The 57671-nt window shown below is 73.9% G+C and carries 45 protein-coding genes, 1 tRNA gene and 1 pseudogene (1 of these 47 running past the window's edge); 14 read left to right on the forward strand and 33 right to left on the reverse strand.

The window, feature by feature from the left end; translation table 11 throughout:
• Nucleotides 1-226 precede the first annotated feature (226 nt).
• Complete coding sequence (locus tag ABT154_RS00005; protein ID WP_351850818.1) at nt 227-1366, reverse strand: DUF2786 domain-containing protein; 1140 nt, start codon at nt 1364-1366, stop codon at nt 227-229.
• A gap of 248 nt (nt 1367-1614) precedes the next feature.
• On the opposite strand from ABT154_RS00005, the gene ABT154_RS00010 reads away from it, so the two are divergent.
• Nucleotides 1615-2496 carry an ABC transporter ATP-binding protein gene (locus tag ABT154_RS00010; RefSeq protein WP_351850820.1) on the forward strand — a complete coding sequence of 294 codons (882 nt, stop codon included), beginning with the start codon at nt 1615-1617 and terminating at the stop codon, nt 2494-2496.
• Nucleotides 2490-4664, forward strand: a complete 2175-nt coding sequence (locus ABT154_RS00015) for an ABC transporter permease (protein ID WP_351850823.1) — start codon at nt 2490-2492, stop codon at nt 4662-4664. Before ABT154_RS00010 ends, ABT154_RS00015 begins: the two co-directional genes overlap by 7 nt.
• Before the next feature lie 291 nt (nt 4665-4955).
• Here ABT154_RS00015 and ABT154_RS00020 read toward each other — a convergent pair whose 3' ends face one another.
• Together ABT154_RS00020 and ABT154_RS00025 are read right to left on the reverse strand one after the other, a co-directional pair.
• Nucleotides 4956-5516: a GNAT family N-acetyltransferase gene (locus ABT154_RS00020; RefSeq protein WP_351851975.1), complete on the reverse strand. Its 561-nt coding sequence runs from the start codon at nt 5514-5516 to the stop codon at nt 4956-4958.
• Between the two features lie 121 nt (nt 5517-5637).
• The gene (locus ABT154_RS00025; protein ID WP_351850825.1) at nt 5638-6564 is read right to left on the reverse strand and encodes an NADP-dependent oxidoreductase; all 927 of its coding nucleotides are present in this window, start codon (nt 6562-6564) and stop codon (nt 5638-5640) included.
• Between the two features lie 265 nt (nt 6565-6829).
• Between ABT154_RS00025 and ABT154_RS00030 the strand changes: the two genes are divergently transcribed.
• Together ABT154_RS00030 and ABT154_RS00035 are read left to right on the forward strand one after the other, a co-directional pair.
• Complete coding sequence (locus tag ABT154_RS00030) at nt 6830-8074, forward strand: helix-turn-helix transcriptional regulator (protein ID WP_351850827.1); 1245 nt, start codon at nt 6830-6832, stop codon at nt 8072-8074.
• A 134-nt stretch (nt 8075-8208) separates the two neighbouring features.
• Complete coding sequence (locus ABT154_RS00035) at nt 8209-9900, forward strand: bifunctional 3'-5' exonuclease/DNA polymerase (protein WP_351850828.1); 1692 nt, start codon at nt 8209-8211, stop codon at nt 9898-9900.
• Between the two features lie 63 nt (nt 9901-9963).
• Here the strand turns inward: ABT154_RS00035 and ABT154_RS00040 are convergent, their stop codons facing one another.
• Nucleotides 9964-11274 carry a hypothetical protein gene (locus ABT154_RS00040; protein ID WP_351850831.1) on the reverse strand — a complete coding sequence of 437 codons (1311 nt, stop codon included), beginning with the start codon at nt 11272-11274 and terminating at the stop codon, nt 9964-9966.
• Between the two features lie 151 nt (nt 11275-11425).
• Nucleotides 11426-11935, reverse strand: a complete 510-nt coding sequence (locus tag ABT154_RS00045; RefSeq protein ID WP_351850832.1) for a SigE family RNA polymerase sigma factor — start codon at nt 11933-11935, stop codon at nt 11426-11428.
• 138 nt (nt 11936-12073) lie between these two features.
• On the opposite strand from ABT154_RS00045, the gene ABT154_RS00050 reads away from it, so the two are divergent.
• Nucleotides 12074-12457 (forward strand): DUF6479 family protein, encoded by a 384-nt coding sequence (locus tag ABT154_RS00050; protein ID WP_351850835.1) that lies wholly within the window; start codon nt 12074-12076, stop codon nt 12455-12457.
• 15 nt (nt 12458-12472) lie between these two features.
• The gene (locus tag ABT154_RS00055; RefSeq protein ID WP_351850837.1) at nt 12473-13342 is read left to right on the forward strand and encodes a sigma factor-like helix-turn-helix DNA-binding protein; all 870 of its coding nucleotides are present in this window, start codon (nt 12473-12475) and stop codon (nt 13340-13342) included.
• Here ABT154_RS00055 and ABT154_RS00060 read toward each other — a convergent pair.
• The 5 genes from ABT154_RS00060 to ABT154_RS00080 all read right to left on the reverse strand — a co-directional run bounded on the left by ABT154_RS00060 (nt 13308) and on the right by ABT154_RS00080 (nt 17360).
• Nucleotides 13308-13979 (reverse strand): pyridoxamine 5'-phosphate oxidase family protein, encoded by a 672-nt coding sequence (locus tag ABT154_RS00060; RefSeq protein WP_351850838.1) that lies wholly within the window; start codon nt 13977-13979, stop codon nt 13308-13310. The genes ABT154_RS00055 and ABT154_RS00060 overlap by 35 nt on opposite strands.
• 77 nt (nt 13980-14056) lie before the next feature.
• A tRNA-Thr gene (locus ABT154_RS00065) sits at nt 14057-14130 on the reverse strand.
• A gap of 85 nt (nt 14131-14215) precedes the next feature.
• Nucleotides 14216-15766 (reverse strand): alpha/beta hydrolase, encoded by a 1551-nt coding sequence (locus ABT154_RS00070; protein WP_351850840.1) that lies wholly within the window; start codon nt 15764-15766, stop codon nt 14216-14218.
• A gap of 125 nt (nt 15767-15891) precedes the next feature.
• Nucleotides 15892-17094: a DNA polymerase III subunit delta' gene (locus tag ABT154_RS00075; RefSeq protein WP_351850841.1), complete on the reverse strand. Its 1203-nt coding sequence runs from the start codon at nt 17092-17094 to the stop codon at nt 15892-15894.
• Between the two features lie 92 nt (nt 17095-17186).
• On the reverse strand, nt 17187-17360 hold the full coding sequence (locus ABT154_RS00080; protein ID WP_351850844.1) for a hypothetical protein: 174 nt from the start codon (nt 17358-17360) through the stop codon (nt 17187-17189).
• Between the two features lie 152 nt (nt 17361-17512).
• Between ABT154_RS00080 and ABT154_RS00085 the strand changes: the two genes are divergently transcribed.
• Nucleotides 17513-18811: a sensor histidine kinase gene (locus ABT154_RS00085; RefSeq protein WP_351850846.1), complete on the forward strand. Its 1299-nt coding sequence runs from the start codon at nt 17513-17515 to the stop codon at nt 18809-18811.
• Entirely contained in the window at nt 18799-19443 is a 645-nt protein-coding gene (locus ABT154_RS00090; RefSeq protein WP_056569375.1) for a response regulator, read from the forward strand. Before ABT154_RS00085 ends, ABT154_RS00090 begins: the two co-directional genes overlap by 13 nt.
• 25 nt (nt 19444-19468) lie before the next feature.
• On the opposite strand, the gene ABT154_RS00095 is transcribed toward ABT154_RS00090, so the two are convergent.
• The 14 genes from ABT154_RS00095 to ABT154_RS00160 all read right to left on the reverse strand — a co-directional run bounded on the left by ABT154_RS00095 (nt 19469) and on the right by ABT154_RS00160 (nt 39652).
• Nucleotides 19469-21952, reverse strand: coding sequence for an FtsX-like permease family protein (locus ABT154_RS00095; RefSeq protein ID WP_351850848.1), 2484 nt, complete (start codon nt 21950-21952; stop codon nt 19469-19471).
• On the reverse strand, nt 21949-22821 hold the full coding sequence (locus tag ABT154_RS00100; RefSeq protein WP_351850850.1) for an ABC transporter ATP-binding protein: 873 nt from the start codon (nt 22819-22821) through the stop codon (nt 21949-21951). Before ABT154_RS00100 ends, ABT154_RS00095 begins: the two co-directional genes overlap by 4 nt.
• A gap of 97 nt (nt 22822-22918) precedes the next feature.
• Nucleotides 22919-26311: a dTMP kinase gene (gene tmk / locus ABT154_RS00105; RefSeq protein ID WP_351850852.1), complete on the reverse strand. Its 3393-nt coding sequence runs from the start codon at nt 26309-26311 to the stop codon at nt 22919-22921.
• A gap of 175 nt (nt 26312-26486) precedes the next feature.
• The gene (gene topA / locus ABT154_RS00110; protein ID WP_351850854.1) at nt 26487-29318 is read right to left on the reverse strand and encodes a type I DNA topoisomerase; all 2832 of its coding nucleotides are present in this window, start codon (nt 29316-29318) and stop codon (nt 26487-26489) included.
• A gap of 282 nt (nt 29319-29600) precedes the next feature.
• On the reverse strand, nt 29601-29798 hold the full coding sequence (locus tag ABT154_RS00115; RefSeq protein ID WP_351850856.1) for a hypothetical protein: 198 nt from the start codon (nt 29796-29798) through the stop codon (nt 29601-29603).
• Between the two features lie 216 nt (nt 29799-30014).
• Nucleotides 30015-30821 (reverse strand): ABC transporter permease, encoded by an 807-nt coding sequence (locus ABT154_RS00120; protein WP_351850859.1) that lies wholly within the window; start codon nt 30819-30821, stop codon nt 30015-30017.
• A 13-nt stretch (nt 30822-30834) separates the two neighbouring features.
• On the reverse strand, nt 30835-31554 hold the full coding sequence (locus ABT154_RS00125) for an ABC transporter permease (protein WP_351850861.1): 720 nt from the start codon (nt 31552-31554) through the stop codon (nt 30835-30837).
• A 134-nt stretch (nt 31555-31688) separates the two neighbouring features.
• Entirely contained in the window at nt 31689-32693 is a 1005-nt protein-coding gene (locus ABT154_RS00130) for an ABC transporter ATP-binding protein (RefSeq protein ID WP_351850863.1), read from the reverse strand.
• An 87-nt stretch (nt 32694-32780) separates the two neighbouring features.
• A complete protein-coding gene (locus ABT154_RS00135; protein WP_351850866.1) occupies nt 32781-33785 on the reverse strand; it encodes an ArsR/SmtB family transcription factor in 1005 nt (334 codons plus the stop codon).
• Entirely contained in the window at nt 33782-35362 is a 1581-nt protein-coding gene (locus ABT154_RS00140; protein ID WP_351850868.1) for a DUF7059 domain-containing protein, read from the reverse strand. Before ABT154_RS00140 ends, ABT154_RS00135 begins: the two co-directional genes overlap by 4 nt.
• 171 nt (nt 35363-35533) lie before the next feature.
• Nucleotides 35534-36178, reverse strand: a complete 645-nt coding sequence (locus tag ABT154_RS00145) for a small secreted protein (RefSeq protein ID WP_351850869.1) — start codon at nt 36176-36178, stop codon at nt 35534-35536.
• Nucleotides 36179-36339: 161 nt separating this feature from the next.
• Entirely contained in the window at nt 36340-38658 is a 2319-nt protein-coding gene (locus ABT154_RS00150; RefSeq protein ID WP_351850871.1) for a sodium-translocating pyrophosphatase, read from the reverse strand.
• A gap of 166 nt (nt 38659-38824) precedes the next feature.
• The gene (locus tag ABT154_RS00155) at nt 38825-39283 is read right to left on the reverse strand and encodes an ATP-binding protein (RefSeq protein WP_317876466.1); all 459 of its coding nucleotides are present in this window, start codon (nt 39281-39283) and stop codon (nt 38825-38827) included.
• Nucleotides 39284-39298: 15 nt separating this feature from the next.
• Nucleotides 39299-39652, reverse strand: a complete 354-nt coding sequence (locus tag ABT154_RS00160; RefSeq protein ID WP_056569340.1) for an STAS domain-containing protein — start codon at nt 39650-39652, stop codon at nt 39299-39301.
• Nucleotides 39653-39733: 81 nt separating this feature from the next.
• Between ABT154_RS00160 and ABT154_RS00165 the strand changes: the two genes are divergently transcribed.
• On the forward strand, nt 39734-42319 hold the full coding sequence (locus ABT154_RS00165; RefSeq protein ID WP_351850874.1) for a DEAD/DEAH box helicase: 2586 nt from the start codon (nt 39734-39736) through the stop codon (nt 42317-42319).
• Nucleotides 42320-42359: 40 nt separating this feature from the next.
• Here the strand turns inward: ABT154_RS00165 and ABT154_RS00170 are convergent.
• The 7 genes and pseudogenes from ABT154_RS00170 to ssd form a co-directional block, all read right to left on the reverse strand.
• A pseudogene (locus tag ABT154_RS00170) lies at nt 42360-42749 on the reverse strand (Rv3654c family TadE-like protein); the annotation flags it as partial.
• Nucleotides 42647-42994 (reverse strand): TadE family type IV pilus minor pilin, encoded by a 348-nt coding sequence (locus tag ABT154_RS00175; RefSeq protein WP_351850877.1) that lies wholly within the window; start codon nt 42992-42994, stop codon nt 42647-42649. The gene ABT154_RS00175 and the pseudogene ABT154_RS00170, both read right to left, overlap by 103 nt.
• A complete protein-coding gene (locus tag ABT154_RS00180) occupies nt 42981-43217 on the reverse strand; it encodes a DUF4244 domain-containing protein (protein ID WP_351850879.1) in 237 nt (78 codons plus the stop codon). Before ABT154_RS00180 ends, ABT154_RS00175 begins: the two co-directional genes overlap by 14 nt.
• 93 nt (nt 43218-43310) lie before the next feature.
• Nucleotides 43311-44072 carry a type II secretion system F family protein gene (locus ABT154_RS00185; protein WP_502969405.1) on the reverse strand — a complete coding sequence of 254 codons (762 nt, stop codon included), beginning with the start codon at nt 44070-44072 and terminating at the stop codon, nt 43311-43313.
• Nucleotides 44069-44953 carry a type II secretion system F family protein gene (locus tag ABT154_RS00190; protein ID WP_351850882.1) on the reverse strand — a complete coding sequence of 295 codons (885 nt, stop codon included), beginning with the start codon at nt 44951-44953 and terminating at the stop codon, nt 44069-44071. The genes ABT154_RS00185 and ABT154_RS00190 overlap by 4 nt, the downstream gene beginning before the upstream one ends.
• Nucleotides 44953-46143, reverse strand: a complete 1191-nt coding sequence (locus tag ABT154_RS00195; protein ID WP_351850885.1) for a TadA family conjugal transfer-associated ATPase — start codon at nt 46141-46143, stop codon at nt 44953-44955. The genes ABT154_RS00190 and ABT154_RS00195 overlap by 1 nt, the downstream gene beginning before the upstream one ends.
• Nucleotides 46140-47270 (reverse strand): septum site-determining protein Ssd, encoded by a 1131-nt coding sequence (ssd, locus tag ABT154_RS00200; protein ID WP_351850887.1) that lies wholly within the window; start codon nt 47268-47270, stop codon nt 46140-46142. Before ssd ends, ABT154_RS00195 begins: the two co-directional genes overlap by 4 nt.
• Nucleotides 47271-47721: 451 nt before the next feature.
• On the opposite strand from ssd, the gene ABT154_RS00205 reads away from it, so the two are divergent.
• Complete coding sequence (locus ABT154_RS00205; protein WP_351850890.1) at nt 47722-48588, forward strand: HAD family hydrolase; 867 nt, start codon at nt 47722-47724, stop codon at nt 48586-48588.
• 368 nt (nt 48589-48956) lie between these two features.
• Here the strand turns inward: ABT154_RS00205 and ABT154_RS00210 are convergent, their stop codons facing one another.
• Nucleotides 48957-49775, reverse strand: coding sequence for a Fic family protein (locus ABT154_RS00210; protein WP_351850892.1), 819 nt, complete (start codon nt 49773-49775; stop codon nt 48957-48959).
• A gap of 102 nt (nt 49776-49877) precedes the next feature.
• Here ABT154_RS00210 and ABT154_RS00215 point away from each other — a divergent pair, with 102 nt between their 5' ends.
• Nucleotides 49878-50864 (forward strand): ATP-binding protein, encoded by a 987-nt coding sequence (locus ABT154_RS00215; RefSeq protein ID WP_351850895.1) that lies wholly within the window; start codon nt 49878-49880, stop codon nt 50862-50864.
• On the opposite strand, the gene ABT154_RS00220 is transcribed toward ABT154_RS00215, so the two are convergent.
• Nucleotides 50842-52167, reverse strand: a complete 1326-nt coding sequence (locus ABT154_RS00220; protein ID WP_351850898.1) for a polysaccharide deacetylase family protein — start codon at nt 52165-52167, stop codon at nt 50842-50844. The two genes, ABT154_RS00215 and ABT154_RS00220, sit on opposite strands and share 23 nt — an antisense overlap.
• Before the next feature lie 279 nt (nt 52168-52446).
• Between ABT154_RS00220 and ABT154_RS00225 the strand changes: the two genes are divergently transcribed.
• The 3 genes from ABT154_RS00225 to nhaA form a co-directional block, all read left to right on the forward strand.
• Complete coding sequence (locus ABT154_RS00225) at nt 52447-54801, forward strand: SulP family inorganic anion transporter (protein WP_351850901.1); 2355 nt, start codon at nt 52447-52449, stop codon at nt 54799-54801.
• A gap of 193 nt (nt 54802-54994) precedes the next feature.
• A complete protein-coding gene (gene acs / locus ABT154_RS00230; protein WP_351850903.1) occupies nt 54995-56950 on the forward strand; it encodes an acetate--CoA ligase in 1956 nt (651 codons plus the stop codon).
• Between the two features lie 296 nt (nt 56951-57246).
• Nucleotides 57247-57671 carry the 5' portion of a Na+/H+ antiporter NhaA gene (nhaA, locus tag ABT154_RS00235; RefSeq protein WP_351850904.1) on the forward strand. The gene runs 967 nt beyond the window's last position, so only the first 425 of its 1392 coding nucleotides appear in the window; its start codon is at nt 57247-57249; its stop codon lies off the right edge, out of view.

A 57671-nucleotide genomic window follows, 5' to 3' on the forward strand; every position in this document is an offset into this window, starting at 1 on the left:
GGGCCGGGGTCGGCGGTCGGGTGGGGCCGGGGTCGGCGGTCGGGTGGGGCCGGGGTCGGCGGTCGGGTGGGGCCGGGGTCGGCGGTCGGGTGGGGTCGGGGTCGGCGGGCGGGTGGGGGCCGGCGGCCGGGTCGGCCCCAGCCCAGGGGCGATGGATCCCAGCGGACGGCCGGTGGGCCCCAGCCCACGGGCGACGGGTCCCGCCGGGCGCCGGGGCCCCGCCCCGCTACTCCGCCCCCCGCACCCCCTTCCGCCCCGGATGCAGGCCGGCCCTGTCCGCCGCCGACGCCCCGTGCGTCCAGCCCTCCTCGTCCCAGGCCGCACGCACCCGGGCCGTCCGCGTCTCCGGGAACAGTTCGTCCGTGCGGGTGGTGACCGCCACGTCCCGGGAGGCGAGGGCCGGGAGGAGCGTCGGGGCCTCCGCCTCGACCCGGCGGGACGTCGTGGCAAGACGGGTGCCGAGCCGGTTCGCGTACGCCAGCAGGAAGGACTGCCGGAAGGACTTCGTACGCTTGCGTCCGCCGGCCCGCTGCTCCGCCTCCGCCCGCGTCATCGCCGACGTGCCCTGTACGAGCAGCGAGGTGTAGAGCAGCTCCACCGGGTCGAGGTCCGCCTCGAAGCCGACGACCGTCGAGAAGCCGTACGCCTCGTTCCACACGGCCCGGCAGTGGTTCGCCGTCGCCACCGCGTCGAGCAGGATCGCCTTCGCCTGCTCGTAGGGCGGCTCCACCCCGATCCGGACCGCGCCCGGCGTCTCCGGCGACGGCGCGCCCGCCGCGAGCGTCGCCTCGTCGAGGCTGTGCCGTGCCATGAGTTCCTGGGCCTTGGCCGTGAGCGCCTCCGCCTCCTCCGGGTAGCCGGTCGCCTCCGCCTTCGCGAGCAGCGCCCTGATCCGGGTGAGCATCCGGGGCTCCCCCGCGGCGGCCGGCGGCAGCGTCTCCCCCGGTACCGGGCCGACCGCGTCGAGGCGCGGCAACCGGACCAGGAGCCGGTACAGCTCAAGGACGGTCGTGGCGTACGAGAAGCGGTCCGTCGGCCGCCCGGGAGCGCCGGCCCGCTCGGTCAGCTCGTCGAGCTGCGGCTGCCAGCGGTGCGGCAGCCGCTCGTAGCGGGCGGTCTCGGCCCGGACCAGGGCGGCGAGGACCCGGAGGTGTTCGTCGGCCAGGTCGCGGCGCACGACGCGTACGGCGTCCGCGGGCTGCCAGCCCCGCTCCCACAGCGTCCGTACGAACGCCTCCCCGCGCCGCACCAGTTCCGCGTCGGCTGCCGGGTCGGCGGCCAGCAAGGACGCGGCCGTGTCGAGCGAGCCGTCGTCGCCGGCGTACAGCGCCTCGAAGGCCTTGTCGATGGTGGTGCTGGTGCTCACGCGCTCACGCCGTCCTCGTGTCCCGTTCCTCGCGCGGTCGCCCCGCGGCGTTCCCGTTCTCGCTGTGTTCTCGGTCTTCGCTGTGTTAGCCGTCTTCGCGGTCACCACGATGGTCTCAGCCGCCGTGTCCCGGGCCGCCACCACGGGAGGGTTCGCGCGGGCCGTACGGAAGGGGTAGGGCCAGGCATACCCCTCGGACGCCCGCCAGTGGTCGTGATCGGCGGCGGCGGAAACGGTTCGCTTGAGGCATGACCTCGACGACGGCTCCGACCGCCCCGACCTCTCGTGCGGCGGGCACCACCCCCGGCGCCTCCCCCGCCGTACGGCTCCGCCGGCTGACCCGCCACCACGGGGACGTCCGTGCCCTCGACGGCGTCGACCTCGACTTCGCCGCCGGGACCTTCACCGCCGTCATGGGCCCTTCGGGCTCCGGCAAGTCCACGCTGCTCCAGTGCGCGGCCGGACTCGACCGCCCCACCACCGGGCGGGTGGAGGTCGGCGGGGTCGCCCTGGAGGGGCTGAGCGAACGACGGCTGACCCTGCTGCGGCGGGACCGGATCGGCTTCGTCTTCCAGTCCTTCAACCTGCTGCCCGCCCTGACCGCCGCGCAGAACGTGGCACTGCCCCTGCGGCTCGCGGGCCGCCGCCCTTCGCGTACGGAGGTCAGGGAGGCGCTGGCGCGCGTCGGGCTCGCGGGGCGGGAGCGGCACCGGCCCGGCGAACTCTCCGGCGGGCAGCAGCAGCGGGTCGCCATCGCCCGCGCGTTGATCACCTGCCCGGCCGTCCTCTTCGGCGACGAGCCGACCGGCGCGCTCGACTCGACGACGAGCCGCGAGGTGCTCGACATGCTGCGGGAGCTGGTCGACCGGGACGGCCAGACGATCGTCATGGTCACCCACGACCCGGTGGCGGCGGCCCGCGCGGACCGGGTGGTCTTCCTGGTCGACGGGCGCGTGGCGGGTGAACTGCCGTGCCCGACGGTGGAGTCGGTCACGGCCAGGATGACGACGCTGGAGACGACACCGGAGGCGCCGCCGACCGAACCGGTCGGGCCGGCCACGCCGGAGCACCTCACCACCTCGACCACCACGGCCCTCTCGACCACCCCCGCCGGAGGCCTCCCGTGCTGACCGTCGTCCTCTCCGGGCTCCGGGCCCGCTGGGCCTCCTTCCTCGGCGGTTTCCTCGCCCTCGCGCTCGGCGTCGGGCTGCTCGTCACCATGGGGCTCGGCCTCTCCGCCACCTTCCACGCGCCGGAGCGTCCGCCCGAGCGGTTCGCCTCCTCGCCCGTCGTCGTACAGGGTCAGGACCGGCTGACGCTCGACGTGCGGCGCGGGCCCGGCACCGCCGCCGTGTCGCAGCGGCTCGACCGTCCACAGCCTGTGGACAGCGAACTGCTCCGCCGACTCCGCGCCCGCTGGACGGTCACGCTCTCCGGCACCCCCGTCCCCGGTGGCCCCGTCTCCGGTGGCCCCGTCCCCGGTGGCCCCGTCCCCGGTGGCCCCGACGCCGTCGGGGTCGACGCCCCCGCCGCCGACGTCCGCGCCCTCGTCGGCGACCGCGCCCAGGTCCTCACCGGCGACGACCGCCGACGCGCCGACCCCGACCCCGAGCGGGACGCCGACGCGCTCGTCGCCCTCAACGCCCTCCTCGGCACCTCCGGCGGCGTCACCGCCTTCGTCTCCGTCTTCGTCGTCGCCTCCACCTTCGCGTTCGCCGTGGCGCTGCGCCGCCGCGAGTTCGGACTGCTGCGGACCGCCGGGGCCACCCCCGGGCAGATCCGCCGGCTGCTGCTCGCCGAGGCCGCCGTGCTCGGCGTGCTCGCCTCCGCCGCCGGGTGCGCGCTCGGCGCGCTGGGCGCACCCCTGCTCGCCGGGACTCTCGTCGCCCGCGGTCTCGCCCCCGAGTGGTTCGCCGTCGGCGGGGCGGCCTGGCCCTTCCACACCGCCTTCTGGACGGGGGTGACCGTCTCCCTCGCCGGGGCCCTCGCCGCTTCCCGGCGCGCCGGGAAGGTCGGCCCGACGGCGGCGCTCGGCGAAGCGGACGTCGACGCCGACGCCCTTCCCCCCGGCCGGGCCCTGCTGGGTACGGCCCTGCTCCTGGCCGGGCTCGGGCTCCTGGCCTGGACGTACGCCACGGACCCGGGCGCGCTGCTCAAACGGAAGACGTACACGACCCTCCCGATGCTCCTGATCACCGGCGTCGCCCTGCTCTCCCCGCTGCTCGTCGGGCCGGTGGCGCGGCTGCTGCGGGCTCGGGGGGCGGTGGGGACGCTGGTACGGGAGAACAGCGCCGCGTCCGTACGCCGTACCGCCGCCGTCGCCGCACCGGTCCTCGTGACCGTGGCGCTGGCGGGGACGCTGTTCGGCTCGGCGACGAGCGTCACGCGCGCGAAGGGGGTGGAAGCGCGGGAGGCGACGGCCGCCGAGCACGTCGTGGCCGGCACGGCGCTGAGGCCGGTGACGGCGCCGCCCGGGGCCGTCGTGTCCGCCACCGGCGCGACCTCCGTGTTCGTACGGGACGGGGCGGAGGCGGTCGTGAAGTACGGGGCGCGGGCCGTCACCGACCCGGCGGCCTTCGCCTCGCTCGCCCGGCTGCCCGTGGTCGCCGGGGACCTGGGGGACCTCGACGACCGGTCGATCGTCGTCAACGAGGAGTTCGAACGGCACCGGGTCGGCGAGTCCGTCGAGGTCTGGCGCGCGGACGGGTCCGGTCCGGTGCGGCTCCGGGTCGCGGCCGTCCTCGCCGTCGGGACCGGCGGCAACGGGCCGTACGTCACCCGGGCGAACGCCCCCGGCTCCGCCCCCGACCGGATCGAGGCGCGGGGCGGCGGTACGGCCACGGTCCGGGCCCTCGAAAGGAGCGGCGGCACCGTCAGGACCGCCGACGCGTGGGCCGCCGCCGAACGCGCGGCGAGCGGCAGCCCGCAGACCTGGCTCGGCCTGGTCCTGGTCCTGGGCATCGCCCTCGTCTACACGGTCATCGGGCTGGCCAACACCCTGCTCATGGCGACCTCGGTACGCGGCGGAGAACTGGCCTCGCTACGGCTGGCCGGCGCCACCCGGGCGCAGATCCTGCGGGTGGTGACGGGTGAGGCGGCACTCGCCGTCGCGATCGGCACGCTGCTGGGCCTGCTGGTCACGGCACTCGCCCTGGGCACCCTGGGAGCGGGCCTCGCCGCCCTCTCGGCCCCGGTGTCCCTGGCCCTGCCATGGACGACGGTCGGCGCGGCGGCGGGCGCCTGCGCGACGGTCGCGGTCGCCGCGTCGGCCGTCCCCGCGTGGCGCATGACGCGCTGAGCGGCGATGGTGGGACGGACGGGACGGTGACCGGGGTCGGAGCCGGGTCACCGCCCCGTCCAGACGTACGGCCACGGGCCGACGGCCCGGGGCGCCGCTACGCGCGCGTGGACCTGGATACGGCATCACGCGCGGGTGGACCCGGGCGGGAGCACGGCACTACGCGTGCGTGGGCACGCATCACGCGTGCGTGGGCACGCATCACGCGTGCGTGGGCACGCATCACGCGTGCGTGGCCCCGGGCACGGGCACGGCACCAAGCGCACGCGGCCCCGCATCCGGGCCCCGCCCTCACGCCCCCGACTTGGCCGCCCGCCACTCCCCCGCCAGTACCGACCAGACCTCCTCGTCGTGGAGCCGGCCCCGGTACGCGTAGCTCTCCCTCAGGACCCCGTCCCTGCTCATGCCGAGACGCCTGGCCACCGCGATGCTGGGCTCGTTGTCGGAGGACACCACCCACTCCACCCGGCGGATCCCGCGCACCTCGATCGCCCAGTCGATGAGCAGCCGCGCCGCCCGGGTGATCAGGCCCTTGCCGACGCCCGCGGGCTCCAGCCAGCAGCCCGCCTCGGCCCGGCCGCCCTTGATGTCGAGCATCCGGAGGATCACCGCGCCGACGAGGGTCCCGTCGGACCAGATGCCGTGGATGCGGCCGGTGTCGGTGGCCGTCCTCTCCGCGTAGGCGCGGAGGAAGGCCCGGCTGGACTCCAGGTCCGTGACCACGTCGGGAAGCCCGTTGCGGGCGCCGATGAAGTCCCGGCCGCGGTCCATGTGGGCCAGGAACTCCTCGGCCTGCCACGGTTCGAGCGGGCGCAGCTCCGCGCCGTCGTCGCCCAGGGGTATCGCGTACATCGTCGTCGTCATCGCCTTCCGGGGTCGGAGCGGGACCGGGCTGCTCGCGGCCCCGCGGCGGGGTGATCCTCTCACCCCGGCCGCTCCCCCGGGCCGCTCCCTCACCCCGTCCCCGACCGCGTCACGGAATCAGGACCAGCTTGCCCCGCACATGCCCCGACTCGCTCAGCTCCTGTGCCCGCGCGGCCTCCTTCAGGGGAAGAACCTCGGCGAGCCGGACCGTCAGCCCGCCCTCGGCCGCCTGCCGGGCGTGGGACGCGAGCCCGGCCCGTACCGACTCCTCCTCGCCCAGGACCCCCGAGAAGAAGATCCCGTACCGCTCCGCCTCCGTGTCCGCGATCGTCACGATCCGCTCCTTCGGGGCGTCGTCCCCGCCGAGGAGTTCGATGGCGACCGGCAGCACCCCGTGGCCGGCGGCGTCGAAGACCGCGTCGACGCCACCGGGGGCGGCGGCCCTGACCCGGTCGGCGAGCCCGTCCCCGTACGCGACGGGGATCGCGCCGAGTTCGCGCAGGAAGGCGTGGTTGGACTCGGACGCGCTGCCCACGACCGTGATCCCGGCGGCGACGGCGAGCTGGACGGCCACCGAGCCGACGACCCCCGCGGCGCCGTGCAGGAACAGCGTCTCGCCCTCCCGTACGCCGATCAGGTCCAGGACGCGCTGCGCCGTCTCGCCGGCGACCGGCAGGCTCGCCGCCGCCTCCCAGGAGAGCCCGGCGGGCTTGGGGGCGACGATCCCGGCGATGGCGTACTCGGCGTACGCACCGGTCTTCGTCCAGCCGAGGACCTCGTCGCCGACGGCCACATGGGTCACGCCCGCGCCGACCTCGTCGACGGTGCCGGCGAACTCCAGGCCCGGGACGGCGGGGAAGGCCGTCGGGTAGAACTCCTCGACCCAGCCGTAACGGCGCTTCCAGTCCACCGGGTTGAGGCCGACGGCCGCGACCCGGACGCGCACCTCGCCGGGGCCGGGCTGCGGCACGGCGACGTCCGTCGCGTGGCGCAGTACCTCGTGACCGCCGAACTCCTCGTACACGACCGCTTCCATCTCAGCCTCCGCAGTTCCCCGTTGCGACGTGCCCGCCCCTCGGCGCCACGCCATGACTTCCGTCCTCCGGCGTGTCCGCGCTTCGGCGCCACGCCGTCGCTTCCGCCGACCGACGGGCCCGCCTTCCGGCGTCCCGTCGTCGCTTCCACTCTCTGACGTCCCCAAGCCTGCGCCCCCGGCCCCCCTCTCCCCGCCCTCCCAACGGCCAGTCCCACCTGTCCGAAAGACCGGCCGTCCCCTGCCTGTTCGCCCGTACGCTGGCCGCATGGACGCGCTCACCCTGACCACCGCGTACGAGATCATCCGGCAGCCGCTCGGCTCGATCCTCCCCAAGGTCTCGGCCGCCCTCGACCCCCTGATCCCGCACCTGGACGCGGCCGAACTCTCCACCCACTGCGCCCATTCCCCCTTCAAGGCGCTCGGCGGTACGGCGCTGCTCACCTCCGCCGAACTCGCCCCGCTCCTCGCGGCCGGCGTACCCGGGAGCCCCTGGCAGGGCCCGGCGACGATCGGCGGGCGGACCCGCGAGGTCGTCGCCGTCACCAGCCACGCGACCCTGCGCGGGGCGGTCCTCGTGCTCGTACGGGAGGACGGCGCCGCCCCGGCGGGCGCGGCCGAACTGGGTGTCGCGCAGGCCCTGTGGGACCTGGTGTCCGGGCACTTCGACCGGTTCGCGACGGAGGCGATGCCGGGGGCGCTCGCCCGTTCGCGGGCGGCGGCCGACACCCGGGCCCGGGTGATCGCGGAACTGACCGCCTCGCACACGGCGGCGCTCTCCGGGGTCCTCGGGGTGCTGCGCAGCCGGGCCCTCGACGACACCACGGCCAGGACCACCGCGACCGATCTGGCCGCGTCGGCGCTGATCGAGATGCGGGCGGAGCAGCGCCGGGACCGGGCCCTCGCGGAGGAGCCCGCCGAGGACGCCTTCGAGCGGCTGGCCGGAGAGCTGCGGCCGATGCTGCGGCACAGCCGGGTCCGGCTCGACCTGGGCGCCCCGGACTCGACGCGCTCGCTCGCGGCGGACGTGGCGCACAGCGCGCGGGCGATCGTCCGGTCGCTCCTCCTCATCGTGCTCGAACAGGACTCGGTGCGCCGGATCCACGTCGGCTGGCAGCTCACCGAGCACGAACTGCGCGCCTCGGTACGGGACGACGGCGCGGGCGCCCTCGCCCCCTGCGACCTGGGCGCGGGCACGATCAGGGACCGGCTGGACGTGCTCGGCGGGCGGCTCGACATCGACGCGGTGGCCGGCTGGGGCACGACGATCACGGCCGTGATCCCGCTGGCGGCACCCGCCGCGCCGGTCGAGGCCGCGCACCCGCTGACCGGGCTCGGCGGGCGAGAGGTCGAGGTCCTGCGCCACCTGGCCCTAGGACACCGGAACCGGCGGATCGCGGAGGAGCTGCACATCAGCGAGTCGACGGTGAAGTTCCACGTGGCGAACATCCTGAACAAGCTGGGCGTCGACTCCCGGGGCGAGGCGGCGGCGCTGTTCCACGCGGCGGCGTAGGGCGGACGCCGGTAGGCACACGCACGCGCGTGTGGCGCCGGTGCGGCCCGCACGCGGGCGCGTGGCCCCGGCCCCGCCCGGGCCCCCGCCCCGCCTCCGCCCGACTGTCAGTGCCGGGTGCCAGACTCGCACCCATGAGCGAGAGGTGGGCGCTGGCCGCCGAGGCGGAGGGGGACGGGGCACTGCTCGTCCCCCTCCGCCCCGACGGGCTGCCCGCCGGGGAGGTGCGGCGCGAGCCGGACCTCGTGGCGGCCGTACGGGCCAGGCCCGACGTGGCCCGCTGGGTGTGGCGGTCGACGGCCGAGGTGTACCCCCGACTGCTCGCCGCCGGGGTGCGCGTCGAGCGCTGTTACGACATCGAGGACGCCGAGCAGCTGCTCCTGGGGCACGAAGGGCGGCTCGGCGAGCCCCGTTCGGCGGCGGCGGCCTGGGCGCGCCTGCGGGACGCTCCCGTACCGCCCGATCCGCCGCAGCGCGGTGCCGAGCCCGGGTCGCAGGACTCGCTGTTCGAGCCGCGCCCGACGGTGTCCGTACCGTTCGACGGGCTCCTCTCGGTCTACGCGGAGCAGCTGCGCCGGCACGACCGGGCGGAGCACCCGGGCCGGATGCGGCTCCTCACGGCGGCCGAGTCGGCGGGGATGCTGGTGGCGGCCGAGATGCACAGGGCCGGGCTGCCCTGGCGGGCTGACGTGCACCGGGACCTGCTGACGGAGCTGCTGGGCGAGCGGTACGCGGGCGGGGGCGAGCCGCGCCGCCTCGCCGAGCTGGCGGACCAGGTGTCGGCGGCCTTCGGGCGCCGGGTCCGGCCGGACCTTCCCGCGGACGTGGTGAAGGCCTTCGCCGGAGCGGGCGTACGGCTGAAGTCCACCCGTCGCTGGGAGCTGGAGGAGCTGGACCACCCGGCGGTGGAGCCACTGATCGCGTACAAGAAGCTGTACCGGATCTGGACGGCGCACGGCTGGTCGTGGCTCCAGGACTGGGTGCGGGACGGCCGGTTCCGGCCCGAGTACCTGCCCGGGGGCACGGTCAGCGGGCGCTGGACGACCAACGGCGGCGGGGCCCTGCAGATCCCGAAGGTGATCCGGCGGGCGGTGGTCGCGGACCCCGGCTGGCGACTGGTGGTGGCGGACGCCGACCAGATGGAGCCGCGGGTGCTCGCCGCGATCTCCCGTGACCCGGGGCTGATGGAGGTCGCGGGGCACCCGGACGACCTGTACACCCGGCTCTCGGACCGGGCCTTCTCCGGTGACCGCGACCACGCCAAGATCGCACTGCTGGGTGCGGTCTACGGCCAGACCAGCGGCGACGGCCTCAAGAACCTGGCGGCGCTGCGACGGCGCTTCCCGCGCGCGGTGGCCTATGTCGACGAGGCGGCGAAGGCGGGCGAGGAGGGCCGGCTCGTACGGACCTGGCTGGGCCGGACCAGCCCGCGGGCGGTGGGAGCGGGCGACGACGAGGAGGCGGGCCTGCCGCAGGAGGGCGGCGAACCGGCGGCGGCCGAGGCCGAGTTCACCCCCGGGTACGCCTCGGGGAACGCCCGGGCGCGCGGCCGGTTCACCCGTAACTTCGTGGTGCAGGGCAGCGCGGCCGACTGGGCGCTGCTGATGCTCGCGGCGCTGCGACGCTCGCTCGCCGGGATGCGGGCCGAGCTGGTGTTCTTCCAGCACGACGAGGTGATCGTGCACTGCCCGGCGGAGGAGACGGAGGCGGTGGCGGTGGCGATCGGCGCGGCCGGGGACGAGGCGGGCCGGATCGCGTTCGGGGAGACGCCGGTGAGGTTCCCGTTCACGACGGCGACGGTCGAGAGGTACGCGGACGCGAAGTAGGCCCGGAGCGGTGGGGAGTTGGTGAGCTCCCTCCCCAACTCCCCCCGCTCCCTCCCTCACGTCTCAGCGGCGGCGAGGACCGATCTCCATGGGCAGCTTCTGCCACTTCGGGCTCAACGCGATCGACTTCAGCTGCTCCATGGTGAGCGCGGGCTCGGCGCGTGTGGCGGCCTCGTGCTGCGCCGGGGAGTTGAAGGCGGAGACGACGACCCGGAAGCCGTCGGGGGTGATGGTGTCGATGTTCCACCAGACGACTCCGGCGCCGCCCTTCTCGCCGGGCTGCTGGGTGGCCCGGACCATCCGGCCGTCGGGCAGCGTGACGACGTCCCCGCCGCCGAAGAGTTCCGCGATCAGGTCGCGGGAGCCGGGCTGGACGTCGACCCCGACGAGACTCGCCCCCTTGCCGTCGTCGACGACGAGGTAGCCGTGGCTGCCCTCGCCGCCCTTGCTCTTCACCGTGAGGCCCTGGGGCAGGAGGGACCGCAGGGCGTTCCTGACCGCGGTGCCGGTGGGCTCGGGGGTCTGGGGCTCGCCGTCGCCGCCGCCCGGCTTCTGCGGGACGACGGGCAGCCGCGCGAGCAGCGGGCGCCAGGCGTCGGCCGTGACGAGGCCCTTGAGCTGGGCGGGGGTGAGCGGCGGGTTGGCGCGGCTGATCGGGGCGCCCTTCTCGGCGGCGGCGTTGTACTCGCTCGCGTCGATGAGGAAGCCGTCCTTGGTGAGCAGGAAAGCGCGCCAGTTCTTGGTCTCCTCGCGCTTGTCGGGGTACTCGTACCCCTGGAGGATCATGAGCCGGGAGCCGTTCGGCAGGTTCTGGGTCGTGCAGCCGTCGAGGGGGACGGCGACCTTGTCGGGGCAGGTGACCTGTGCCTCGCCGCCCTCGCCGCTGCCGGTGGCGCGGAAGAGGCCGACCGTGACGGCGGCCTTGCCCTTCCCGTCGTCGAAGACGCCGGCGACCGCCTGGCCCGTGCCGTCGAGGTTGTCGAAGGTCCACGCGCCCTGCGGGCTGTGGGCCTTGAGTACGGCGGCGATGTCCTTGACCGGGATCTCCGCGTCGGCGCCCGGCTCCTTCGGGGAGCGGGCGGCGCCGTCGGCGTGACTCGGCTGCGGGGGCGCCGCCACGGAGGTGGTCACCGGGGGCCCGGCGGGGCCGAACAGCGAGCCGCCGTAGACGCCGCCGACGCTGACGGCGGCGAGGGCGAGGACGCCGCCGGTCACGGCGAGGCGGCGGCGGACCAGGCGGCGCCGGCCGCGCCGGAGCCCGCCCTCGGCGAGCTCGCGCCGGTCGTCGGCGGCGAAGATGTCGCCGGTGCGACGCAGGACAGCGCCGAGTTCCTCTTCGAATCCGTCGTGCTGGGGTCCTTCGTGCTGGGGCATGTCGAATTCACCGTCTCCGGTTTGGTGGATGGCGGAAGTCTGGAATGAACGGGCGAGCGGGTCCGCGGACCGCAGGCACAGCGGGTCCGAGGGTCCGCAGGTCAGCGGGTGTGCTCGGGTCCGCGGGCCGCACGGTCGGCGGGCCTCTGGATCAGCGGGTCGCGAACTCGGTGATGCTGCCGCCGAGACGTTCCCGCAGCTTCGCGAGCGCCCGTACGGACCGGGTGCGTACCGCGGCGGAGCTGACGTGCAGGGTGCTGGCGGTCTCCTCGATGCTGCGGTCCTCCCAGTAGCGCAGCACCACGACCGCCCGGTCCTTGGGTGCGAGTCCGGCCAGCGCGTCGAGCAGCGCGATCCGGAGCGCCGGGTCCGCACCGCCGTCGGGGACGCGGTCGGGCAGTTCGCCCAGGGGGCGCTCGGTCGCGGAGCGGCGCCGCTGATGGCTGAGGAAGGTGCGGACGAGGACGGTCTGGGCGTACGCGGCGGGGTTGTCGATCCGTGCCATGCGGCCCCAGAGGGCGTACATCCGGCCGAGGGTCTCCTGGGCGAGGTCCTCGGCGAGATGGGTGTCGCCGCTGGTCAGCAGGCATGCCGATCGGAACAGATGCCCCGAGCGGGCGGAGGCGAACTCCAGGAACTCGTCCGCGCGGGTCTTTCTCATGCCCCTCCATTCCCTCGGTCACGTGGTGTGGTCGCCGTACACCTCACTGACGCGATGGGGGGCGGGGAATGTTTCAAGATTCTTCAGCTGTCTCCGCAGGATGCGTCCAAATAAGACCAAAACGGGTAACCCTGGAGTATGAACACTCTCAGCACAGCACAGACGCTGGCCGCGGGAGTCTGGCAGTCGGGCCTCGGGCAGGTCATCGGCGGCCTTGTGCTGGTCGCCGTACTGATCGCGGCGGTCTGGCTGGGCTTCCGGGTCCGTGACCGCGAATCCCGGACTCCCAAGCCCGACGAACAGCCGCACCGGCCGGAGACGGACCGGCTGCCCGGCGAGATGTCCGAGTACCGCAGGCCGGCCGAGATGCCGCAGTCGGACGGGGAGCACCGGCTCATGCCGTACCAGCTGAAGGAGTCCGGCACGGAGACGTCACCCGACCCGCCGAGCGAGGAGAAGCGCAAGTGGGGCGGGATCTCCAGCGGAGGCTTCGGCAGCGGAGGCACCGGGCACGGCGACTGACGGAGGTCACCCCCCGTGAACGCGGACGAGGACGCCGCCTTCGAGAAGAACGGGCCGCGCCTGAGGGAGATCGCCCACCACCTGCTCGGCACGAGGGCGGAGGCGGACGAGGCGGTGGCGGCTGCGGAAAGGACGTGGCGGGGGAGACGGCGGGACACCGAGCGCGGAGCGAGCGGCGGCCCTGACGCCGGCCCCGCCGGCCCCTCCAGCCCTTCCGATCCGACCGCGGCGGTGGCGCGTGCCTGCCTGACGGAACTCCGCAGCCGGGAGAAACACCGCACGCACCCGTGGGACCCATGGGATCCCCGGGACCCGGGCGATCCCGAGGAGCGAACCCTCCTCACCGCCCTGAACCGCCTCACCCCCACCGAACGGGTGGCGTATGTCCTGCACGACCTCTTCTCCGTCCCGTACGAGGAGGTCGCACCGGTCCTGGAACGCCCGCCGGCCGTCGCGCGGCGACTGGCCTCCCGGGCGCGCTACCGGGTGCGGGAGGCGGAGGAGATGCCGCAGCGGGACCTGCCGCGCCAGCGGAAGATCGTGGAGGCCTTCCTGGCGGCGGCGCGCGACGGGGACACGGCCGCCCTGCGGGCACTCCTCGCCCCGGAGGTGGTGCTGCGGACGGACGCGGCCGACGGCGGGATCACGGCGACGGGGGCGCACGGCCCGGCGCCGGTGGCCGAGGCGGTCGCCGCGCCGGCGAGCACGGCCCGCCCGGCCCTGGTGGACGGGGCGGCGGGCCTGCTCGCCGACCCGGGGCTCGTGCTCGGCTTCACGGTCCTGGAGGGCAGGATCACGGCGATCGACCTGCTGTCGGACGAGGAGCACCTGAGCCACCTGGACGTGAGGCTCACTCCCCCGGAGGGCGCCCGACGCGAGAGGTGACATGAGCGGGCGGAAGGACGTCCGCGGCAAGAACGGGATCAGCGACGGGCTCGCCGAAGGTGGTGACGACGGGCAGCACGCCGGCCCACAGCCCGAGGGCCGCGTCCTCGGAGTCCCCGTCGTCCGGCGGCCCGGTGCGGGTCTTCACGGAGGCCTCGTCCAGATCGAGCGCGAGCAGCGCGGTCGCGGCCAGCTCCTTGCGGTTGGGCTGCCGCACGTACTCCCACTGCCCCGGCGTGCTCTGCTCGGTGAGCGCCCGAAGCCCCCGCAGCTTCTCGTCCGGATCGGTGACGAGCCGGGGCACGCCGTAGATCATCGCGCAGCGGTAGTTGACGCTGTGCTCGAAGACGGAACGCGCGAGCACGAGCCCGTCGACATGGGTGACGGTGACACAGACGGTGCTGCCGGGAGCCTGGACGAGACTGCGGCTGGCGACGGACCCGTGCAGATACAACTGCCCGTCGTCCACGCCGTACGCGGTGGGCACGACCATCGCCGTCCCGTCGACGACCACCCCGAGATGACAGAGGAACCCGGTGGCGAGCACGGCGTCCAGATCACCCCGCCGATGACTCCCCTGCTCCCGAATCCGCCGCAACCGAGTCCGCTCGGTAACGACCAGCCCGTCCCCGCCCATACGACTTCCCAGCTCCACTTCACCCCGAAAACAAGAAAAACCCCAGGTCACGGCGAGTGAGTCCTGGGGTAATTCCGAGCCGCCTTCGGGATTCGAACCCGAGACCTACGCATTACGAGTGCGTTGCTCTGGCCAGCTGAGCTAAGGCGGCGCGCCGTGCAGGCCCATGGTGGGTGCAGCGGCGTCGCCAAGTCTACACAGTTTCGGGGAGTGCTCCGACCACCCCCCGAGAGGGCCTATGAGCAGCGCTTTCCCTCGGTCGGCGGGGTGCCTTCGAGGAGGTAGGTGTTGATCGCCGTGTCGATGCAGTCGCTGCCCCGGCCGTAGGCCGTGTGGCCGTCGCCCTCGTAGGTGAGGAGGGTGCCGGAGGAGAGCTGGTCGGCGAGGGAGACGGCCCACTTGTACGGGGTCGCCGGGTCGCGGGTGGTGCCGACGACGAGGATCGGGGCGGCGCCTTCGGCGGTGATGCGGTGGGGGCGGCCGGTGGCCGGGATCGGCCAGGAGGTGCAGTTGAGCGCGGCCCAGGCGAGGCCCTCGCCGAAGATCGGGGAGGCCTTCTCGAAGGACGGCACGGCCTTCTCGACGTCGGCGGGGCCGGTGTAGGCGGGCGGCAGATCGAGGCAGTTCACGGCGGCGTTGGCGAACATGAGGTTGGCGTACGTGCCGTCCGCCTCCCGCTCGTAGTAACTGTCCGCGAGGGCCAGCAGGCCCGAGCCCTCGCCGCCCATCGCCTGGGTGAGCGCCTCGCGCAGCTGGGGCCAGGCACCCTCGTCGTACATCGCCGCGATCACGCCGGTGGTCGCCAGGGACTCGCCGAGCGGGCGGCTCTCTCCGGTGGGTACGGGCTCGGCGTCCACGTCGCGGAAGAACTTCTTGAGCGCCTTGCCCGCCGCCTCCACCGATTCGGTGCCGAGCGGGCAGTCCGGCCTGCCGACGCAGTCGGCCGCGAACGCCCGGAAGGAGGTCTCGAACCCGGCCGTCTGGTCGCGGTTCAGATCGAGCGCCGGGAGCGAGGGGTCCATCGCCCCGTCCAGGACGAGCCGGCCGACCCGGGCCGGGAACAGCTCGGCGTACGTCGCGCCGAGGAAGGTGCCGTACGACGCGCCCACGTAGTTCAGCTTCTCGTCGCCGAGCACCGCCCGCAGGATGTCCATGTCGCGGGCCGTCTCCACCGTCGAGACATGCGGGAGGATCTTCCCCGACTTCTTCTCGCAGCCGGCCGCGAAGTCCTTGAAGGCCGCACCGAGGGCGTTGATCTCCGCCGTGTCGTCGGGGGTCTGGTCGACCTGGGTGTACGCGTCCATCTGCGGGCCCGTCAGGCACTCCACGGGCTCGCTGCGGGCGACTCCGCGCGGGTCGACGGCCACCATGTCGTAGCGCGCGCGGACCGGGGCGGGGTAGCCGATGCCCGCGTACCCCTGGAGGTAGCCGACGGCCGAGCCACCGGGGCCGCCGGGGTTGACCAGGAGCGAACCGAGCCGCTTCCCGGGGCCGGTCGCCCTGACCCGGGAGACGGCGAGGTCGATGTCTCCGGCGTCCGGCTTCGCGTAGTCCAGCGGGGCGCGCAGCGTGGCGCACTGGAACGTGGCGACTCCGCAGTCACGCCATTTCAGCTTCTGCCCGTAGTACTTCGCCAGCGCCTTAGAGGAGGCCGACGGAGCTGCCGCCGGGGGCGCCGACGTGGTGCGGGACGCCGCCGCGTCGCTTCCGCCCGAGCAGCCGGACAGGATCAGCCCGGCAGCCGCGAGGGCGGTGGCGGACGTACGGAGCAAACGCCTGGAGTCCATCCCCGGAGCGTATCCGGACCGGTACGGACCGTGTCCAATCGCCCTCCTCGGCCGACCGAGGACGGCAGGCGGCCCAGACCGGCCACGTCCGCCAGGTCGGTGCGGGTCACCCCCGTGCCGGCCCGTCAGCCCCTCAGCGACATCGTCATCGCCTCCACCGCGAGCAGCGGCGCCACGTTCCGGTCGAGGGCCTCGCGGCAGGCGAGGATCGCCTCGATGCGCCGCAGGGTGCGCTCCGGGGTGGTGTCGCGGGCGATGCCTTCGATGGCGTCCCGCACGTCCGTGTTGGCTAGGGGCGAGCGCGAGCGCAGCTGGAGCGCGAGCACATCGCGGTAGAAGCCGGTCAGGTCCGTGAGGGCGAGGTCCAGGCTGTCGCGCTGCGTACGCGTTCTGCGGCGCTTCTGCCGCTCCTCCAGTTCCTTCATCACCCCGGCCGTGCCGCGCGGCATCCGCCCGCCCTGCGCCGCTCCGAGGGCCGCTTTCATCTCCTCGGTCTCCTTGACGTCGACCTCCTCCGCGACCTGCTTCGCGTCCTCGGCCGCCGCGTCCACCAGTTCCTGGGCGGCCTTGAGGCAGCCGCCGACGTCCCCGACCCGCAACGGCAGCTTGAGGACGACCGACCGGCGGGCGCGGGCCCGCTCGTCGGTGGCGAGCCTGCGCGCCCGGTCGATGTGGCCCTGGGTCGCGCGGGCGGCGGCCTGCGCCACCTCCGGCGCGACGCCGTCGCGCCGTACGAGCACGTCGGCCACCGCCTCCACCGGCGGGGTCCGCAGGGTCAGATGACGGCAGCGCGAGCGGATCGTCGGCAGCACGTCTTCGAGGGACGGCGCGCAGAGCAGCCAGACCGTACGCGGTGCGGGCTCCTCGACGGCCTTCAGCAGCACGTTGCCCGCGCCCTCGGTGAGCCGGTCGGCGTCCTCCAGGACGATGACCTGCCAACGGCCGCCCGCCGGGGAGAGCTGGGCGCGCCGGACGAGCTCGCGGGTCTCCTTCACGCCGATGGACAGCAGGTCCGTACGGACGATCTCGACGTCCGCGTGGGTGCCGACGAGGGTCGTGTGGCAGCCGTCGCAGAAGCCGCAGCCCGGGGCGCCGCCGAGGGCGCGGTCGGGGCTCACGCACTGGAGCGCCGCCGCGAACGCCCGCGCCGCCGTCGCCCGCCCCGACCCCGGCGGGCCCGTGAAGAGCCAGGCGTGGGTCATCCTCGAGGCCTCGGGAGGCGGTCCTCCGACGGCATGGGCGGTCACGAGCGCGTCGGCGTCCCGCGCGGCGGCGGAGAGCTGCTCCTCGACCCGCGTCTGTCCGACCAGGTCGTCCCATACGGCCATGTCTGCCCCTCCTCAGGTACGCCCTCCATTGTGGGGCAGGCGTCTGACAACCCCGGCCGGAGGACACGGCGGAGCCGGTTCCCGTACGGGCGTCAGGCCTCCGTACAGGAGCGGGTGACCCACAGGCCGATCGCCGAGCCGAGTACCGCCGCGCCCGTGCAGGCGCTCGCGACGATCTCGGTGGCGCCGGTCCAGCCGGCGAAGGTGTTGACGTAGACGTTGGCGAGGACGCTCACCACGAGCATCAGCCAGAGCACGAACCGCATGGAAATCTCCAGAGAGGAAGGGGAGGGAAGGGGAGGAGGTACGGGTTCGATCCTCGTCCCGGCGCCCGCCGCGCACAGCGGTGCCCGCCCCCGGACCCATGGTGGAGCCTGCTCCACCGCACCCCCCGGCTCCGGCCGCATAGCCTGTCGTCATGCGTGACGCCATCAAGGAAGCGGGCCGGGCCTCGCTCCACCTCCTGTACGGGGCCGCCCTCGCGCTCCTCTGTTACCTGATGATCGGCGTCGCCCTCTTCACGGCCCTCCTCACCGTCACGGTGATCGGCGCCGGGGTGCTTCCCGAGAGCGTGCTGCTGCTGCGCCGGATGGCCGGCTGGGAGCGGCGCCGTACCGCCGTGTGGACCGGAGCCCCCGTACCGGAGGCGTACCTTCCGCTGGAAGGGCCCCTCCCCGCGCGCGTGCGCACCGCCGTCACCGACCCCGGCACGGCGCGGGACCTGGTCTGGGCCGCCGCGCAGCTCCTCTACGGCCTGGTGCTCTGGTACGCCTCGCTCATCCTGTGGGTGCCCGCGCTCCTCGTCGACGGCGTGGTGGCCGGGCTCGCGGGACGGAGGCCCGTCGCCCTGCCGCTGATCGGCAGGCTCGCCGGCCTCGCCGCCGAGTGGTCCCGCGCGCTGCTCACCCCCGCCCCCTCGGCCGCCAGGGACGCCGTGCTCGCCGCCCGTATCGAGCAGCTGACCGCCACCCGGGCCGGCGCCGTCGCCGCGCACGGCGCCGAACTGCGCCGGATCGAACGCGATCTGCACGACGGCGCCCAGGCCCATCTGGTGGCGCTCTCCATGCGGATCGGCCTGGCCAAGCGCGCGTACGACTCCGATCCCGCCGCAGCGCGCCGGCTCCTCGACGACGCGCAGACGCAGGCCGAGGCGGCGCTCGCCGAGCTGCGGCACGTGGTGCGCGGGATCCACCCGCCGATCCTCACCGACCGGGGCCTCGCAGGGGCGGTACGGGCCCTCGCCGCGAGCAGCGGCCTGGAGGTGGCGGTGTCCGTGGCGGGCCTGGCCCACGACGGACACCGCCACCTCGGCGGTCCCGTCGGCGGCAGCCCCGTCGGCGACAGCCCCCTCAACGCGGACCCGGACCTCGGCGCCGTGACCGGCTCCGGCCCCGCCCCCGACACCGACCACGACCGGGGCCCCCGTGCGCCCGCCGCCGTCGAGGCCGCCGCCTACTTCGCCGTCGCCGAGGCCCTCACCAACGCCGCCAAGCACAGCGGTGCCTCCCGCGCCACCGTCGCGCTCTCCCGCGAACCCGCCGCTCTACGCGTGCGCGTGGCGGACGGGGGCCGGGGCGGCGCCGAAGCGGGCGAGGGCGGCGGCTCCGGGCTCACCGGCCTGCGCCGCCGGGTCGCCGCGCTCGACGGCACCGTACGACTGACCAGCCCCGTCGGGGGCCCGACCGTGATCGAAGTGGAGCTTCCGTGCGTGTGGTGATCGCCGAGGACAACGCCCTCCTGAGGGAGGGCCTGGTGCTGTTGCTGACCTCCTCCGGCCATGAGGTGGCCGGGGTCGCCGCGACCGGGCCCGAGGTCCTGCCGCTGCTCCTGGAGCACCGGCCCGACGTGGCCGTCCTCGACGTACGGATGCCGCCCGGCTTCCGCGACGAGGGGCTGCGGGCGGCGCTCGCGGCCCGCGAACAGCTGCCGGGACTTCCCGTGCTCGTGCTCTCCCAGTACGTGGAGGAGACGTACGCCGCCGAACTCCTGGGCGGCGGCGCGCGGGGCGTCGGCTATCTCCTGAAGGACCGGGTGGGCCGGGTGGACGAGTTCCTCGACGCCCTGGAACGGGTCGCCTCCGGGGGTACGGCCCTGGACCCGGAGGTCGTCACCGAGCTGCTGGCCCGCCGCCGCGACGACCCGCTGGACTCGCTCACCCCCCGCGAGCGCGAGGTCCTGGAGCTGATGGCACAGGGCCACGACAACGGCACGATCGCCCGCTCGATGGTGGTCACCGAGCGGGCCGTGCACAAACACATCGGCAACGTCTTCCTGAAGCTCGGCCTGCCGCCGACCGACAGCGGCGGCCACCGCCGGGTCCTCGCCGTACTCGCCTACCTCAACGCCTGAGCGGGACCCGAACTCCCGGTGGCGTTCAGCGCCTGGCCGAGGCCGGCAGGAACACTCCCGCCGCCACCGTCACCACCACCGCGCCGGCGATCACCGCGGCGTACGCGGGCGGCAGATACGGCAGCCCGCCCGTGAAGGACCAGGCGAAGGCCGTCAGCGGCAGCGCGGCCACCACGGTGCCGATGAGCAGCCCGGTGACGCTCAGGAACCCCGCCTCCAGGCACAGCATCCGGCGCAGTTGACCCGCCGTGGCGCCCACCTGGCCGAGCAGCCGGAGCTCGTCGTGCCGTCCGGCGCCGATCAGGGTGAGGGTGCTGAGCACGGAGAGCAGGGTGAGCCCGCCGATCGCGGCGACGACCGCCGCCGAGACCAGCCCGTTCAACTCGGCGCCCGGCGGGGTCACCTGCTCGGGTGCGACGGGAACGGCGGGAGCGGCGGGTGTGCGGGACGCGACGGGAGCAAGGGACCTGACGGACCCGGCCGCCCCGTCCGTGGCCACGAGCACGCGCGCGGGGTGCGGATCGCTCATGTGCGGGGCCAGTTCCGCCGCGGGCAGCAGGAACTCCCCGAGGGCGAGCGAGCGTTCGTACACCGCGACGACCCGCAGCGTCCTCGGTGTCCCGTCGCCGAGCCGCAGCGCGACCGTGGAACCGGGCCGTACGTCCAGCGAGTCGGCCATGTCCGCGCCGACCGCCACCGTGCCCGTACGGGCGAGCCCCTCCAGGTCACCGGCGACCACGCCCGGGTCGAGCGTGCCCGCGAGACCGGCCGCGTCGACGCCGAGCACCGGAAGCCGCTCCAGGCGCGGCGAACCCGCCTCCGTCCTGGCCAGCACCACCGTCGACCGCAGCACGTCCGTCGCCGCGACGACCCCGGGCAGCTTCCGCACCCGCTCCGCCGTCGTACCGGACACCGCGAGGTCCGCGGTCGTCGCGGCGCGCGCCTGCGCGTCGGCGGCCCGCTCCGCCGTCGTACCCGCCGCGAGCTGCACCAGCGCGAAGGCGGTGACGAGGACGACCGGGACGAGCGCGGCCCCGAGGCGGCGCGAGTGCGCGCTCGCCCCGGCGGCCGTGAGCCGCCCCGGCGCGCCGCCGAACCGCCGGAACGGCCGGTCCAGGACCGTCATCGCGGCCCGTGCGATCCACGGCCCGAGCAGTGCGCAACCGGCGACCAGCGTCACCGTGGCCGCCCCGGCGGCGGCGGCGGCTGCCCCGCCGCTCTGGGCCGTCGCCGTACCGGCCGAGGCCACGCCCGCAAGAAGCAGCACGATCCCGCTGACGCGCCGGACGGCCCCCTTCCCCGGTCGGCCCGGCCGGCGGGTGGCGAGGAGGACGACGAGCCGGGTGATGCCCACCACGACGGCGGCGACGACGAGGACGCCGGCGAACAGCCAGGGCGGGGCGGCGAGTTCGAGGCCGTCCGGGACCACTCCGGTACGGCTCCGCAGCGCCGACCACAGCCCCAGGAACACCGGTACGGCCACCAGCCCGCCGAGCAGCGCGGCGGCACCGGCCACCCGGGTCACCTCGCGCCCGGCCGCCGCACGTATCTGCCGGGGCGTCGCGCCGACCGAGAGCAGCAGCTCGCGCTCGCCCGCGCGCTGCTGGAGCGCCTGGGCGACCAGCGAGGCGAGGACGAGGACGGCGACGAGGACGACGGTCCCGGAGACGGCGGCGAGCAGCTGGAGCAGTTCGGCGCGCGCTGGCGCCGCGGCGAGGTGCTCGGCGCTGCCCCGGCCGTCACCGGTGAACGCCCTGAGCGGCTGCCCGGAGGCGGTGTCCTTGAGCCCGGCCCGGTCCAGGGCGGCCCGCACGCGCGCGTGGAGAGTGTCCACGGGCACACCGGGCTCGGCGAGGACACCGATCGCGTCGACGGCGTCGAGGGGACCGGCGGCACCGGAACGCCCGGCGAGCCGCCGAGCCTCCCCCGCCGTGACGTACAGCGCGTCGGGCCCGTCGGCGACCCCGACGACCTCGCGCCCGGCGACGGTGTCCCCGACGCGGACCCCGGTGCCCGTACCCGTCACGACCTCACCGGCCCGGCGCGGCTCCCGTCCGTCGAGCAGCCGGTACGGGGCGAGCCGCGCCGCGTCCCAGGACCGCCCGGTGTAGGTCCGGGTCTCCCCGGCCGCGCCCGCCGCCCGCTCCCGTACGACGAAGCTGTGGTCCGGCACCGCGGCCCGTACCCCCGGCACCGACCGCAGGACCTCGACGGCCGCGCCCGGGACCCGTACCCGCTCGGTCAGACCGGCCGTCTCCGTGGTCGGCTCGCTCCCCCAGGGCTTGGTCGTCCAGCGCACCTCCTGGTCACCGGCGACGACGACGGACGCGGCGGCGTACCGCTCCACGCGCGCGTGGCCGAGGCCGGTCGCGCCGAGGGCGAGGGCGAGGGCCCCGAGCAGCGCGGAGGTGACGGCGACGGCGGCGAACACCGCCGCCCACGCCTTCTGGTGCGCCCGCAGGGAACGGCCGGAGAGCAGCCGTACGGCGGGGTTCCCGAACGCCTTCACCGGGTCACCGACCCGGTGACCCGTCCGGCGCCGCCCGTACGAAGCCCACCGGCGTCCGAGCCCCGGCGCCCGGCCTCCGCGTGGGCGCCCAGCATGTCCCGTACCCCCGGCTCGTCCGGCCGGTCGAGCCGGGCGACGAGCCTGCCCCGGTCGAGGAACACCGCCTCGTCCGTCCAGGCCGCCGCCACCGGATCGTGGGTGACGAGCACGACCGTGGTGCCGCGCTCGTCGACCGCGCGCCGCAGCAGGGCGAGCACCCCGGCCGCCGTGACGGGGTCGAGCGCGGCGGTCGGCTCGTCGGCGAAGACGACCTCGGGCTCGTTGACCAGGGCGCGGGCGATGGCCACCCGCTGGCGCTGGCCGCCGGACAGGTTCTCCGGGGTGTCCTCGGCCCGGTCGGCGAGCCCGACGGCGTCGAGCCCGGCCAGCGCGCGGGCGTCGAGCGTCCGGCCCTCGCGGGCCCCGGCGAGGAGCAGGGGCAGGGTGACGTTCTCCCGCACGTTCAGGGCGGAGACGAGGTTCAGGGACTGGAAGACGAAGCCGACGCGGTCCCGTCGGAGGCGGGTGAGCGCGGTCTTCCGGAGGGTGGCGAGGTCGGTGCCGCCGATCCGTACCGTGCCGGTCGTCGGCCGTTCGAGTCCGGCGGCGCACCGCAGCAGGGTGGACTTGCCGGAACCGGACCGTCCCATCACCGCCAGGAACCGGCCGCGCGGGACGACGAGGTCCACGCCGTCGAGCGCGGGCGCCCCGCCCCCGTACGTCCGGCTCACCCCGTCGAGGGCGAGGGCGGCGTCGAGGGCGCGGGAGGCACCCCTGCCGGTACGGGCACCGATACCGGTACCGCTCTCCGTCACTGCAGTCGTCGTCATACCGACAACGCTAGAAAAACGCAGGTCACAGCGGTATGGAGCTGGCTTCCGGCTTGGGGGTGGAGCTGGCTACACCCCCAAGCCGGGGGGGTGAGGGTCAGCGGCGGCGCCGGCGGCCCTCGTCCTCGTCCTCGTGCGGGCCGAACAGCTCGTCCGCGAGCGACGGAAGATCGTCGAGCGGGGTCTCCTCGGCCCAGTCGGAGCGGCGCCGCGGCATGCCGTTCTCGTCGAGCTGGGGCAGCTCGCGGGTCCGTTCGTTCGCCCCCTGGGGCTCCGTGCGCGCGTCCCGGAAGATGCCCTGCGGCACCCGGTCGGTGGGGTCGGACGCCGATGTGTCCCGTACGGGGGGCAGGACGGCGGTCGACTCGGTGTCCCGTACGGGCGGCAGCACGGCCGTCTCGTCCGCGGCGCGCGGCGCGCGGTCCCTGATCTGCGGCAGGACGGCGGTCTCGGCCTCCGGCTTCGGGAGCCGCACGATCGGGGTGGCGACGGTGACCTCTTCGGGCGAGACGGTCGGCTCGTCCGCCGCCTCACGCCGGACGGCCGTACGCGGATCGGCGGCGGCACGCGGATCGCGCCCTGCGCCCGGCTTCGTCCGCGCGCCCGGCTTCACGACCGGCGTCGGCTCGGTGACGGCCTCCGGCCTCACGACCGGGGTCTCCACCGTGACCTCGTTCGCCGACACCTCGGCGGCGCGAGCGGCCTTCTCGGCCTCGGCCGCCTTCTGCGCAGCCGCCTTCTTCTCGGCCGTCGCCCGCTCCCGGTCCGCCTTCGCCGCCTCGGCGCGCCGCGCCACCGCCAGCTCCGCGGCAGCCTTCTCGGCCGCCGCCCGCTCGGCAGCGGCCTTCGCCGCGGCCTCGGCCGCGATCTTCTCCGCGGTGGCCTTCGCCGCGGCCTCCTCCGCCGCCTTCACGGCAGCGGCGGCCTCTGCCATCCTGCGGGCCTCCTCGGCGCGCAGCAGTGCTTCCTCGGCCTTGCGCTGCTTCTCCAGGCGGCGTTCCTCCGCCTCGGCCCGCAGCCGGGCCTCTTCCTCGGCCGCCTTGCGGAGGCGCTCCTGCTCCTCCTGGCGGGCCTTCTCCTCGGCCGCGAGGCGCCTGCGCTCCTCCTCGGCGGCGGCCTCGGCGGCGATCCGGGCCTCCTCGGCCTTCCGGCGAGCCTCCTCCGCCTGCCGTTCGGCCTCCAGGCGGCGCGCCTCTTCCTCCTCGCGCCGCTTGCGCTCCTCCTCCTCCGCGCGGAGCTTGGCGAGCTGCTCCTGCCGCTCGCGCTCCAGGCGCTCTTCCTCGGCCTTGCGGGCGGCTTCCTCCTCGCGCCGCCTGCGCTCGTCCTCCTCGGCCTTGCGGCGGGCCTCCTCGACGGCCTTCACCTCGGCCTCGGAGAGCGGCAGCATCCGGTCGAGCCGGTGGCGCACGACGGTGGTGACGGCCTCGGGCTCCTGCCCGGCGTCGACGACGAGGTAACGGCTGGGGTCGGCGGCGGCGAGCGCGAGGAAACCGGCCCGTACGCGCGCGTGGAACTCGGGCGGCTCGGACTCCAGCCGGTCGGGCGCCTCGGTGAACCGTTCCCTCGCGGTCTCCGGGGAGACGTCGAGGACGACTGTCAGGTGCGGGACGAGACCGTCGGTCGCCCAGCGCGAGATGCGGGCGATCTCGGTCGGGGAGAGGTCGCGGCCCGCACCCTGGTAGGCCACGGACGAGTCGATGTACCGGTCGGAGAGGACGATCGCGCCCCGCTCCAGGGCCGGCCGGACCAGGGAGTCGACGTGCTCGGCGCGGTCGGCCGCGTACAGCAGGGCCTCGGCGCGGTTGGAGAGCCCCGCCGACGACACGTCGAGGAGGATCGAGCGCAGGCGCTTGCCGATGGGGGTGGCGCCGGGTTCGCGGGTGACGACGACCTCGTGGCCCTTGGCCCGGATCCAGTCGGCGAGCGCCTGCACCTGGGTAGACTTCCCGGCGCCGTCGCCGCCTTCGAGGGCGATGAAGAAGCCGGTCGGGGAGGGCGCCTGCGCCGGGTCGGAGCCGCGCAGCGCGTCGCGCAGGTCGCGGCGGAGCGGGACGCCCGCCCGGTCGTCGGTCTTCGCCAGGACCAGCGCGGCGACCGGCAGCAGCAGGGCGCCGATCAGGGCGAGCGTGAAGGCGGCGCCGCCGTGCCCGAGGACGAAGTCGCCGGAGGCGAGCCGGTGCGGCCCGATGGCGGCGGCGAGCAGCGGCGCGGCGAGCGCGCCGACGGCCATGCCGACACGGGCGGTGGCCTGGAGGTGTTCGGTGGTCCGGGCCCGGCGGGGCTCCTCGGTCTCCTGGTCGACGAGGGTGTGGCCGGTGTTCGCGGCGACCCCGGCGGCGTAACCGGCGACGACGGCGAGGAACAGCACGGTCGCCGTGTCCGGCACCAGGCCCACCGCGATCAGCGCGACGCCGGTGACGGCGGTGACGAGGGCGAGCAGCCGGCGCCGGGACAGCACGGGCAGCACGGAGCCGGCGGTGCGGATGCCGACGGCGACGGCGCCGCTGAGCGCGAGGATCAGGAGGGCGTACGTGACGGGCCCGCCGCCCAGGTCGTAGGCGTGGAGCACGGCGACGGACGCGGCGGCGGCGATGGCCCCGGCGACGGTCGCGCAGGTCAGGACGAGGATCTGGACGACACCCGTACGGCCCTTCTCGCCCGCCGGGCGGCGCAGGCCCTCCAGCGGCGAACGCGGCCGGGGCGTCTCCCCGCCGGGCAGCGCCATCACGTACACGACGGAGACGGAGGCGGCGAACAGCCCGGCGGCGACGTACGCGCCGAGGGCGGCCTGGTGCAGCGAGAACCAGTCGAGTCCGATGCCGAGCAGATCACCGACGAGGGTGGCGACGAGCAGTACGGCGGCGGCGGCCGGGACGGCGAGGAAGCCGGTGCGCTGGGAGAGCCTGCGCAGCGCGCCGAGGTGGTCGGGCAGCGGCCGTACGGCCCCGCCCTCGATCGGCGGGGCGGGCAGCAGCGCGGGGGCGGCTCCCTCGCGGCTGATCGTCCACAGCCGCTCGGCCGCGCCGGTGACGAAGACGGTGCCGAGGACGAACCAGAGGGCGCTGCCCGGGGTCCAGTCGATCCACAGCGGGGCGACGACGAGCAGCGCGATCCGGACGGCGTCGGCGCCGATCATGGTCCAGCGCCGGTCGAGGAAGCCGCCGGGGCCGGTGAGCGCGGTCAGCGGCCCGAGGAGCACGGCCCCGAAGAGGACCGAGGAGAGCAGCCGGGCGCCGACGACGGCGGCCACGGCGAACGCGGCTCCCCGCTCGCCGCCGCCGAGCGCGCCCTCGGAGACCGCGGCCTGGAAGCCGAGGATGACGAGCACGAGGAGGGCGAGGGCGTCACCGACGCTGCCGACCAGGTGGGCGCTCCACAGCCGGCGCAGTGGCTGATGGCGCAAGAGGGCCCGTACGGCACGCTCCCGGGAATCCGCGACGAGTGCGGCGTCGGAATCGCCGCGGCGGTCTTGCTGCTCTGCTCGCGTCATCCGTCCACCCTATCCGGACGCCCTTGCTCCCTGCGGCCTCCGCCCGAACATCAGGACGAGCCTGTGACAGGACGAAGGGCGGGCGGAGGAAGGGCCGAGGGAGGACGGAGGGGGGAACGAAAGGCGGGGGTGGAGGCACCCGCCTCCACCCCCGCCTTTCTCATGCTCGGAAGAGCTACTCCGGCTTCGCCGCCGCCGTCTTCTTGGCCGCGGTCGTCTTCTTCGCCGTCGTCGTCTTCTTGGCGGCGGTCTTCTTGGCGGTGGTGGTCTTCTTCGCCGCCGTCTTCGTGGCCGTCTTCTTCGCCGGGGCCTTCTTCGCGGGGGCCTTCTTGGCGGTCTTCTTCGCCGGTCCCTTGGCGCGCTTCTCCGCGAGCAGCTCGTAACCGCGCTCCGGCGTGATGTCCTCCACGCTGTCGCCGGTCCGCAGGGTGGCGTTGGTCTCGCCGTCCGTCACGTACGGGCCGAAGCGGCCGTCCTTGACGACCACGGGCTTCTCGCTGACGGGGTCGGTGCCCAGCTCCTTCAGCGGCGGCTTGGCAGCCGCCCGGCCACGCTGCTTGGGCTGCGCGTAGATCGCGAGCGCCTCCTCCAGCGTGATCGTGAAGAGCTGCTCCTCCTCGGTCAGCGACCGCGAGTCCGTGCCCTTCTTGAGGTACGGGCCGTAGCGGCCGTTCTGCGCGGTGATCTCGACGCCCTCGGCGTCCGCGCCGACGACCCGGGGCAGGGACATCAGCCGGAGCGCGTCGTCCAGGGTGACGGTGTCGAGGGTCATCGACTTGAAGAGGGAGGCCGTGCGCGGCTTCACCGCGTTCTTGCCGGTCTTCGGGGTGCCCTCGGGCAGGATCTCGGTGACGTACGGGCCGTAGCGGCCGTCCTTCGCGACGATCTGGTTGCCGCTGACCGGGTCGGCGCCCAGCTCGAAGTCGCCGCTCGGCTTGGCGAGCAGTTCCTCCGCGAGCTCGACGGTCAGCTCGTCGGGCGCCATCTCCTCGGGGACGTCGGCGCGCTGGTGGCCCTCGGCCTCCTTCTCGCCGCGCTCGACGTACGGGCCGTAGCGGCCGACGCGCAGCACGATGTCGTTGCCGACGGGGAAGGAGGAGATCTCGCGGGCGTCGATGGCACCGAGGTCGGTGACGAGTTCCTTGAGGCCGCCGAGGTGATCGCCGTCGCCGTTCCCGGCGTCGGCCGCGCCACCCGCGCCGGAACCCTCGCCCTCACCGAAGTAGAAGCGCTTGAGCCACGGCACGGACTGGGCCTCGCCGCGTGCGATGCGGTCGAGGTCGTCCTCCATCCGGGCGGTGAAGTCGTAGTCGACGAGCCGCCCGAAGTGCTTCTCCAGGAGGTTGACGACGGCGAAGCTCAGGAAGGACGGGACGAGCGCCGTGCCCTTCTTGAAGACATAGCCGCGGTCGAGGATCGTGCCGATGATCGACGCGTACGTCGACGGGCGGCCGATCTCGCGCTCTTCCAGCTCCTTGACCAGCGAGGCCTCGGTGTAGCGGGCCGGCGGCTTGGTCGAGTGGCCGTCCGCGGTGATCTCGTCGGCGGTCAGCGCGTCGCCCTCGGCGACCTGCGGGAGGCGCTTCTCGCGGTCGTCGAGCTCCGCGTTCGGGTCGTCGGCACCTTCGACGTAGGCCTTCATGAAGCCGTGGAAGGTGATCGTCTTGCCGGAGGCGCTGAACTCGGCGTCGCGGCCGTCGGCGGCCCGGCCGCCGATCTTCACGGTGACCGAGTTTCCGGTCGCGTCCTTCATCTGGGAGGCGACGGTCCGCTTCCAGATCAGCTCGTACAGCCGGAACTGGTCGCCGGTCAGGCCGGTCTCCGCCGGGGTGCGGAAACGATCACCCGAAGGACGGATCGCCTCGTGCGCCTCCTGCGCGTTCTTGACCTTGCCCGCGTAGACGCGCGGCTTCTCCGGCAGGTATCCGGCGCCGTACAGCTGGGTGACCTGCGCCCGCGCCGCCGAGACGGCGGTGTCGGACAGGGTCGTGGAGTCCGTACGCATGTAGGTGATGAAGCCGTTCTCGTACAGCTTCTGCGCCACCTGCATGGTCGCCTTCGCACCGAAGCCCAGCTTGCGGCTCGCCTCCTGCTGGAGGGTGGTGGTCCGGAAGGGGGCGTACGGCGAGCGGCGGTACGGCTTCGACTCGACCGAGCGCACCGAGAAGGCGGTGTCGGCCAGCCCGGCGGCCAGTGCCCGCGCGTTCGCCTCGTCCAGGTGGAGCACGCTCTCGCTCTTGAGCCGCCCGTCGGCGCCGAAGTCACGGCCCTGCGCGACGCGCTTGCCGTCGACCGCGGCGAGCCGCGCCACCAGCTGGGACGGGTCGGAGGCGTCACCGGAGCGGCCGGTGCCGAAGGTGCCGGTGAGGTCCCAGTACTCGGCGGAACGGAAGGCGATGCGCTCGCGCTCCCGCTCGACGACGAGCCGGGTGGCGACGGACTGCACGCGGCCGGCGGACAGCCGGGGCATGACCTTCTTCCACAGGACCGGCGAGACCTCGTAGCCGTACAGCCGGTCGAGGATGCGGCGGGTCTCCTGGGCGTCGACCATGCGCTGGTTCAGCTCGCGCGGGTTGGCGACGGCCTCGCGGATCGCGTCCTTGGTGATCTCGTGGAAGACCATCCGGTGGACCGGGACCTTGGGCTTCAGGACCTCCTGGAGGTGCCACGCGATGGCCTCGCCCTCGCGGTCCTCATCGGTGGCGAGGTAGAGCTCATCGGACTCGGCGAGAAGCTCCTTGAGCTTCCTGACCTGCGCCTTCTTGTCGGCGTTGACGACATAGATGGGCTGGAAGTCGTGTTCGACGTCGACACCGAGCCGACGCACCTCACCGGTGTACTTCTCGGGCACCTCGGCGGCGCCGCTGGGGAGGTCGCGGATGTGTCCGACGCTCGCCTCGACGACGTAGCCGGGGCCGAGGTAGCCCTTGATCGTCTTCGCCTTGGCAGGCGACTCGACGATGACGAGTCGGCGGCCGCCGTGTGCGGCTTCGCTGGTCGGGGACAACTTCGCTCTTCTCTCCGGATCGACACTCTCTGGCACGTACGGCGCTGGCACGCACGGCAGCGGCACGGACGGTGACGCTCCCGTCGCTGCGGAGTGTGACGGTACAACCCGCCCCCGTGTCAAACGGCGAAAGCCCGCAACGGCCACTCGAACGGTAACCCGAGTCCTGGCATTCCTGCCGCCCGGACTCCCGGTCGGGCGGGGCGGGCCGTCCGCGCACGGGGCGCCGGAGGGAGATCGCGCGGGCTCCGGAAGCGAGCGCGCGGGACGCCGGGGGGAGGCTCAGAGCCTGCCGAAGCACCAGACGCCGAGGAGGAGGAAGACGGCGCCGGAGACGCCGCTCAGCGCGACCGCGACACCCGGGGCGACCCCGTACGCCACGGGCTCACGGTGCAGCGCCCGCACGGTGGTCCACAGCAGAAGCGCGCCTCCGAACAGCGTGAACGCCGTCCCCGCGAAGATCGCCGGCCCGCTCTCCATGCCCGTACCCCGTTCCGTCCACGTGCGGTGTTCGTCTCCCGGGGCCGAGGCTGACACCCCCGGGCGTCAGGGGTGCGAATTCCGGGTGAACGGTGCGGAGCGGTCCGTACGGTTTCACGAAGATGGCCGGTAGTGATCCGCGCCTCCGTCACTCCGCTTCTCCTTTCTCTCCCCGCTCTCCTTCCTCCGTCTCATCCGTCTCATCCGTCTCATCCGTCACATCGTGTCGAGGGTGGCCCGGCGGCGACTGCCCCGCTCGAAGACCGCGAGCAGGACGACGGCGAGCAGCCCCCATCCGGCGCCGACCGCGAGCTCGGCCCCGAGCAGGGACACGTCGAGTCCGGTGCCGGCGGTCAGCCCGCGCGCCGCGTCCGCCGCGTGCGTGAGTGGCAGCAGCTCACCGGCGACCCGCATCCACTCCGGCAGCGTCTCCCGGGGAACGGCCGCGCCGGTCAGCAGGAGCAGCCCCGAACTCGCCACGTTCGACACCAGGAACACGTCCCGGAAGCGGAGCCCGAGCGCGCCGAGGGCCAGTCCGAACGCCGAGCAGGCGCCGGCCGCGGCGAGCAGCACCAGGCCGAGACCGGGCAGCGCCCCGGCGGGGACGGGCAGCCCGAGGACGAGCGAGGCGGCGGTGAGCACGAAGGCGCTGACGCACGCCCCGTTGAGGACGTACGGCAGGGCGCGGCCGAGCCACAGCGGGACCCGGTGCCGGGGCGAGAGCAGGACGGCCCCGAGCGTGCCGTACCGGCGCTCGTTGGCGACGGCCATCGTGCCGCCGTACACGCAGGAGGCGGAAGCCGCGAGCACGGCGTTTCCGACGAGGTGGAAGCGGTCGTCGGCGACACCCAGTTCCCTGCCCAGACAGACGAAGAAGAAAACCTGGAGAAGCGGCCCGACCAGCAGCGTTCCGATGAACATCGGCGGGGTGGTCCAGTTGAACAGCGCCCGGTAGGAGATCGCCCCGCCGACGACGAGGAGCCGGGCGGTTCCGAGGAAACGGAAGCCATGGAAACGGAACATCTTCGTCGGCCTTTCAGGTGAGGGCGAGGGTCGCGGCGGCGCGCGCCCGGCGCTCCACCCGCCCGAGGACGAGGACGGCGGCCAGGGCGTATCCGGCCCCGAGCGCGAGGGCGGTGAGCATGGGGGTGACCACGTCCCCGCCGGAGGTCGCCGCGTGCACGGCCCGCGCCCCCCAGGTCGTGGGCAGCGCCCAGGAGACCGGGTGGGTCCAGGCGGGCAGCACGGTGACGGGCACGAGCAGGCCGGACAGCAGCCAGACGGGCGTGTCGAGCGGGTTGGCCAGCGCGTTGGCGTTGCGTAGCAGGACGAAGGTGGCGGCGAGCAGCAGCCCCGTCATGCCGAGCGCGAGGACGCAGACCGGGACGGCGAGCAGGAAGAGCAGCGGGTGCGCGAAGTCGAGCGGTACGTCGAAGAGCAGGACGCCCCACAAGAGCGTCGCGCCCATCGCGTAGGTGCCGATGACGGCGGTCGCGAGGGTGATCGGGAGCAGCACGAGCGCGAGCGGCGTCGGCGCGACGACCAGGGACTCCAGGGTGCCGAGCCAGCGCTGGTTCTGCACGGCGCCGCCCGAACCGAAGAGCACCGAGCCCCAGATGCCCATGAGTCCGGCGCCGACGGAAGCGGTCAGGAGGCGGTCGGGGTCGCCGGCGGCGCGGAACAGGTGGACGGCGAGGGTCGCGTAGACGAGCGGGACGAGGACGGCGAAGGTGATCTCGATCGGGGAGCGCGACATGTACGAGACATGGGTGCGCACCCCGACGAGGACGAGCCGCGGAACGCGCCGGAGGAGAGCGGTGCGAGAGGTACCAGGGGTACGCGAGGTGTGTGCGGTACGACCCGGGCGAGGGGTCCGAGCGGTACGCGTGCTCATACCGGCACCTCCTCCGCCGCGGCGCCGCCCGCCGCCTCCTCCACGATCGCGATGTAGGCGTCCTCCAGGGACGGTTCGCGGCTCGTGACCCGGCCGATCCGTACGCCGTCGAGCGCCGCCAGGACCGGTCCGTGCAGCTCTCCGGCCCCCCGGCCGGTCTGCACCGTCACGGTCTGCAGCGCGCCGCGGTCCTCGGCGGAGACGCCCCGGACGCCCGGCACCCGCCGTACGCGGTCGAGCCGTTCCTCGTCGACGCCGTACGCCTCGATCTCCAGCACGTCCCGTTCCCCGACGAGGGACTTGAGGCTGTCGGGGGTGCCGAGGGCGCGGATGCGGCCGCCGGCGATGACGGCGATCCGGTCGCAGAGTTCGTCGGCCTCGGCCATGTAGTGGGTGGTGAGCAGGACGGTCGTACCGGCCGCCGTGAGGTCGGAGACGGTACGGCGCAGATCGCGGGCGGCGACGGGGTCGACGCCGATGGACGGCTCGTCGAGGAAGAGGACGTCGGGGTGGTGGAGGAGGCCGCGGGCGATGTGGAGGCGCTGCCGCATCCCGCGCGAGTAGCCCTCGACGCGCTCCTTCTCCCGGCCCAGGAGGCCGACCAGGTCGAGCAGTTCGGCGATGCGCTTCTTCTGGCGGCGGGGGCCGACCCCGTACAGCTCGGCGAAGTAGCGGAGGTTGTCGAGCGCGGACAGCCGGTCGTAGAGACCCCGGTCGCCGCCGAAGACGTACCCGATGCGGCGGCGTACGGCGACGGGGTCGCGGGCCACGTCGTGGCCGAACACCCGGGCCGTGCCGGAGGTCGGCAGGAGAAGGGTGTTGAGCATCTTGATCGTGGTGGTCTTCCCGGCGCCGTTGGGGCCGAGGAGGCCGAAGAGTTCGCCCGGCGCCACCTCGAAGGTGACCCCGCGCACGGCCTCGGTCTCGGTACGCCGGGACTTCGGCCACCCGGTCCCGCTGGTGTAGGTGCGGCGCAGCGCGTCCGCCTCGATTGCGAGCATGCGCCGGACGGTAGGAGCCGGGACGGGGCGGGGCCATCGATTCGGGAGCCCCCGAATCGTCGGGCCGGGACCCCGGGGGGGCTTTCGTCAGGCCACCGCCGTGAGGACGTCCTGTCCCGCGAGCAGCGCGAGCAGCGAACGGCCGGTGTCCGTCAGCTGGTAGTACACCGAGCGCCCCACCCGGTGCCGGGTCACGACGCCGGCCTCCGACAGCACCGACAGATGCTCGGACACCGTGCTGGGTGCGAGGCCGAGACGGTCGGCGAGCCCGGCCGTGGTGAGCGGGCCGCCCAGCCCGCGCAGGACCGCCGCACGGCCCCGGCCGAGCATCAGCCCGAGCCGGTCCTCGGCCACGGGCTCGGGCGGTTCGCGCAGGGCTCCGGCGCCCCTGGCCTGGAAGCTGACCGCGAAGACCTCGGGGTCGTCCGTGGAGTACAGCCGGCAGCCCTCGGCGAAGACCAGCGGCACGAGCACCAGCCGCCGTTCCCCCGGCGCGTACTCCGCGTCGATGTGCTTGGTGAGTTCGAGTACGGGCGGCTGCCAGCGCGCCCGGCTCTCCAGGCCCGCGAACAGCGCGTCGACGCCCTCGGTGGCGAACGTCCTGGCGCGAACGAGCACTTCGTCCTCGACGAGCCGCCGCATCGTCGGCCAGTACGGCTCGATCGCACCCTCCCAGTAGGCCGCGTACGCGTCGGCGAGCGCCGCGCAGGCCGCCTCCGGGGCCTTCAGATACGGCTGTACGAACGGCGCGTCGGCCATCCCGGGGTAGCAGACGGCCACCTGCTCGCGGACGAACGCGGGGTCGGTGGCCCGCAGCGCGGCCAGTTCCTCGTGGACGTGGACCGTGCCGAAGGGGCGGGGCAGCAGGAAGTCGGAGACCTCGTACCGCCCGTCGGCGAAGAGGTCCCACAGCGGCCGGAGCCGGTCGTCCTCCCGCCACACCTCGCGCGCCTGCCCGACCCACTCCTGGTACGGCCAGGAGGGGTGGCGGCGGGGCAGCGCGAGGTGCATCGCGCAGAACGCGTCCCGCAGCGGACTGATCGCGATCCGGGTCGCCCCGAGCGAGGCCTCGTCCAGCTCGATCCGTATCAAGCGCCGCCCGCCTCCGCAGCCCCCTCCGCCTTGGGGGAGTCCATCCCGGCGGGCAGTAGGAAGCCCTCCTCCACGAGCAGCCGGATCGCCTGCGGGGTGCGGTCCCGCAGGACCACCGGGTCCTCCCCCATCAGCTGGCCGATCGCGTCGAGGATGCGGCCCGCGCTGAGGGTGCCGTCGCAGACACCGGCGAACCCTGCGCCGACGTGGTCCACCCGGGTGGCGCGGCGCATGCCCCGGTTCTGCCGGAGCACGACGTGCTCGGGGTCCTCGGCGCCCGGCAGCCCGACCTGCTCCTGCACGACCTCGGGCGCGAGGACGAACCGGTCGGCGAGCAGGGCCGCGTCGTCGTGGCCGCGCAGATAGTCCTGGCGCTCGAAGTGGGCGCGGACGGTGGGGCCGAGGGGCTGCTCCACGGGGTGCGGCCACTCCTCGACGAGGACCGAGGGCTCGACGGCGCCGGAGGCCACGGCGTCGTTCCGCCGGATCGTGATCCAGCCGAAGCCGATCGCGCGCGTCTTGTGGGCGTCGAACTCGTCGAGCCAGCGCCCGTACGCCTCCCGGTACTCCTCCGGGTCGCCGCGGTGGTCGCCGCTGTCCCGCAGCCACAGCTCGGCGTACTGGGTGACGTCCTGGACCTCGCGCTGCACGATCCACGCGTCGCAGCCGGCGGGCACCCAGGACCGCAGCCGGTCCTGCCACTCCTCGCCCTCGACGTGCTGCCAGTTGGCGAGGAACTGGGCGTACCCGCCGTCGTTGAGCCGCTCACCCGCCTGCTGCACGAGCGTCCGGCACAGGTCGTCGCCGCCCATCCCGCCGTCCCGGTAGGTGAGCCGGGCGCCGGGGGAGATCACGAACGGCGGGTTGGAGACGATCAGGTCGTACGTGTCGCCGTCGACCGGCTCGAAGAGCGAGCCGGTGAGCAGCTCGGCCTCGCGGGCCCCGGAGAGGGCGAGCGTGAGGCGGGTGAAGTCCAGGGCGCGCGGGTTGAGGTCGGTGGCGGTGACCAGGGTCGCGTGCTGAGCGGCGTGCAGCGCCTGGATGCCGGAGCCGGTGCCGAGGTCGAGCGCGGAGGAGACCGGCGTACGGACCGTGATGCCGGCGAGGGTGGTGGAGGCACCGCCGACGCCGAGTACGACGGCTGTGTCCGCCTGGCGGCCGTTCGTGCCGCTGCCCCCGGCTCCGCCGACGGCGCAGCCCAGGTCGGAGACGATGAACCAGTCCTCGCCGTCCGGACCGCCGTACGGCCGGATGTCGGCCGTGGCGGACACGGTGTCGTCCTCGCGGACCACCCAGCCGTCGGCGAGGGCCTCGTCGAGGGGGAGCGCTGCGGCGGCCCGCTCCTGCCCGACGGTCTGCTGGAGCAGGAAGAGCCGGACGAGGGTCTCCAGCGGGGAGTCGCCCCGGGTGGCGCGCAGGGCGGGCACGGTCTCGCTGCGGGCGAGCGCCGCGTACGCCGGGGCGCCGAGCAGGTCGAGGAGTCCGTCGGCGGTGAAGTCGGCGGCGAGCAGGGCCGCGCGCAGACGGGCGGCGTGCGCGGGCACCGGGAGGCGGGGAGGCAGGCTGGTCGTACTCACCGCTCCATTGTGACGGCCGCCACCGACATCCGGGCCGCCGACCCGGCGGCGGGCGGCCGATCGCCGCCGCCACCGGGTCCGGGGCCCTGGATCCGGGCCCCCGGATCCGAGGCTCTTGAATCCGGGGTCTCCGGGTCCAGGCCCCGGGTCCTGGGCTCTGAGTCCCGGCTCCTACTCCGCGGTCTTGCTCGCCGCGGCCGTCTTGGTGGGCTCGGCTCCGCTGCCGGACGTCGAGCCGGCCTTCGGAGACGCGGAGGTCTTCGGCGGGACCGAGGCCGTGGGCTTCTGGCAGCCGGGCTGCTTGGCCATCGCCTGGCCCAGCTCGCCCTCCTCCAGCTTGGACAGGGCGTTCTGGTCCATCTTCTCGATCTTGGTCAGGCCGTCGGCGACGCCCTGGAGACCGTCCGCGAACTTCTGCTGGTTCGTCGGGTCCAGCGCGTCGACCTGCTTCTTGAGCCCCTCGTACGCCACCGCGGTGGCGGTGAGCTCCTTGATCGCGTCCTGCTTGACCTTCTCGCCGTTCTCGACGGGAGGCGCACCGGCGCTCTCCACGGCCTTGGCGAGGGCCCGGTCCGCGTTCGCGATGTCCTGGAACGCCTTCGAGTCCGCGGCCTGGATCTCGGCCGGCTTGCTGTCGGCGGCCGTCGAAATGATGATCTGGTGGGCGTTGGCCCGCTTCTGGATCTGCGGCTTCGCCTGGTCGCAGAAGGTCTTCGCCCAGGCACCCACCTTGTCGCCCTCGTCGTCGCTGCAACCGGACAGCGCGAGCACGAGTACCGCGCCGCCGGACAGTGCGGCCGCAAGCTTCTTGTTCACCGGATCGGTCCCTTCCAAGGCTCTCGGCCCCGGAACATACACGCCGAACGGGCTACTTCCACCTTTCGTGCGATGGATTCACCCTGTATTGCAACCTTTTGCCCCAAGGGAGAGACCTCCCACACACCCCCCGAGCGCCAGGGAATGAGACGGACGACACGTCAGGAGACGGCCACCGGGCGCTTCTTGGAGACCCACACCGCGGCCACCACCACGACCAGCGCGAGCACCGCGACCGCCGCCCGCAGACCGGCCGCGGCGTCCTCCCCGTAACTGAACCGCACGACCGCCGGGGCGATGAGCAGCGCGACCAGGTTCATCACCTTCAGGAGCGGGTTGATGGCCGGCCCCGCGGTGTCCTTGAACGGGTCCCCGACGGTGTCCCCGATGACCGTCGCCTCGTGCGCCTCGCTGCCCTTGCCCCCGTGGTTGCCGTCCTCGACCAGCTTCTTCGCGTTGTCCCAGGCGCCACCCGAGTTGGCGAGGAAGACCGCCATCAGCGCACCCGTCCCGATCGCCCCGGCGAGGTACGCGCCGAGGGGGCCGACCCCGAGCGCGAAACCGACCGCGATCGGGGCCAACACGGCGAGCAGGCCGGGCGTGGCGAGTTCGCGCAGCGCGTCCCTGGTGCAGATGTCGACGACCCGCCCGTACTCCGGCTTCTCGGTGTAGTCCATGATCCCGGGGTGTTCGCGGAACTGCCTCCGCACCTCGTAGACCACCGATCCGGCCGACCGCGACACGGCGTTGATCGCGAGCCCCGAGAAGAGGAAGACGACCGCCGCGCCCAGGATCAGTCCGAAGAGGTTGTTGGGCTGGGAGATGTCCATCGAGAGCGTCAGCAGGTCACCCTTCGCGCCGACCTCCCCGACGTCGGCGACCGCGGTCGCGATGGCGTCCCGGTACGAGCCGAACAGCGCCGAGGCCGCGAGTACGGCGGTGGCGATGGCGATGCCCTTGGTGATGGCCTTCGTGGTGTTGCCGACGGCGTCCAGGTCGGTGAGGACCTGCGCGCCCGCCCCCGTGACGTCCCCGGACATCTCCGCGATGCCCTGGGCGTTGTCGGCGACCGGACCGAAGGTGTCCATGGCGACGATCACTCCGACGGTGGTGAGCAGCCCCGTACCGGCGAGGGCCACCGCGAACAGCGCGAGCGTGATCGAGGCGCCACCCAGCAGGAACGCCCCGTACACGGCGAGCCCGATCAGCAGCGCCGTATAGACGGCGGACTCCATGCCGAGGGCCACGCCCGCGAGGACGACGGTCGCGGGGCCGGTGAGCGAGGACTTGCCGATGTCCCTGACCGGCCGCCGGCTCGTCTCCGTGAAGTAGCCGGTGAGCTGCTGGATCAGCGCGGCGAGGACGATGCCGAGGGCGACGGCGACCAGCGCGAGGACCCGTGGGTCGCCGCCGTGGCCGTGGATGCCCGGCTCGGTGACGCCCTGGAGTTCGGCGTAGGAGGACGGCAGGTACGCGAAGGCGGCGACGGCGACCCCGGCGAGCGAGATGACCGCCGAGACGAGGAATCCGCGGTTGATCGCGCTCATCCCGCCCCGGTCGGCACGGCGCGGCGAGACCGCGAGGATGCCGATGACCGCGGTGAGCACGCCGATCGCCGGGACCATCAGGGGAAAGGCCAGGCCGTGGTCGCCGAAGGCCGCCTTGCCCAGGATGAGCGCGGCGACCAGGGTCACGGCGTACGACTCGAAGAGGTCGGCCGCCATGCCCGCGCAGTCGCCGACGTTGTCGCCGACGTTGTCGGCGATCGTGGCCGCGTTGCGCGGGTCGTCCTCGGGGATGCCCTGCTCGACCTTGCCGACCAGGTCGGCGCCGACATCGGCGGCCTTGGTGAAGATGCCGCCGCCCACCCGCATGAACATGGCGATCAGCGCGGCGCCGAGTCCGAATCCCTCGAGCACCTTGGGCGCGTCGGCGGCGTAGACGAGGACGACGCAGACGGCTCCGAGGAGGCCAAGGCCGACCGTGCACATGCCGACGACCCCGCCGGTGCGGAACGCGATCCGCATGGCCCGGTGCGCGACCTCGGACCGGTCCCGCTCCGGCTCGCCCGGCGCCGGGGTCGCCTCCCGGGCCGCGGCGGCGACCCGCACGTTCGCCCGTACGGCGAGCCGCATGCCGAGATAGCCGGTGAGCGCCGAGAACAGGGCCCCGACCAGGAAGAACAGGGAGCGTCCGGCGCGCTGCGACCAGTTGTCGGCGGGCAGCAGCATCAGTAGGAAGAACACGACGGCCGCGAAAACCGCGAGGGTCCGCAGCTGCCGTGCGAGGTAGGCGTTGGCGCCCTCCTGCACGGCGGCGGCGATCTCCCTCATCCGCTCGGTGCCCTCGCCGGCCGCGAGGACCTGGCGGACGAGGAGCCGCGCGACCACGAGCGCGAGGACAGCGACGACGCCGACGACGGCCACGATCGTCCGGTTCCCGCTCGTGAGCACCGCCGCGGCGAGGGAAGTGGGGTACATGGGGACGGATCATAGGGAGACGGACCGGGACAAACGGGGATGCGGCAGGGACCCCCGCGCGGATGCACCAATCCGGGAACGCCTCGCGGGTGCGGCTCCCCCGGGAACGAAGAAGAGGCCCTGCGGGGCAGGGCCTCTTCTCCTCACGCTTCTGACTCCGTACGGGTCAGGACAGGATGTCCGCCGAACTCACCGGCCAGCTCATCCGGATGGTTCCGCCGTCTTCGCCGGCTCTCACCTCGACGTCGTCGACGAGCCCGCGGATCACCGCGAGCCCCATCTCGTCCTCACCGTCGGCGTCGTCGAAATCCTCGGCCGGGGCCGCGGTCCGCGCGCCGGGGACACCGGCGGCGTCCGCCGCCGCCACCCCCGCGCCCGGCACCTCGTCGCCGACCTCGATGGAGAAGGTCTTCTCCTCCTCGGTCAGCACGACTCTGATGGGGGTCGTGACGTCGTTGCTGCGGTGCAGCCCGACGGCACGGGAACATGCCTCACCGACGGCGAGACGCACCTCGTCGAGGACCGCCTCGTCCACCCCTGCCCGGCGCGCGACCGCAGCCGCCACCAGGCGGGCCGTACGGACGTGCTCGGGCTGAGCGCTGAAGCGGAGTTCAACGGTGGCCATGCGAACCCCCTGGGCTCAGTCGACGGCGTTGACGGCCTCGTCGACCGAGGTGTGGATCGGGAACACCTTGGTGAGGCCCGTGATCCGGAAAATCTTGAGAATGCGCTCCTGGTTGCAGACCAGACGCAGCGAGCCCTCGTGCGCGCGAACACGCTTCAGGCCGCCGACGAGCACACCGAGGCCGGTGGAGTCGAGGAAGTCCACGCCCTCCATGTCGACGACCAGGTGGTAGCTGCCGTCGTTCACCAACTCGACCAACTGCTCGCGCAGCTTGGGCGCGGTATACACATCAATCTCGCCACCGACCTCGACGACCGTACGGTCACCACCAGCGCCGGTCACATTGCGAGTCGACAGGGACAGGTCCACGGATCCTCCAGCACCTTGCTATCGAACGACCGTTCCCCTCGGGTCTCCCGGGCGGAGTCGGAGAACTGATCGCCAGCCGCGATGGCATTCAATCACTTACCAGCAGCCATGCACGACGCCTTGGAAGCATTGTCCGTCATGGCAGTGACACACTCGGTGCCGATGGCCAAGAATCACCGCCCCCGTCGTCCGGCCGGGGACACGGGCAGCCGCCCCTCTCCCGGCGAGGTCCTGGCCCGGCTCTCCTCGGGCGAGAGCCGGGCCGCACGCATCACTCATACGGAGCACATGCCCGCCCGGGAGGGTCGTCATGCCGTCTGGCCGCACCGCATCCGTCCGGAGGTGATCGCGGCGGTCCAGGAGGCCGGGATCGAGCACCCCTGGGCGCATCAGGCGGAGGCCGCCGAGCACGCCCTCGACGGCGAGTCCGTGGTGATCGCCACCGGAACCGCCTCGGGCAAGTCGCTCGCCTACCTCGCCCCGGTCCTCAGCACCCTCCTGGACGGCGCGGAGGCCCCCAACGGGCGCGGGACCACCGCCCTGTACCTCTCGCCCACCAAGGCCCTCGCCGCGGACCAGCGGCGCGCCGTGCGGGAACTGGCCGCCCCACTCGGCACCCGCGTCCGCCCCGCCGTCTACGACGGGGACACCCCGGTCGAGGAACGCGAGTGGGTCCGCCAGTACGCGAACTACGTGCTCACCAACCCCGACATGCTGCACCGGGGCATACTCCCCTCCCACCCCAGGTGGTCCTCCTTCCTGCGCTCCCTGCGCTACGTCGTGATCGACGAGTGCCACACCTACCGGGGCGTCTTCGGCTCCCACGTCGCCCAGGTCCTGCGGCGCCTGCGCCGGATCTGCGCCCGGTACGGCTCCGAACCGGTCTTCCTCCTCGCCTCCGCCACCTCCGCCGACCCCGCCGTCGCCGCCGGCCGCCTCACCGGCCTCCAGGTCGTCGAGGTCTCCGACGACGCCTCCCCACGCGGCGAGCTGGTCTTCGCCCTGTGGGAGCCGCCGCTGACCGAGCTGCACGGCGAGCGCGGCGCGCCCGTCCGCCGCACGGCCACCGCCGAGACCGCCGACCTCCTCACCGACCTGACCCGTCAGGGCGTCCGCTCCGTCGCCTTCGTCCGCTCCCGGCGCGGCGCCGAGCTCATCTCGGTGATCGCCCAGGAACGGCTGGCCGAGACCGACCGCTCACTCGCCCGCCGGGTCGCCGCCTACCGGGGCGGCTACCTGCCCGAGGAGCGCCGCGCCCTTGAGCGGGCCCTGCACTCCGGCGAGCTGCTCGGCCTGGCCGCCACGACCGCCCTGGAACTGGGCGTGGACGTCTCCGGCCTGGACGCCGTCCTGATCGCCGGATACCCGGGCACCCGCGCCTCCCTGTGGCAGCAGGCGGGCCGCGCCGGCCGCTCGGGCGAGGGCGCCCTCGCCGTCCTGGTCGCCCGCGACGACCCGCTGGACACCTTCCTGGTCCACCACCCGGAGGCGATCTTCGACCAACCGGTCGAATCGACCGTCCTGGACCCCGACAACCCCTACGTCCTCGCCCCCCATCTCTGCGCCGCCGCCGCGGAGCTTCCCCTGACCGAACCGGACCTGGCCCTCTTCGGCCCGGCCGTCCCCGAACTGCTGCCCCAGCTGGAGGCCGCCGGCCTGCTGCGCCGCCGCCCCACCGGCTGGTACTGGACCCGCCGCGAACGGGCCGCCGACCTCACCGACATCCGGGGCGGCGGGGGCAGCCCCGTCCGGATCGTCGAGGCGGGCACCGGCAGGCTGCTCGGCACCGTCGACGAGGCCGCCTCCCACACCGCCGTCCACGAGGGCGCCGTCCACCTCCACCAGGGCCGGACCTACCTGGTGCGGGAGCTCGACCTGAAGGACTCCGTGGCCCTCGTCGAGGAGGCCGTCCCGCCGTACTCCACCACCGCCCGCGACACCACCTCCATCTCCGTCCTGGAAACCGACACCGAGATCCCCTGGGGAGCCGGCCGCCTCTGCTACGGCTCCGTCGAGGTCACCAACCAGGTCGTCTCCTTCCTCCGTCGCCGGCTGATCACGGGCGAGGTCCTCGGCGAGACCAAGCTCGACCTGCCTCCCCGCACCCTGCGCACCCGGGCCGTGTGGTGGACGGTCACCGAGGACCAGCTCGACGCCGCCCGGATCACCCCCGAGATCCTCGGCGGCGCCCTGCACGCCGCCGAACACGCCTCCATCGGCATGCTCCCGCTCTTCGCCACCTGCGACCGCTGGGACATCGGCGGCGTCTCCGTGCCGCTCCACCCGGACACACTGCTGCCCACCGTCTTCGTGTACGACGGCCACCCGGGCGGTGCGGGCTTCGCCGAGCGCGCCTTCCACACGGCCCGCGCCTGGCTGACGGCCACTCGGGAGGCCATCGCCTCCTGTGAGTGCGAGGCGGGCTGCCCCTCCTGCATCCAGTCCCCGAAGTGCGGCAACGGCAACGACCCGCTCCACAAACGGGGCGCGGTACGCCTCCTCACGGAACTCCTGAGGGAGGCCCCGGAGGCCACGCAGCCCCCGGTGGCCGGTCAGCCCCCGCAGGCCCCGCAGCCCCCGGCGGCCGGTGAGCCTCCGTCGGCCCCGTCGGCGTCGACGGCGCCGCCGGAGGGGGAAACTCCTCCGACGGGCCCGCCCGCGACCTGACCTCCGGCCGGTACGGGCCCCGCACGACCCGGGCGGTCACCTCCGCGACCTCGCCCCGCAGCACGCATCCCACCAGCTCGGCGCCCTGTGCGGCCGCCACCCGGGACGCGGACGCACAGGCCTCCGCCCCACCCCACAGTGCCCGGTCGGCGGCGGCGAGCGCCGCCAGGTCGGCGGCCCCGCCGGCCCGGTGCCGGGCCGCCACCGCCTGCCCCAGCGCGAGCACCGCCCCGAACACCACGCACAGCGCACAGGCCGCGAACGCCACCCACACGGTCGCCGCACCCCGGTCACCCCCGGCACGCGCCCGGCGCCGCCTCTCGGGCGTCACGGTGGGCCTCCGTCCTCCGCGAGGGCCGCCGCGTCCGCCCGCAGGGTGAGCCCCATGCCCCGGGGGCCCGGGGCCGCCGCCTCCACCGTCACCCGCCACAGCTCTCCCGACCGCGTCACCGACACCCGGGCGCCCCCGGGCGCGGCGTCCCGTGCGACGGCCTCCGCGGTCGCCACCGGCTCGGAGCGGGCGATGGACCGGGCACCGGCCCGGGCCGCGTCCACGCACCGGATCTGGGCGGCGGCCGCCGCGAGCGCCCAGAGCAGGACCACCGTGAACAGTGCCAGGACGGGCAGGACCATCGCCGCCTCCACGGTCACGAACCCCCGGTCAGAACGACGCATCGAGGGCCTTCCCGATCACCGACTCCAGTGCGCCCGAGACCGTCCCACTCGTCACGATCTTGTAGAGCACGGCGGCGAATCCCGCCGCGGCGATCGTGCCCACCGCGTACTCGGACGTGGTCATCCCCGTGTCGCGACGCGCGGCCTCCCGCCGCGCCCGCCACCAGCCGCCCGCCGCCGCCGCGTTGCCCGCCGTACCCGTCCCGCCGGCCTTACCCGTCATGCCGTCCCCCTCGAATCGTTCGCCGTACTCGTCGTGTTCGTCATGTGCCGTTGCGCCTTGCCCTGCCGCGCCGTTCATCCGCTCCACCACCGTTCACCCGTCCAGAAGTCCCGTCGCCAGGCCGATCACCACCGGAGCCACGCCCACCGCCAGGAAGGCGGGCAGGAAGCAGAGCCCCACGGGCGCGCTGATCAGCACCTGCGCCCGGCGCGCCCTGATCGCCGCCGCGCGGGCCCGTGCCGACCGCAGCGCGGTCGCCTGCCGGGCGACGGCCTCCGCCGCCGGCGCCCCCGAGGAACCGGCCCGCTCCATGCAGCGGGCCAGCCCCAGCGCGCCCGGTATCGCGCCGAACCTCCGCCACACTTCGGCCGGTTCACCGCCGAGCCGCAGCTCGGCCGCCGTACGGGTCAGGCGCTCGCCCAGCGGGCCGCCCAGCGATCTGCCCACCGCCTCCGCCGCCTCGCCAGGCCCGGCTCCGGCCGAGGCGCAGGCGGCCAACAGGTCGGCGGCCAGCGGAAGATCGCGCACCGCGGCCTCCTCGTCGGCCGGAGGGACCGACCGCCGCAGGGCCCTCCGTCGCATGCCCATGCCGACCAGGACCCCGGCCAACAGCCCGCCGAGCGCCCCGAACAGCACCCAGCCGAGACCGGCCGCCCCCAGGGGCACCGCCCATTTCCCCCACCGCGCCGGGAGCCCGGACCGGGCGCTCGGCGGCGGAGGCGCCGCCGGGAAGAGGCCCCCCAGCCGTCGCCGCGTCCCGCGCGCCCGCCGTCCGCACATCACCGCCCGGACGCCCTGCACGCACCCGACCAGCGCCGCAGCCGGCAGCGCCCCCAGCCGAAGTTCGTCGATCACGGTCGCTCCCCTCCTCGTACGATCCGCGCGGCCCACCACAGTCCGGCGGCCTCCAGAGCCCCGCCCACGGCGAGACAGCCGAGGCCGGCCGGGGTGCGCAGCAGCACCCGGAGCGGGTCCGCGCCGAGCGCGGCCCCGAGGCCGATCCCCGCGACCGGCAGCAGCGCGAGCACGGCCACCGTCGCCCAGGCACCGGCCAGTTCGGCCCGTAGCCGCTCCCGCTGCTCGCGGTGGTCCCGCAGGGCCGCTTCGAGCCGGTCGAGTCCGGCGGCCAGGCCCGCACCGCCGTCCACGGCCACCTGCCAGCAGGCCGCCATCCCCGCGAGTCCGTCGGCGCCGTCCTGTGCGGCCGCTCTCCGCAGCGCCTCCGGGACGTCCCCGCCGAACCGGGCGGCGGCGAGCACCGCCGCCTCCTCGGCGCCCAGGGCGCCCGTCTCCCTGGCCGCGAACGACAGGGCCTGCGCGGGCTGCCATCCGGCCCTCAGCTCCCCGACGACCGCCCCGCACAGGGCGACCACACGCTCGGCCCGCGCCTCGCCGGCCCTGCGGCGCTCCGCCGCCCGCAGCCGCCGTCCGACGAGCGGCACCGCGACCGCGCCCGCCACCAGGGGCAGCGGTGATCCGCCGAGTACCGCGAGGCCCCCGGCGAGCGGCAGGCACAGCCACGCGCGCCGCTCGCGCACCACGGTCCATCCCCGTGCGGCGAGCGCCGCCCACGCGCCGCCCGTGCCCGGTGCGGCTGCCGGGGTCCCGCCCGCGAGCAGCGCCCGCGCCCGGCACGCACCGCGCCGCCGCCCGACCGTCCACCACAGCGCGAGCCCCGCGCAGAGCGCCGCCGCCCCGTCGGCCAGGGCCCGCACCGGAACCGCCTCCGGCGTCATCACGCATCCCCGCCGATCAGCGACCGCAGCCGCTCCCAGCCCCGCTCCCGCTCGAACCCGGCCGCACCCCACCGCAGCGCGGGAACCGTTCGTACGAGGCCGTCCCGGTCGCGCTCCAGCACATGCGCCTCAGCGACCCGCCGCCGCCCGTCCCGGTCCCGCGCCAGATGGAGCACCACGGACAGTCCGGCCCCCAACTGGCTGTGCAGGGCTGCCCGGTCGAGCCCCGCCGCCGTACCCAGGGCTTCGAGCCGCGCAGGTACGTCCGCCGCCGTGTTGGCGTGGAGCGTCCCCGAGCCGCCTTCGTGGCCTGTGTTCAGGGCGGCGAGCAGGTCGACGGCCTCCCCGCCTCTGACCTCGCCTACCACCAGCCGGTCGGGCCGCATCCGCAGCGCCTGCCGGACCAGGTCCCGCAGGGTCACGAGCCCGGCGCCCTCCTGGTTGGCCGGCCGTGCCTCCAGGCGCACCACGTGCGGGTGGTCCGGCCTCAGTTCGGCCGAGTCCTCGGCGAGGACGATGCGCTCCCGCGGCCCGACCAGCCCGAGCAGCGAGGCGAGCAGCGTGGTCTTCCCGGTCCCCGTCCCGCCGCTGACCAGGTACGACACCCGGGCTTCGATCAAGGCCCGCAGGATCGGGGCGCCGTCGGGCGGCACGGTGCCGGCCGCCTCCAGCTCCTCCAGGGTGAAGGCGCGGGGGCGCACCACCCGGAGCGAGAGGCAGGTGGAGCCGACCGCCACCGGGGGCAGTACCGCGTGCATCCGGGTGCCGTCGGGCAGCCGCGCGTCCACCCAGGGCCGGGCGTCGTCGAGCCTGCGTCCGGCCACCGCCGCGAGCCGTTGGGCTAGTCGGCGGACGGCGGCGGCGTCGGGGAAGGACACCGGGGCCCGTTCGAGTCCGGCGCCCCGGTCGACCCACACGCGGTCGGGTGCCGAGACCAGGACGTCGGTGACGGCGGGGTCGGCGAGCAGGGTTTCCAGCGGTCCGGTGCCGATGAGTTCGCACCGCAACTCCTCCGCAGCGCCGAGCACTTCCGCGTCGCCCAGCAGTCGCCCCTGGGCCCGCAGCGCCGCCGCGACACGCGCCGGGGTGGGCTCGGCGCCGCTGGCGGCGAGGCGCTGCCGCACGGCGTCGAGCAGCCCGACGCCACCGCCGACGGCCCCCGCGCCGACTCCCGTCCCGGGCCCGGTCATGCCGCACCGCCGGGGGTGAGGGCGCGTGCCCAGAACGCGTCGCAGAACCGGCCGAGCGGCCCGCGGGGTTCGGCACCCGGTGGTACGCCCGCGTCCTGGTCGGTCACGATCCCCGGGTCGTAGGGGAGTTCACCGGCCAGCGGCAGTCGCAGCGCATCGGCGACCCAGCGCTCGTCGAGCCCGGCGGCGTACGGCCCGCGGACCACGGCCCGCAGGTCGCGCACTCCGGCGGAGAGGGTGGAGGCCACCCGGTGGGCCGCCGAGACCGCCCTCAACTCCCCCGGCACGACGAGCAGTCCGAGGTCGAGCTGGGCCACGGCCTCGGCGGCCGAGGCATCGACTCCGCGCGGCAGGTCGACCACGACGACGCCTCCTCGGCGGCGGGCGGCGGCGAGCACCGACCGCACGGCCTCGGGCGGCACGGGCGCCGTGGGTTCCCGGCCCCAGCTGAGCACCCGGACGCCCCGCACGGACGGCAGGGACTCCTCCAGGGCGCCGCCGGCCAGCCGTCCCTTCGAGGCGGCGAAGTCGGGCCAGCGCCGCCCCTGCTCGCGTTCTCCGCCGAGCAGGACGTCGAGCCCTCCGCCCAGGGGGTCGCCGTCGACGAGCAGGGTGCGCCGCCCGGTGCGTGCGGCGGCGAGGGCGAGACCGCAGGCCAGGGTGGAGGCGCCCGCGCCGCCCCGCCCTCCGACCACCCCCACGGCGAGCGCCTGCCGGCCCACGCCTTCGGCGGCGTCGGCGATGCGGTCGACGAGGAGGCTCTCGGCCTCGGGCAGCCGCAGCACGCATTCGGCTCCGATCTCGACGGCGAGCCGCCAGATCCCCGGGTCGTCCCGGTCGCGGCCGACGAGGACGAGTCCGGCGCGGCGGGCCGCTCCCCGGCACCTGCCCGCGGCGTCGTCGCCGACCAGGACGAGCGGTGGGTCGGTCCAGCCCGCCCGCCGCTCCGGGACCCGGTGGTGGACCTCGGGCTCCACGCCGGCGGCGGCACACAGCCGCAACAGGTCGTCGAGCAGCCCGAGGTCCTCCGTGACGATCAGCGGCCCGGTGCGGCGGGGCTCGGGGGCGGGCTCACCCGCCCCGCTCCGCGCCGCACCCCTGGCCCCGGAAGTCCTCGATGTCGCCATGGCGCACACCCCTCTCGTGATTCCTGCCGTCCGCGAACTTCGCGACAGGAATCACCGTGGGGCCGTACCGAAAATCCTGGGGACCTCGCCGAAAAACTGGGGATAACCGAAGCCCTGTGAATATCTTCGTCACCCCTCGGGGGACTACCCGGAACGCAGCCTGCCGATTACCGTGAGTGATGAATCGAGTGTCCAGCAGGGCTTCGGCCGGGGCGGCGGCCGTTGGCCGAAAGGAGAGGAGCTGACGATGTCACACAGGGCCAAAACGGCTCCGGACATGCGACGACCCCCGCCGGGGGGGAGAGCGGGGGTCGTCTTTCCGGCCGACTCGGGGGGGGAGGAGCCGGACCGGGTTAGCACGGTCGCGAACGATCCGTGACTTCCATGGTGTACCCGAGAGCCTTCTCAGGCAAACCCACGCGCCCGAGCGTACGCCGAATGGCGGGCACCTATGCTCAGGCTTGTGGAAAACCACTCCTTGCCGCGCACAGCCGCCTTCTTTGACCTGGACAAGACGGTCATTGCGAAGTCCTCGACGCTGACCTTCAGCAAGTCCTTCTACCGGGGCGGACTGATCAGCCGCCGCGCCGCCCTGCGGACGGCGTACATCCAGTTCGTCTTCCTGGCAGGCGGAGCCGATCACGACCAGATGGAGCGGATGCGTGAATATCTTTCCGCGCTCTGCAAAGGCTGGAACGTCGCCCAGGTGAAGGAGCTCGTCGCCGAGACCCTTCACGATCTGATCGACCCGATCATCTATGACGAGGCGGCCTCCCTCATCGAGGAGCACCACGCCGCCGGCCGCGACGTCGTGATCGTCTCGACCTCCGGCGCCGAGGTCGTCGAGCCGATCGGCGAGATGCTCGGGGCCGACCGGGTCGTCGCCACCCGGATGGTGGTCGGCGAGGACGGCTGCTTCACCGGGGAGGTGGAGTACTACGCCTACGGCCCGACGAAGGCCGAGGCCGTCCGGGAGCTGGCGAAGTCCGAGGGCTACGACCTCGCGCGCTGCTACGCGTACAGCGATTCGGCGACCGACGTCCCCATGCTGGAGGCCGTCGGCCACCCGTACGCCGTCAATCCGGACCGGGCGCTGCGCCGTGAAGCCGTGGCGCGGGAATGGCCTGTTCTCGCCTTCGAGAAGCCGGTGCGGCTCAAGCAGCGGCTGCCCGGGTTCCGGATGCCGCCGCGTCCCACGCTCGTCGCCGCCGCGGCGGTGGGTGCGGCGGCCGTGGGCGCCGGACTCGTCTGGTACGCCTCCCGGCGCCGGCAGGCCGCTCTCGCCCATGGGCTCACGGATGGCTTTGCCCGAATTTGAGCAAGAGGGCAGGAGAAGCGGAGCCAGCACTTTCGCTTCCTGGCGGACAGGAGTAGAAAGGAATCAGGCCCGCGAGACCAAGGACATCCGAGAGGATCACCTGTTGAGCATGAAGGCCCCACGGACCTAGCACAGAAACCGAGCACCCACGCGACGTCGACCCGTCGATTACGGGCCAGCCGCACCAGGCCACGGGCAAAGTTCCCGGCCTGATGGGCACATATTCGAGGACGCATGGTAACTGGGTAGACGTGCCAGCGGCGGTACCTGAACGGGTGCCGCCGCAACCCATTTCCGGGCCCCCACAGGGCCCGGAAATTCATTTCACCCTCGGGCCGCGCCGCCGGCTCGGCCCCCTCCGCGCCGGCTCAGGCCGCGCCGCGCTGGAGCGCCTCGCAGACCGCCGTCGACTCGCGGACCCCCAGCTCGACCGAGCGTCCGCAATGCGCGATCCAGCCGCCCACACCCTCCGGGGTCCCCGACAGGTACCCCTCGAACGCGGCGAGGTACGCGGCCCGCCCCTGCTCCGCGTGGCCGACCTCGGCCGGACAGATCGCCTTGGGGTCGAGCCCGCTGCCGACCAGCACGATCCGCTCCGCCGCCCGCGCGACCAGGCCGTTGTACGAGGTGAAGGGGCGCAGTGCGAGCAGTTCGCCGTGGACCACTGCGGCCGTCACCAGTGCCGGGGCCTCGCCGCCCGCGACGATCAGCTCCGAGAGACCGTCCAGCCGTCCGGCGACCTCGGCCGGGCTCGGCAGCGGGGCCTCGACCAGCGGTTCGTCGACGGTCTCGCCGTCGAGTCGGGGCCGCCCCACCGAGTCCCCCGGGTCGCCCGCGGCGACCAGGTGGAGCCGGGCGAGCACCCGCAGCGGCGACTGGCGCCAGATGGAGAGCAGTTGCCCGGCCTCGGCGCCCAGGCGCAGGGCCGCGCCGACCGTGCGGGCCTCGGGCTCGGTACCGAAGTCGGTGCGGCGGCGGACCTCTTCGAGGGCCCAGTCGGCGCCGGACAGGGCGGCCGAACCGCGGGCCCCGCGCAGGGCCGCCTCGGAGGAGATCTCGTTGCTGCGGCGGCGCATCACACGGTGGCCGTAGACCCGGTCGACGGCCTTGCGTACGGAGTCCACCGCATCGGCGACGCCCGGCAGGGAGCCGAGGGCGGCCAAGGGGTCAGAGGCGTGCGTACTCATAAGTAGGGAGGCTACGCGCCCCCGCCGCCCGCCCCACGATGGAGTGGTCTTCTTCACGCACCCCGACCACTGAACGCGTTCGTGCCACTACGCTAGGTGAACATGAAGATCGCTTTCGTGGGGAAGGGCGGCAGCGGCAAGACCACGCTGTCCTCGCTCTTCATCCGCCACCTCGCCGCCAACGAAGCCCCGGTCGTCGCCGTCGACGCCGACATCAACCAGCACCTCGGTGCCGCGCTCGGCCTGCCCGAGGCGGAGGCCGCCGCGCTGCCCGCGATGGGCGCGCACCTGCCGCTCATCAAGGAGTACCTGCGGGGCACCAACCCGCGGATCACCTCCGCCGACGCGATGATCAAGACCACGCCGCCCGGGGAGGGCTCGCGGCTGCTGCGGGTCGGCGAGGAGAACCCGGTCTACGAGGCCTGCGCTCGGCCGGTCGTGCTCGACGACGGCGAGATCCGGCTGATGGCGACCGGCCCCTTCACGGAGTCGGACCTCGGGGTCGCCTGCTACCACTCGAAGGTCGGGGCGGTCGAGCTCTGCCTCAACCACCTGGTCGACGGCGCCGACGAGTACGTGGTCGTCGACATGACGGCGGGCTCGGACTCCTTCGCCTCCGGGCTCTTCACCCGCTTCGACATGACGTTCCTGGTCGCCGAGCCGACCCGCAAGGGCGTCTCGGTCTACCGCCAGTACAAGGAGTACGCGCGGGACTTCGGCGTCGCGCTCAAGGTCGTCGGCAACAAGGTGCAGGGCGAGGACGACCTCGACTTCCTGCGCTCCGAGGTCGGCGAGGACCTGCTCGTCACGGTGGGGCACTCGGACTGGGTCCGTGCGATGGAGAAGGGCCGCCCGCCACGCTTCGAGCTCCTGGAGGCGGACAACCGCATGTCGCTCCAGGCCCTCCAGGACGCGGCGGACGACTCGTACGCCGACCGCGACTGGGAGCGCTACACGCGCCAGATGGTCCACTTCCATCTGCGCAACGCGGAGAGCTGGGGGAACGCGAAGACCGGGGCCGACCTGGCGGCGCAGGTCGACCCCGATTTCGTACTCGCCGAAAGGCTCAGCGCCGTTCAGCCGGCTTGACGGCCACCGCCGGGGTGCCGACGCCGGTCGTCGGAGCGCCCGCCGGGGCCGCCGGCTGGGGGGCCAGGAAGGCCTTCCAGCCGGCCGCCGGGGCCTCGCCGACCTTCAGGCCGCGCATCTTGGCGATGACGTCGGGGTCCTGGGCGTCGAGCCAGTCCGCGAGCTGACGGAAGGACACGCACTTGACGTCCTTCTGCGTACAGACGGTGGCGATGGTCTCCTCGATGGCCCGCATGTACACGCCACCGTTCCAGGACTCGAAGTGGTTGCCGATGACGAGCGGCGCGCGGTTGCCCCGGTAGGAGCGCTCGAAGGCCTGCACCAGACCGTCCCTCATCTGGTCGCCCCAGTACTCGCGCTGAGACGGGTCGCCCTGGGTCGTGCCCGGGGACTGGTTGACGAGGAAGTTGTAGTCCATCGAGAGCGTCTGGAAGGCGCGGCCGGGGACCGGTACGAGCTGCATCGAGAGGTCCCAGAGACCCAGGTCCTTCTTGGGCCAGATCTGGTCGTTGACGCCGCTCGTGTCGTAGCGGAAGCCCATCTGCGCCGCCGCCTGGACGAAGTTCTTCCGGCCTTCGAGGCAGGGGGTGCGGGCGCCGACGAGTTCCTTGTCGTAGTCGAAGGGCAGCGGCTGCTCGGCGCGCAGTCCGGCGTTCGTCTTCCAGTTCTTGACGAAGGACTTGGCCTGCTTGATCTCGCTCTTCCACTCCTCGACGGACCAGTTGCCGACGCCGCCGTCGGCGCCGCAGAAGTGCCCGTTGAAGTGGGTGCCGATCTCGTTGCCCTCCTGCCAGGCCCCACGGAGTTCGCGGACGGTGGCGCGGATGCCCTCGGTGTCGTTGAAGCCGATGTCGGAGCGGCCGGCGCTGTGCTGCGGCGGGTCGTAGAGGTTCCGCTTCTCCTCGGGCAGCAGGTACACGCCGCTGAGGAAGTACGTCATCTTGGCGTCGTACTTCTTGCCCACGGAGCGGAAGTGGGAGAACAGCTTCTGGCTGTCCTCGCCCGCGCCGTCCCACGAGAAGACGACGAACTGCGGCGGGGTCTCGCCCGGCTTGAGGCGCTGCCAGGTCGGCTGGTGGGGCTGGGCGCCGGTGAAGGCGGTCGAGCCGTCACCGATCAGCCGAGGCACGGCCTTCGGGGCAGCTGCCGGGCCCTTCTTGGCGCCCACACCGCCCTGCGCGCCCTTCTCGGCGGGGCCGTCGGAGCCCGAGCAGCCGGCGAGGCCGGTGGCGAGAGCGAGGGTGAGCGCGCCGACGGTGAGCGCCTTCCTCCGGACGGTGGTCGTTCTGCGGGCGGCTGACATCCGCACACCTCTCCTCGGATCCTCTGATTTCCCTACAAGCGGCGTCAACGTCGCACCGCGAGGACCGAAGGGCGTCAACGACAAGCGGCATCGGCACGTTCTGTCACCGGAATCGGTGAATCATTGCCCTGTTTGCCCCGAAAACAATGCCGCGGACTTTACTCTCCATTACCATTCGTTTACCGAGCGTTGATGGCCGTCCCCGCCCTCCCGCCTCGGTGTCCCCGCCAATGCACCCCGCACGAGCCGCGACCACGCTGCCCCGGAGGAGACGGGAACATGACCCTCTGCACCCCTGCCCGCACGACCAACCGACCCCGCGTCCAGCGGCCCCACAGTCCGCCGGGCGGCCCACGCCGCTTCCGCATCGCCGGCGCCGACCTCTCCGCCTCGGTCGCCGTCTTCCTGATCGCGCTGCCGCTCTCGCTCGGCATCGCGCTCGCCACCGGAGCCCCGCTCCAGTCCGGCCTGGTCGCCGCCGCCGTCGGCGGCCTGATCGCCGGCCGGTTCGGCGGCTCCCCGCTCCAGGTGAGCGGCCCCGCCGCCGGCCTCACCGTCGTGACCGCCGAGCTCATCCGGCTGTACGGCTGGCGCACCACCTGCGCGATCACCGTTCTCGCCGGACTCGTCCAACTCGGCCTGTCCGCCCTCCGCGTGGCCCGCTCGGCACTCGCCGTCTCGCCCGCGATCGTGCATGGCATGCTGGCCGGCATCGGCGCCACCATCGCCCTCGCCCAGCTCCACATCGTGCTCGGCGGCACCCCCCAGAGTTCCGCCGTGGACAACGCCCTCGGCCTGCCCGCCCAGCTGGCGCACGCCCAGCCGGCCGCGCTCGGCATCAGCGCCCTCACCGTGGCCGCACTGCTCTGCTGGCCGCGCCTGCCGGGCAGAGCCGGGCGGCTCGTACGGAAGGTCCCCGCCGCCCTCGTCGCGGTGGCCGGGGCGACGGCGGTGGCCGCGCTCGCCGGGCTCGCCGTGCCCCGGGTCGACCTGCCGTCCTGGAGCAGCCACGCGCTGCCCGGCCTGCCCGAGGGCCCGGTGCTCGGCATCGCGGCCGGGGTGCTCACGATCACCCTGGTCACCAGCGTGCAGTCGCTGCTCTCCGCCGTCGCCGTCGACAAGCTGATCGCCGCCCGCCCCGACCACGGCAAGGGCGTCCCGCGCTCCCGCCTCGACCGCGAACTCGCCGGTCAGGGCGCGGCGAACGTGGTCTCGGGGGCACTCGGCGGCCTTCCGGTCGCCGGGGTCGCGGTCCGCAGCGTCGCCAACGTCTCGGCGGGCGCGGTGTCCCGCGCCTCCACGATGCTGCACGGCCTGTGGATCGTGCTGGCGGCCCTGCTCCTGGTGCCGGTGCTCGACCTGATCCCGCTGCCGGCGCTCGCCGCGCTGGTCATGGTGGTCGGCCTCCAGATGGTCAGCATCACCCACATCCGTACCGTCACCCGGCACCGCGAGGTCGTCGTCTACGCGGTGACCCTGTCGGGTGTCGTCCTCGTCGGCATCCTGGAGGGCGTCGCCCTCGGCGTCGGCGTGGCCATCGCCGTCGCCCTGCACCGGCTCGCCCGTACCCGGATCACCCGCGAGGAGCGGGACGGCCGTCAGCTGCTGCACGTCCGTGGCCAGTTGACCTTCCTCGCCGTGCCCCGGCTGAGCCGGGCCCTGCACCAGCTGCCGCACGGCTCGGACGTGGTGGTCGAGCTCGACGGGTCCTTCATGGACCACGCCGCCTACGAGACGCTGAGCGACTGGACCGCCGGGCACCTCGCCCACGGCGGGACGGTCGAGACGACGGGACCGTCCGGCGCCCGGATCGCCGAGCCGGCCCCCACGACCGCCTCCGCCGGCCATTCCTGCTGCCGCCCCTGGACGCCCTGGCACAACCACCAGTGCGGGGAGCGGCCGACCGAGCGGACGGAGAGCGAGACCCCCGAGCGCGCGACGGGCCTGCACCTGGCCAGCGGCATCGGCAAGTTCCAGCGGAACACGGCCCCGCTGGTCCGGGACGAGCTGGCGCGGCTCGCGCGGGAGGGCCAGACGCCCTCGCAGCTCTTTCTGACCTGCGCCGACTCCCGCCTGGTCACGAGCATGATCACATCGAGCGGCCCCGGCGACCTCTTCACCGTGCGCAACGTCGGCAATCTCGTCCCCCTGCCGGGCGAGGAGAGCGGCGACGACTCGGTGGCGGCGGCGATCGAGTACGCGGTGGACGTGCTGCGGGTCGCGTCGATCACCGTCTGCGGCCACTCCGGCTGCGGCGCGATGCAGGCCCTGCTGAACGCGGGCCCGGACGATCCGCCGACCCCGCTCCGCCGCTGGCTGCGCCACGGCCGGCCCAGTCTGGAGCGGATGGCGAGCCGCAGACACGCCTGGGCCCGGATCTCCGGGCGGCTCCCGGCGGACGCGGTCGAGCAGCTGTGCCTGACGAACGTGGTGCAGCAGCTGGAGCACCTGCGGGCGTACGAGCCGGTGGCGCGGCGCCTCGCCGAGGGCTCGCTGACGCTGCACGGTGTGTACTTCCACGTGGGCGAGGCGCAGGCGTACCTGCTCTCCGGGACGGACGAGGTGCACAGCTACGACGACGTCTTCACCCAGGTCATGCCGACCGGAGCCCTGGAACCGGCCCGCGCGTCCTGAACCTTCCGCCCCTGGCGTCCGTGAGACTGTGTGGCCCCTTCTCCCACCGCTCGGGTAGAAGGGGCCCCCGCACGTCGGACAACTCACAGGTCTAAACCAATTGCCTGGATGCTCTTGTCACCCGGGCCTCCGACTGATGAGCTATGACGCGGGACACATACGCACAGAGGACGCCCTGGGAAAGGGAGATGTCGTGAGCAACGAAAGCCTGGCCAATCTGCTTCGGGAAGAGCGTCGATTTTCGCCGCCCGCCGAGCTGGCCGCGCACGCCAACGTGACGGCGGAGGCGTACGAGCAGGCCAAGGCGGACAGGCTGGGCTTCTGGGCCGAGCAGGCCAAGCGCCTGACCTGGGCCACCGAGCCGACCGAGACCCTCGACTGGTCGAACCCGCCGTTCGCCAAGTGGTTCGCGGACGGCGAGCTGAACGTGGCGTACAACTGCGTCGACCGGCACGTCGAAGCCGGTCACGGCGACCGCGTCGCCATCCACTTCGAGGGCGAGCCGGGCGACAGCCGCTCGATCACCTACGCCGAGCTCAAGGACGAGGTCTCCCGGGCCGCCAACGCCCTGACCGAGCTGGGTGTCCGCGAGGGCGACCGGGTCGCCGTCTACCTGCCGATGATCCCCGAGGCCGCCATCACGATGCTGGCCTGCGCCCGCGTCGGCGCCACCCACTCGGTGGTCTTCGGCGGTTTCTCCGCCGACGCCGTCGCCTCGCGCATCCAGGACGCCGACGCCAAGCTGGTCGTCACCGCCGACGGCGGCTACCGCCGTGGCAAGCCGAGCGCCCTCAAGCCGGCCATCGACGAGGCCGTCGCCAAGTGCCCGCAGGTCGAGCATGTGCTCGTGGTCCGCCGTACGGGCCAGGAGACCGCCTTCACCGAGGGCCGCGACGTCTGGTGGGACGACATCGTCGCCCGCCAGTCCGCCGAGCACAGCCCGGAGGCCTTCGGGGCGGAGCACCCGCTCTTCATCCTCTACACCTCCGGCACCACCGGGAAGCCGAAGGGCATCCTGCACACCTCCGGCGGCTACCTCACCCAGGCCGCGTACACCCACGACGCCGTCTTCGACCTCAAGCCGGAGAGCGACGTCTACTGGTGCACCGCCGACATCGGCTGGGTCACCGGGCACTCGTACATCGTCTACGGCCCGCTGGCCAACGGCGCGACGCAGGTCATGTACGAGGGCACCCCGGACACCCCGCACCAGGGCCGGGTCTTCGAGATCGTGCAGAAGTACGGCGTCACGATCCTCTACACGGCGCCGACGCTGATCCGTACGTTCATGAAGTGGGGCGACGACATCCCCGCAAAGTTCGACCTGTCGAGCCTCCGGGTGCTCGGCTCGGTCGGCGAGCCGATCAACCCCGAGGCGTGGGTCTGGTACCGGAAGCACATCGGCGCCGACCGGTGCCCGATCGTGGACACCTGGTGGCAGACCGAGACCGGCGCGATGATGATCTCGCCGCTGCCGGGCGTCACCGAGACCAAGCCGGGCTCCGCCCAGCGCCCGCTGCCGGGCATCTCCGCCACCGTCGTCGACGACGAGGCCAACCAGGTGCCGAACGGCGGGGGTGGCTATCTGGTCCTCACCGAGCCGTGGCCCTCGATGCTCCGCACCATCTGGGGCGACGACCAGCGGTACATCGACACCTACTGGTCCCGCTTCGAGGGCATGTACTTCGCCGGTGACGGGGCCAAGAAGGACGTGGACGGCGACATCTGGCTGCTCGGCCGGGTCGACGACGTCATGCTCGTCTCGGGCCACAACATCTCGACCACCGAGGTCGAGTCGGCGCTCGTCTCGCACCCGGCCGTCGCCGAGGCGGCCGTCGTCGGCGCCGCCGACGAGACCACCGGTCAGGCGATCGTCGCCTTCGTCATCCTGCGCGGTACGGCGAGCGAGGACGAGAGCCTGGTCGCCGACCTCCGCAACCACGTCAGCGCGACCCTCGGCCCGATCGCGAAGCCGAAGCGCGTCCTGCCGGTGGCGGAGCTGCCGAAGACCCGCTCGGGCAAGATCATGCGCCGACTGCTGCGCGACGTGGCGGAGAACCGGGAGCTGGGTGACGTCACCACGCTGACCGACTCCTCGGTCATGTCGCTCATCCAGACCCAGCTGCCGACCGCGTCCAGCGAGGACTGAGCCGGGGCCGTAGGCCACAGCCCGTACGCCACAGCCCGTACGCCACAGCCCGTACGCCGTGAGGCCGGGCCCGTACGCCGGAAACGCCCGTCCCGATCGATTCGGGGCGGGCATTTCCGTGTCCGGCCCGAGGGGACGAAAGCCTCATATCTCCCTAGAGTGAATCTCGCCGGACACAACCCCGGCTCGTTAGGTAAGGTAAGGATCGCGTCAGGAACGCGACAGAATTATCTAGGTGAGCCGGGAAGTCTGGTCGGCATGTGCTTCGCCCTGCCTGCCCGACGGAGGTTCACCACGTGTCCGCGCCCACCGACCGCAAATTCCTCGGCCGACTCCCGCTGCCCGAGCGGCGCTTTCTCGCCGACGCCCTGCGTACCGAGACCGTCGGCGGTGTCCTCCTCCTCGTCGCCGCCGTCGCCGCGCTCGTCTGGGCCAACACCCCGCTGAGCGACAGCTACGAGGCCGTCAGCGACTTCCACATAGGCCCGGCCGCCCTCGGCCTCGACCTGTCGATCCAGCACTGGGCCGCCGACGGCCTCCTCGCGATCTTCTTCTTCGTCGCCGGCATCGAGCTCAAGCGCGAACTCGTCGCGGGCGAGCTGCGCGACCCCAAGGCCGCGGCGCTCCCCGTCATCGCCGCGCTCTGCGGCATGGCCGCGCCCGCCCTCGTCTACGCCCTGGTCAACGCCGTCGGCAACGGCTCCATGGACGGCTGGGCCGT

Origin of the sequence: Streptomyces sp. NPDC001728 (assembly GCF_040297565.1) — a bacterium.
GTDB lineage: Bacteria > Actinomycetota > Actinomycetes > Streptomycetales > Streptomycetaceae > Streptomyces.

Excerpts from the sequence above, each read along its gene's own strand:
- tmk (WP_351850852.1), bottom strand. The coding sequence starts at position 26,311 with ATGACGCGAGCAGAGCAGCAAGACCGCCGCGGCGATTCCGACGCCGCA.
- ABT154_RS00040 (WP_351850831.1), bottom strand. The coding sequence starts at position 11,274 with ATGCCCCAGCACGAAGGACCCCAGCACGACGGATTCGAAGAGGAACTC.
- ABT154_RS00080 (WP_351850844.1), bottom strand. The coding sequence starts at position 17,360 with ATGCGGTTCGTGCTCTGGCTGATGCTCGTGGTGAGCGTCCTCGCCAAC.
- ABT154_RS00020 (WP_351851975.1), bottom strand. The coding sequence starts at position 5,516 with ATGTACGCGATACCCCTGGGCGACGACGGCGCGGAGCTGCGCCCGCTC.
- ABT154_RS00220 (WP_351850898.1), bottom strand. The coding sequence starts at position 52,167 with ATGTCAGCCGCCCGCAGAACGACCACCGTCCGGAGGAAGGCGCTCACC.
- ABT154_RS00195 (WP_351850885.1), bottom strand. The coding sequence starts at position 46,143 with ATGACCGGGCCCGGGACGGGAGTCGGCGCGGGGGCCGTCGGCGGTGGC.
- ABT154_RS00190 (WP_351850882.1), bottom strand. The coding sequence starts at position 44,953 with ATGACGCCGGAGGCGGTTCCGGTGCGGGCCCTGGCCGACGGGGCGGCG.
- ABT154_RS00045 (WP_351850832.1), bottom strand. The coding sequence starts at position 11,935 with ATGAGAAAGACCCGCGCGGACGAGTTCCTGGAGTTCGCCTCCGCCCGC.
- ABT154_RS00060 (WP_351850838.1), bottom strand. The coding sequence starts at position 13,979 with ATGGGCGGGGACGGGCTGGTCGTTACCGAGCGGACTCGGTTGCGGCGG.
- ABT154_RS00075 (WP_351850841.1), bottom strand. The coding sequence starts at position 17,094 with ATGGCCGTATGGGACGACCTGGTCGGACAGACGCGGGTCGAGGAGCAG.
- ABT154_RS00035 (WP_351850828.1), top strand. The coding sequence starts at position 8,209 with ATGAGCGAGAGGTGGGCGCTGGCCGCCGAGGCGGAGGGGGACGGGGCA.
- ABT154_RS00215 (WP_351850895.1), top strand. The coding sequence starts at position 49,878 with ATGAAGATCGCTTTCGTGGGGAAGGGCGGCAGCGGCAAGACCACGCTG.
- ABT154_RS00130 (WP_351850863.1), bottom strand. The coding sequence starts at position 32,693 with ATGCTCGCAATCGAGGCGGACGCGCTGCGCCGCACCTACACCAGCGGG.
- ABT154_RS00165 (WP_351850874.1), top strand. The coding sequence starts at position 39,734 with ATGGCATTCAATCACTTACCAGCAGCCATGCACGACGCCTTGGAAGCA.
- ABT154_RS00085 (WP_351850846.1), top strand. The coding sequence starts at position 17,513 with ATGCGTGACGCCATCAAGGAAGCGGGCCGGGCCTCGCTCCACCTCCTG.
- ABT154_RS00010 (WP_351850820.1), top strand. The coding sequence starts at position 1,615 with ATGACCTCGACGACGGCTCCGACCGCCCCGACCTCTCGTGCGGCGGGC.
- ABT154_RS00115 (WP_351850856.1), bottom strand. The coding sequence starts at position 29,798 with ATGGAGAGCGGGCCGGCGATCTTCGCGGGGACGGCGTTCACGCTGTTC.
- ABT154_RS00225 (WP_351850901.1), top strand. The coding sequence starts at position 52,447 with ATGACCCTCTGCACCCCTGCCCGCACGACCAACCGACCCCGCGTCCAG.
- ABT154_RS00180 (WP_351850879.1), bottom strand. The coding sequence starts at position 43,217 with ATGACGGGTAAGGCCGGCGGGACGGGTACGGCGGGCAACGCGGCGGCG.
- ABT154_RS00175 (WP_351850877.1), bottom strand. The coding sequence starts at position 42,994 with ATGCGTCGTTCTGACCGGGGGTTCGTGACCGTGGAGGCGGCGATGGTC.
- ABT154_RS00210 (WP_351850892.1), bottom strand. The coding sequence starts at position 49,775 with ATGAGTACGCACGCCTCTGACCCCTTGGCCGCCCTCGGCTCCCTGCCG.
- ABT154_RS00120 (WP_351850859.1), bottom strand. The coding sequence starts at position 30,821 with ATGTTCCGTTTCCATGGCTTCCGTTTCCTCGGAACCGCCCGGCTCCTC.
- ABT154_RS00030 (WP_351850827.1), top strand. The coding sequence starts at position 6,830 with ATGGACGCGCTCACCCTGACCACCGCGTACGAGATCATCCGGCAGCCG.
- ABT154_RS00100 (WP_351850850.1), bottom strand. The coding sequence starts at position 22,821 with ATGACGACGACTGCAGTGACGGAGAGCGGTACCGGTATCGGTGCCCGT.
- ABT154_RS00050 (WP_351850835.1), top strand. The coding sequence starts at position 12,074 with ATGAACACTCTCAGCACAGCACAGACGCTGGCCGCGGGAGTCTGGCAG.
- ABT154_RS00205 (WP_351850890.1), top strand. The coding sequence starts at position 47,722 with ATGCTCAGGCTTGTGGAAAACCACTCCTTGCCGCGCACAGCCGCCTTC.
- ABT154_RS00025 (WP_351850825.1), bottom strand. The coding sequence starts at position 6,564 with ATGGAAGCGGTCGTGTACGAGGAGTTCGGCGGTCACGAGGTACTGCGC.
- ABT154_RS00070 (WP_351850840.1), bottom strand. The coding sequence starts at position 15,766 with ATGGACTCCAGGCGTTTGCTCCGTACGTCCGCCACCGCCCTCGCGGCT.
- ssd (WP_351850887.1), bottom strand. The coding sequence starts at position 47,270 with ATGGCGACATCGAGGACTTCCGGGGCCAGGGGTGCGGCGCGGAGCGGG.
- ABT154_RS00125 (WP_351850861.1), bottom strand. The coding sequence starts at position 31,554 with ATGTCGCGCTCCCCGATCGAGATCACCTTCGCCGTCCTCGTCCCGCTC.
- ABT154_RS00155 (WP_317876466.1), bottom strand. The coding sequence starts at position 39,283 with ATGGCCACCGTTGAACTCCGCTTCAGCGCTCAGCCCGAGCACGTCCGT.
- ABT154_RS00150 (WP_351850871.1), bottom strand. The coding sequence starts at position 38,658 with ATGTACCCCACTTCCCTCGCCGCGGCGGTGCTCACGAGCGGGAACCGG.